This is a genomic window from Micromonospora sp. WMMD710, from assembly GCF_029626045.1.
GTDB lineage: Bacteria > Actinomycetota > Actinomycetes > Mycobacteriales > Micromonosporaceae > Micromonospora.
In genome coordinates, this window is the sequence record NZ_JARUBD010000001.1 from 5,544,440 (window position 1) to 5,600,844 (window position 56,405).

Annotated in this window: 55 protein-coding genes, 3 tRNA genes and 2 pseudogenes (2 of these 60 running past the window's edge); 25 read left to right on the forward strand and 35 right to left on the reverse strand. The window is 71.0% G+C overall.

What is annotated here, in order from left to right:
• From O7620_RS25695 to O7620_RS25750, 12 genes are all read right to left on the reverse strand, one after another.
• A protein-coding gene (locus tag O7620_RS25695; protein ID WP_278127146.1) for a DUF6444 domain-containing protein crosses the window boundary here: on the reverse strand, positions 1-124 show its 5' portion. 44 nt of this gene lie to the left of the window's left edge; only the first 124 of its 168 coding nucleotides appear in the window; its start codon is at positions 122-124; the stop codon falls past the left edge of the window.
• A 240-nt stretch (positions 125-364) separates the two neighbouring features.
• Positions 365-817 carry a hypothetical protein gene (locus O7620_RS25700; protein WP_278125614.1) on the reverse strand — a complete coding sequence of 151 codons (453 nt, stop codon included), beginning with the start codon at positions 815-817 and terminating at the stop codon, positions 365-367.
• A gap of 219 nt (positions 818-1,036) precedes the next feature.
• Positions 1,037-2,677, reverse strand: coding sequence for a cation acetate symporter (locus tag O7620_RS25705; RefSeq protein ID WP_278125615.1), 1,641 nt, complete (start codon positions 2,675-2,677; stop codon positions 1,037-1,039).
• Position 2,678: 1 nt separating this feature from the next.
• On the reverse strand, positions 2,679-3,092 hold the full coding sequence (locus tag O7620_RS25710; RefSeq protein WP_225854217.1) for a hypothetical protein: 414 nt from the start codon (positions 3,090-3,092) through the stop codon (positions 2,679-2,681).
• A gap of 44 nt (positions 3,093-3,136) precedes the next feature.
• Positions 3,137-4,699 carry a DUF4173 domain-containing protein gene (locus O7620_RS25715; protein ID WP_278125616.1) on the reverse strand — a complete coding sequence of 521 codons (1,563 nt, stop codon included), beginning with the start codon at positions 4,697-4,699 and terminating at the stop codon, positions 3,137-3,139.
• A 125-nt stretch (positions 4,700-4,824) separates the two neighbouring features.
• Positions 4,825-5,907: a HAMP domain-containing sensor histidine kinase gene (locus O7620_RS25720; protein ID WP_278125617.1), complete on the reverse strand. Its 1,083-nt coding sequence runs from the start codon at positions 5,905-5,907 to the stop codon at positions 4,825-4,827.
• Positions 5,904-6,584, reverse strand: coding sequence for a response regulator transcription factor (locus O7620_RS25725; RefSeq protein WP_278125618.1), 681 nt, complete (start codon positions 6,582-6,584; stop codon positions 5,904-5,906). Before O7620_RS25725 ends, O7620_RS25720 begins: the two co-directional genes overlap by 4 nt.
• 97 nt (positions 6,585-6,681) lie before the next feature.
• Positions 6,682-7,353 carry a DUF5701 family protein gene (locus tag O7620_RS25730; RefSeq protein ID WP_278125619.1) on the reverse strand — a complete coding sequence of 224 codons (672 nt, stop codon included), beginning with the start codon at positions 7,351-7,353 and terminating at the stop codon, positions 6,682-6,684.
• A 65-nt stretch (positions 7,354-7,418) separates the two neighbouring features.
• Positions 7,419-8,177, reverse strand: a complete 759-nt coding sequence (locus O7620_RS25735; RefSeq protein WP_278125620.1) for a LytTR family DNA-binding domain-containing protein — start codon at positions 8,175-8,177, stop codon at positions 7,419-7,421.
• Positions 8,174-9,400 carry a histidine kinase gene (locus tag O7620_RS25740; protein ID WP_278125622.1) on the reverse strand — a complete coding sequence of 409 codons (1,227 nt, stop codon included), beginning with the start codon at positions 9,398-9,400 and terminating at the stop codon, positions 8,174-8,176. Before O7620_RS25740 ends, O7620_RS25735 begins: the two co-directional genes overlap by 4 nt.
• A 39-nt stretch (positions 9,401-9,439) precedes the next feature.
• Positions 9,440-11,011 (reverse strand): sugar transferase, encoded by a 1,572-nt coding sequence (locus tag O7620_RS25745; protein WP_278127148.1) that lies wholly within the window; start codon positions 11,009-11,011, stop codon positions 9,440-9,442.
• A 264-nt stretch (positions 11,012-11,275) separates the two neighbouring features.
• Complete coding sequence (locus O7620_RS25750; RefSeq protein ID WP_278125623.1) at positions 11,276-12,136, reverse strand: DNA-formamidopyrimidine glycosylase family protein; 861 nt, start codon at positions 12,134-12,136, stop codon at positions 11,276-11,278.
• A gap of 80 nt (positions 12,137-12,216) precedes the next feature.
• Here O7620_RS25750 and O7620_RS25755 point away from each other — a divergent pair, with 80 nt between their 5' ends.
• Complete coding sequence (locus O7620_RS25755) at positions 12,217-13,476, forward strand: glycosyltransferase (protein WP_278125624.1); 1,260 nt, start codon at positions 12,217-12,219, stop codon at positions 13,474-13,476.
• A 1,200-nt stretch (positions 13,477-14,676) separates the two neighbouring features.
• Positions 14,677-15,126: a hypothetical protein gene (locus O7620_RS25760; protein WP_278125626.1), complete on the forward strand. Its 450-nt coding sequence runs from the start codon at positions 14,677-14,679 to the stop codon at positions 15,124-15,126.
• 313 nt (positions 15,127-15,439) lie between these two features.
• Here O7620_RS25760 and O7620_RS25765 read toward each other — a convergent pair whose 3' ends face one another.
• From O7620_RS25765 to O7620_RS25785, 5 genes are all read right to left on the reverse strand, one after another.
• The gene (locus tag O7620_RS25765; protein ID WP_278125628.1) at positions 15,440-16,159 is read right to left on the reverse strand and encodes a CDP-alcohol phosphatidyltransferase family protein; all 720 of its coding nucleotides are present in this window, start codon (positions 16,157-16,159) and stop codon (positions 15,440-15,442) included.
• Positions 16,134-17,201: an iron-containing alcohol dehydrogenase family protein gene (locus O7620_RS25770; RefSeq protein ID WP_151488892.1), complete on the reverse strand. Its 1,068-nt coding sequence runs from the start codon at positions 17,199-17,201 to the stop codon at positions 16,134-16,136. The genes O7620_RS25765 and O7620_RS25770 overlap by 26 nt, the downstream gene beginning before the upstream one ends.
• Positions 17,189-17,920 (reverse strand): phosphocholine cytidylyltransferase family protein, encoded by a 732-nt coding sequence (locus O7620_RS25775; RefSeq protein WP_151488891.1) that lies wholly within the window; start codon positions 17,918-17,920, stop codon positions 17,189-17,191. The genes O7620_RS25770 and O7620_RS25775 overlap by 13 nt, the downstream gene beginning before the upstream one ends.
• 79 nt (positions 17,921-17,999) lie before the next feature.
• A complete protein-coding gene (locus O7620_RS25780) occupies positions 18,000-18,767 on the reverse strand; it encodes a hypothetical protein (RefSeq protein ID WP_278125631.1) in 768 nt (255 codons plus the stop codon).
• Entirely contained in the window at positions 18,764-19,213 is a 450-nt protein-coding gene (locus tag O7620_RS25785; protein WP_151488889.1) for an NUDIX domain-containing protein, read from the reverse strand. Before O7620_RS25785 ends, O7620_RS25780 begins: the two co-directional genes overlap by 4 nt.
• Positions 19,214-19,327: 114 nt before the next feature.
• On the opposite strand from O7620_RS25785, the gene O7620_RS25790 reads away from it, so the two are divergent.
• The 4 genes from O7620_RS25790 (at position 19,328) to corA (ending at position 22,924) form a co-directional block, all read left to right on the forward strand.
• On the forward strand, positions 19,328-19,720 hold the full coding sequence (locus O7620_RS25790) for a CBS domain-containing protein (protein WP_278125633.1): 393 nt from the start codon (positions 19,328-19,330) through the stop codon (positions 19,718-19,720).
• A gap of 83 nt (positions 19,721-19,803) precedes the next feature.
• Positions 19,804-20,262: an ester cyclase gene (locus O7620_RS25795; protein ID WP_151488887.1), complete on the forward strand. Its 459-nt coding sequence runs from the start codon at positions 19,804-19,806 to the stop codon at positions 20,260-20,262.
• A gap of 106 nt (positions 20,263-20,368) precedes the next feature.
• Positions 20,369-21,463 (forward strand): PLP-dependent aminotransferase family protein, encoded by a 1,095-nt coding sequence (locus O7620_RS25800; RefSeq protein WP_278125635.1) that lies wholly within the window; start codon positions 20,369-20,371, stop codon positions 21,461-21,463.
• Positions 21,464-21,775: 312 nt separating this feature from the next.
• The gene (gene corA / locus O7620_RS25805) at positions 21,776-22,924 is read left to right on the forward strand and encodes a magnesium/cobalt transporter CorA (RefSeq protein WP_278125636.1); all 1,149 of its coding nucleotides are present in this window, start codon (positions 21,776-21,778) and stop codon (positions 22,922-22,924) included.
• Positions 22,925-23,149: 225 nt separating this feature from the next.
• Here the strand turns inward: corA and O7620_RS25810 are convergent, their stop codons facing one another.
• On the reverse strand, positions 23,150-23,926 hold the full coding sequence (locus tag O7620_RS25810) for a hypothetical protein (protein WP_278125637.1): 777 nt from the start codon (positions 23,924-23,926) through the stop codon (positions 23,150-23,152).
• An 84-nt stretch (positions 23,927-24,010) separates the two neighbouring features.
• On the opposite strand from O7620_RS25810, the gene O7620_RS25815 reads away from it, so the two are divergent.
• Positions 24,011-24,541, forward strand: a complete 531-nt coding sequence (locus O7620_RS25815; RefSeq protein WP_151490107.1) for a peptidylprolyl isomerase — start codon at positions 24,011-24,013, stop codon at positions 24,539-24,541.
• Positions 24,542-24,635: 94 nt separating this feature from the next.
• Positions 24,636-25,544, forward strand: coding sequence for a rhomboid family intramembrane serine protease (locus O7620_RS25820; protein ID WP_278125639.1), 909 nt, complete (start codon positions 24,636-24,638; stop codon positions 25,542-25,544).
• 4 nt (positions 25,545-25,548) lie between these two features.
• On the opposite strand, the gene O7620_RS25825 is transcribed toward O7620_RS25820, so the two are convergent.
• Positions 25,549-25,974 (reverse strand): PH domain-containing protein, encoded by a 426-nt coding sequence (locus O7620_RS25825; RefSeq protein ID WP_278125641.1) that lies wholly within the window; start codon positions 25,972-25,974, stop codon positions 25,549-25,551.
• 175 nt (positions 25,975-26,149) lie between these two features.
• Between O7620_RS25825 and O7620_RS25830 the strand changes: the two genes are divergently transcribed.
• From O7620_RS25830 to O7620_RS25855, 6 genes are all read left to right on the forward strand, one after another.
• Entirely contained in the window at positions 26,150-27,322 is a 1,173-nt protein-coding gene (locus O7620_RS25830; RefSeq protein ID WP_278125643.1) for an acetyl-CoA C-acyltransferase, read from the forward strand.
• 46 nt (positions 27,323-27,368) lie between these two features.
• A complete protein-coding gene (locus O7620_RS25835; protein WP_278125644.1) occupies positions 27,369-28,364 on the forward strand; it encodes a phosphotransferase in 996 nt (331 codons plus the stop codon).
• A 283-nt stretch (positions 28,365-28,647) separates the two neighbouring features.
• Positions 28,648-29,160, forward strand: coding sequence for a hypothetical protein (locus O7620_RS25840; protein ID WP_278125646.1), 513 nt, complete (start codon positions 28,648-28,650; stop codon positions 29,158-29,160).
• A gap of 83 nt (positions 29,161-29,243) precedes the next feature.
• On the forward strand, positions 29,244-29,936 hold the full coding sequence (locus O7620_RS25845; protein ID WP_151490112.1) for a response regulator transcription factor: 693 nt from the start codon (positions 29,244-29,246) through the stop codon (positions 29,934-29,936).
• Positions 29,929-31,395 (forward strand): HAMP domain-containing sensor histidine kinase, encoded by a 1,467-nt coding sequence (locus tag O7620_RS25850; RefSeq protein ID WP_278125649.1) that lies wholly within the window; start codon positions 29,929-29,931, stop codon positions 31,393-31,395. The genes O7620_RS25845 and O7620_RS25850 overlap by 8 nt, the downstream gene beginning before the upstream one ends.
• Positions 31,396-31,451: 56 nt before the next feature.
• The gene (locus O7620_RS25855; protein ID WP_151490114.1) at positions 31,452-32,051 is read left to right on the forward strand and encodes a hypothetical protein; all 600 of its coding nucleotides are present in this window, start codon (positions 31,452-31,454) and stop codon (positions 32,049-32,051) included.
• 43 nt (positions 32,052-32,094) lie between these two features.
• On the opposite strand, the gene O7620_RS25860 is transcribed toward O7620_RS25855, so the two are convergent.
• Positions 32,095-34,278, reverse strand: coding sequence for a glycosyltransferase family 39 protein (locus O7620_RS25860; protein WP_278125651.1), 2,184 nt, complete (start codon positions 34,276-34,278; stop codon positions 32,095-32,097).
• Between the two features lie 124 nt (positions 34,279-34,402).
• Between O7620_RS25860 and O7620_RS25865 the strand changes: the two genes are divergently transcribed.
• Positions 34,403-35,110 carry a glycosyltransferase family 2 protein gene (locus O7620_RS25865; protein WP_278125653.1) on the forward strand — a complete coding sequence of 236 codons (708 nt, stop codon included), beginning with the start codon at positions 34,403-34,405 and terminating at the stop codon, positions 35,108-35,110.
• Positions 35,111-35,203: 93 nt separating this feature from the next.
• On the opposite strand, the pseudogene O7620_RS25870 reads toward O7620_RS25865, so the two are convergent.
• Together O7620_RS25870 and O7620_RS25875 are read right to left on the reverse strand one after the other, a co-directional pair.
• Positions 35,204-35,440: pseudogene (locus tag O7620_RS25870) on the reverse strand (transketolase); the annotation flags it as partial.
• Positions 35,441-35,445: 5 nt separating this feature from the next.
• Positions 35,446-35,996, reverse strand: a pseudogene (locus O7620_RS25875) (transketolase); the annotation flags it as partial.
• 59 nt (positions 35,997-36,055) lie between these two features.
• Here O7620_RS25875 and soxR point away from each other — a divergent pair.
• Positions 36,056-36,511: a redox-sensitive transcriptional activator SoxR gene (gene soxR / locus O7620_RS25880; protein ID WP_151490116.1), complete on the forward strand. Its 456-nt coding sequence runs from the start codon at positions 36,056-36,058 to the stop codon at positions 36,509-36,511.
• Here soxR and O7620_RS25885 read toward each other — a convergent pair.
• A complete protein-coding gene (locus O7620_RS25885; RefSeq protein ID WP_278125655.1) occupies positions 36,494-37,471 on the reverse strand; it encodes an NAD(P)H-quinone oxidoreductase in 978 nt (325 codons plus the stop codon). The genes soxR and O7620_RS25885 overlap by 18 nt on opposite strands.
• Before the next feature lie 255 nt (positions 37,472-37,726).
• On the opposite strand from O7620_RS25885, the gene O7620_RS25890 reads away from it, so the two are divergent.
• Both O7620_RS25890 and O7620_RS25895 read left to right on the forward strand, forming a co-directional pair.
• A tRNA-Ser gene (locus tag O7620_RS25890) sits at positions 37,727-37,813 on the forward strand.
• Between the two features lie 707 nt (positions 37,814-38,520).
• The gene (locus O7620_RS25895; protein WP_151490118.1) at positions 38,521-38,886 is read left to right on the forward strand and encodes a hypothetical protein; all 366 of its coding nucleotides are present in this window, start codon (positions 38,521-38,523) and stop codon (positions 38,884-38,886) included.
• 448 nt (positions 38,887-39,334) lie between these two features.
• On the opposite strand, the gene O7620_RS25900 is transcribed toward O7620_RS25895, so the two are convergent.
• The gene (locus O7620_RS25900) at positions 39,335-39,490 is read right to left on the reverse strand and encodes a hypothetical protein (RefSeq protein WP_278125657.1); all 156 of its coding nucleotides are present in this window, start codon (positions 39,488-39,490) and stop codon (positions 39,335-39,337) included.
• A 143-nt stretch (positions 39,491-39,633) separates the two neighbouring features.
• Between O7620_RS25900 and O7620_RS25905 the strand changes: the two genes are divergently transcribed.
• Positions 39,634-40,176: a YbhB/YbcL family Raf kinase inhibitor-like protein gene (locus O7620_RS25905; RefSeq protein WP_278125659.1), complete on the forward strand. Its 543-nt coding sequence runs from the start codon at positions 39,634-39,636 to the stop codon at positions 40,174-40,176.
• 70 nt (positions 40,177-40,246) lie between these two features.
• Here O7620_RS25905 and O7620_RS25910 read toward each other — a convergent pair whose 3' ends face one another.
• A complete protein-coding gene (locus O7620_RS25910) occupies positions 40,247-40,957 on the reverse strand; it encodes a class I SAM-dependent methyltransferase (protein WP_278125661.1) in 711 nt (236 codons plus the stop codon).
• A 211-nt stretch (positions 40,958-41,168) separates the two neighbouring features.
• On the opposite strand from O7620_RS25910, the gene O7620_RS25915 reads away from it, so the two are divergent.
• Positions 41,169-43,061 carry a hypothetical protein gene (locus tag O7620_RS25915; RefSeq protein ID WP_278125663.1) on the forward strand — a complete coding sequence of 631 codons (1,893 nt, stop codon included), beginning with the start codon at positions 41,169-41,171 and terminating at the stop codon, positions 43,059-43,061.
• Positions 43,062-43,065: 4 nt separating this feature from the next.
• On the opposite strand, the gene O7620_RS25920 is transcribed toward O7620_RS25915, so the two are convergent.
• From O7620_RS25920 to O7620_RS25930, 3 genes are all read right to left on the reverse strand, one after another.
• Positions 43,066-43,845: an IucA/IucC family C-terminal-domain containing protein gene (locus tag O7620_RS25920; RefSeq protein ID WP_278125664.1), complete on the reverse strand. Its 780-nt coding sequence runs from the start codon at positions 43,843-43,845 to the stop codon at positions 43,066-43,068.
• Positions 43,846-44,105: 260 nt separating this feature from the next.
• Positions 44,106-45,011: a hypothetical protein gene (locus O7620_RS25925; protein ID WP_278125665.1), complete on the reverse strand. Its 906-nt coding sequence runs from the start codon at positions 45,009-45,011 to the stop codon at positions 44,106-44,108.
• Positions 45,008-45,526 (reverse strand): SigE family RNA polymerase sigma factor, encoded by a 519-nt coding sequence (locus O7620_RS25930; RefSeq protein ID WP_278125667.1) that lies wholly within the window; start codon positions 45,524-45,526, stop codon positions 45,008-45,010. The genes O7620_RS25925 and O7620_RS25930 overlap by 4 nt, the downstream gene beginning before the upstream one ends.
• A 177-nt stretch (positions 45,527-45,703) precedes the next feature.
• Between O7620_RS25930 and O7620_RS25935 the strand changes: the two genes are divergently transcribed.
• Complete coding sequence (locus O7620_RS25935) at positions 45,704-47,233, forward strand: peptide deformylase (RefSeq protein WP_278125668.1); 1,530 nt, start codon at positions 45,704-45,706, stop codon at positions 47,231-47,233.
• Positions 47,234-47,303: 70 nt separating this feature from the next.
• Here O7620_RS25935 and O7620_RS25940 read toward each other — a convergent pair whose 3' ends face one another.
• On the reverse strand, positions 47,304-48,419 hold the full coding sequence (locus tag O7620_RS25940) for a globin domain-containing protein (protein WP_151490129.1): 1,116 nt from the start codon (positions 48,417-48,419) through the stop codon (positions 47,304-47,306).
• 146 nt (positions 48,420-48,565) lie between these two features.
• On the opposite strand from O7620_RS25940, the gene O7620_RS25945 reads away from it, so the two are divergent.
• Entirely contained in the window at positions 48,566-49,336 is a 771-nt protein-coding gene (locus O7620_RS25945) for a CPBP family intramembrane glutamic endopeptidase (protein ID WP_278125669.1), read from the forward strand.
• Here the strand turns inward: O7620_RS25945 and O7620_RS25950 are convergent.
• The gene (locus O7620_RS25950; RefSeq protein WP_278125670.1) at positions 49,297-50,769 is read right to left on the reverse strand and encodes a hypothetical protein; all 1,473 of its coding nucleotides are present in this window, start codon (positions 50,767-50,769) and stop codon (positions 49,297-49,299) included. The genes O7620_RS25945 and O7620_RS25950 overlap by 40 nt on opposite strands.
• 145 nt (positions 50,770-50,914) lie before the next feature.
• Here O7620_RS25950 and O7620_RS25955 point away from each other — a divergent pair.
• Both O7620_RS25955 and O7620_RS25960 read left to right on the forward strand, forming a co-directional pair.
• Positions 50,915-51,005 (forward strand) — tRNA-Ser (locus O7620_RS25955).
• 35 nt (positions 51,006-51,040) lie between these two features.
• Positions 51,041-51,113, forward strand: a tRNA-Arg gene (locus tag O7620_RS25960).
• A gap of 521 nt (positions 51,114-51,634) precedes the next feature.
• Here the strand turns inward: O7620_RS25960 and O7620_RS25965 are convergent.
• Positions 51,635-52,291: a hypothetical protein gene (locus tag O7620_RS25965; RefSeq protein ID WP_278125671.1), complete on the reverse strand. Its 657-nt coding sequence runs from the start codon at positions 52,289-52,291 to the stop codon at positions 51,635-51,637.
• A gap of 239 nt (positions 52,292-52,530) precedes the next feature.
• Here O7620_RS25965 and cutA point away from each other — a divergent pair, with 239 nt between their 5' ends.
• Positions 52,531-52,872, forward strand: coding sequence for a divalent-cation tolerance protein CutA (cutA, locus tag O7620_RS25970; RefSeq protein WP_278125672.1), 342 nt, complete (start codon positions 52,531-52,533; stop codon positions 52,870-52,872).
• A 9-nt stretch (positions 52,873-52,881) separates the two neighbouring features.
• Here the strand turns inward: cutA and O7620_RS25975 are convergent, their stop codons facing one another.
• The 4 genes from O7620_RS25975 to O7620_RS25990 form a co-directional block, all read right to left on the reverse strand.
• The gene (locus O7620_RS25975; protein ID WP_278125673.1) at positions 52,882-54,171 is read right to left on the reverse strand and encodes a helix-turn-helix transcriptional regulator; all 1,290 of its coding nucleotides are present in this window, start codon (positions 54,169-54,171) and stop codon (positions 52,882-52,884) included.
• A gap of 103 nt (positions 54,172-54,274) precedes the next feature.
• Positions 54,275-55,087, reverse strand: a complete 813-nt coding sequence (locus tag O7620_RS25980; protein ID WP_278125675.1) for a carbon-nitrogen hydrolase family protein — start codon at positions 55,085-55,087, stop codon at positions 54,275-54,277.
• A 334-nt stretch (positions 55,088-55,421) separates the two neighbouring features.
• Positions 55,422-55,781 carry a hypothetical protein gene (locus tag O7620_RS25985; RefSeq protein WP_278125676.1) on the reverse strand — a complete coding sequence of 120 codons (360 nt, stop codon included), beginning with the start codon at positions 55,779-55,781 and terminating at the stop codon, positions 55,422-55,424.
• A 98-nt stretch (positions 55,782-55,879) separates the two neighbouring features.
• A protein-coding gene (locus tag O7620_RS25990; RefSeq protein ID WP_278125677.1) for an AAA family ATPase crosses the window boundary here: on the reverse strand, positions 55,880-56,405 show its 3' portion. The gene runs 92 nt beyond the window's last position; 526 of the gene's 618 nt are visible here — the last part of the coding sequence; its start codon lies off the right edge, out of view — the gene reads right to left on this strand; the stop codon is at positions 55,880-55,882.

Consider the following 56,405-nt stretch of genomic DNA (forward strand, 5'->3'; position numbering starts at 1 on the left):
GCCCATCCGACGACGGCGGCTTTGACGAGTTCGACGACGACTGCTTCAACCGGGCCTCAAGCTCAGCGACCCGGCCCAGCACCAACTCCAGCCGAGCGGTCAAATCCGCGACCACGACCCGCAAGGCAGCATTCTCCGCCACAGGATCGTCATACGACGGCTGCAGCGGATCGGCGGACACAATCGATCAAGCTAGCAGGCCGACTGATCCAGTGTGGACCAGCACGCCCACAGCAGTCGAACCTATCCAGTTACCGCCACCGAGCGCGAAGCCGCCCGGCGCATCAACGCCGAGCAACTTGTTGCCTCGTAGCCACCCAGTTGCCCGACAGTCTCCTCAGAGAGCGGCCTTTGCGGACTGCCCTTACACTCGTCGGGTGTTAGTCGCTGTCGGGTTCGCCGCGTGAATGTACGCAGGTGGCTGGTGCCAGCGGCGTTCGGGGCCGTTTCCCCGTCCTGCAGCCTGCTCGCTGTACGGATTCGGCATGGCCGCTTCCCGAGCACGCTGTGCATCAGCGGCACGCTTTGCATCAAGAGTAAGCGCAATTTGGGTCAGCCAGGACAACGGATTCACTCGAGTCCACTCGGCAGGGGATTTGGTGGAAACCTCTAGATAGTCCTCATAATTTTCTCTATTGATGGATTTATGCGCCTTAGTAGTGAGCCTGTAGGTTTCCAGCGCAGCCCGGAGATCCGGCATATTCCAGTTATTCGAGTGCCAGGTTTTCGCCGCGTCGAAAGCAGCTCGCCGCTGCTCCTGCTGGCTGTCCGCATAGCTAGGAAGTGCATCCTCACCTGCCGGCGAATGCCTGTTCATGCCGATTCTCCTTTGGGTTATTGGTGTGGAGCGTGGAGCGCGTGCCACGATCAAGTGGCGCATCTATGTAACGGGTCTACCCCGGGCTGTGGTTCATGAGATCAGTCGGATTTTTGAGCGGGTGTCGCCTTTTTCGGATTGGTGGGTTGGCATGATGCCGTTGACGATGCTGGTCGTCGGCAGGACGGGTCTGCTCACCCCGTCGGAGCGCTCCCCTGCTTACAGGCGGACAGCTTCCGGGGTGTGCAGGCGGAGCATGGTGGCCGCCACGTCGCCGGGGGCACGCCGGCGGGTGGCGATCGACACCGCGACCATCACGGTGAAGGCCAGCGGCACCGTCCACGCGGCGGGTTGTGCGGTGAGCGTGGCGGGCCAGCCGGACAGCGGCGGCCCGAGGACGGTGACCAGTACCGCGCCGATCGCCGCTCCGCCGCCGGCCACCACGCCGGCGGCGGCGCCCACGTCGGTCAGCCCACGCCACCAGATGCCGAGTACCAGCAGCGGACAGAAGCTCGACGCGGCGACCGCGAAGGCCAACCCGACCACCTGCGACACGTCCAGCCCGGAGACGTGCAGCGCCAGCACCGCCGGCACGCCGCCAGCGATCACCGTCGCCAGCCGGAAGCCGCGTACCGAGCCACGGCCCAGCACATCCGTCGAGATCACCCCGGCGACGCTGGTCAGCAGCCCGGACGAGGTGGAGAGGAAGGCCGCGAACGCGCCGGCGGCGACCAGCGCGGCGAGCAGCCGCCCGACCAGTCCGTCGCCGAGGGCCGCGCCGGGCAGCAACACCACCACCGCGTCGGTCTGCCCACTGATCAGCAGGTGCGGCGTGTAGATCCGGCCGAGCACCCCGTACAGGGTGGGCAGCAGGTAGAAGGCACCGACCAGCGCCAGCACGACCAGGGTGGTCCGGCGGGCCGCCGCGCCGTCCGGGTTGGTGTAGAAGCGCACCAGCACGTGCGGCAGGCCCATGGTGCCCAGGAACGTGGCCAGGATCAGCGAGTAGGTGGCGAACAGGCCCCGGTCGTCGTCACCGGCGGCGCTGGGCAGCAACCAGTCGCCGGCGTCCGTGGCCGCCCCGGACACCCCCGGTACCGGGTCACCGGCGGCGAAGGTCAACTCGTCGCCGGGGCGTACCTCTCGGATCTCACCGTCGGGCAGCGTGAGGGTCGCGCGGTGCTCGACGACGACGGTGGTCGCGGCCCGGAACGTCGGCCCGTCGGGCGGGGTCACCGCCGGGCGGCCGTCGGCCTGCCACTGCAACGCCAGGAAGATCACCGGTACGGCGAGAGCGGTCAACTTCAACCAGTACTGGAACGCCTGGACGAAGGTGATCGCCCGCATCCCGCCCAGCGCCACGTTCGCGGTGACCACGGCCGCGACCAGGAGGGCACCGACCGGGTACGGGGAGCCGGCCACCGTGGCCAGGGTCAGCCCGGCGCCCTGGAGCTGCGGCACCAGGTACAACCAGCCGATGAAGATCACGAAAGCGGTGGCGAGGATGCGCAGCCGCCGCGACCCCAGCCGCAGCTCGCAGAAGTCGGGCAGGGTGAACGCGCCGGAACGCCGCAGCGGAGCCGCCACGAACAGCAGCAGGGCCAGGTAGCCGGCGGCGAACCCGACCGGATACCAGAGCACGTCCACGCCGTACTTGAGGACGAGGCCGGCGATGCCGAGGAAGCTCGCCGCTGACAGGTACTCCCCGCCGATGGCGGCGGCGTTCCACGTCGGACTGATCGCCCGCGAGGCCACCAGGAAGTCGGAGGTGGTGCGGGCCAGCCGCAGCCCGTAGAAGCCGATCCCGACGGTGACCAGGGTGACCGCGACGATGGCCGGGACCACGAAGTCGTTGCCCACCTCAGCGCTCCGGCCGCTGCACCAGGTCGGTGAAGTCCTGCTCGTTGCGCTCGGCCAGCCGCACGTACGCCCAGCCCACCCCGATCAGGAACGGGAAGGACGCCACACCGAGCAGCAGCCAGGGCAGGTTGACGCCGGCGACGGTCGTCCGGCCGAGCGACGGCGCGATGGCGAACAGCCAGGGCAGCCCGCCCAGCCCGATGGCCACCACCAGCGAGAGTCGCAACGCCAGCGCGAGCTGGGCGCGGACCAGGCCGCGGACCAGCGCCTCACCCACCTGGGTCTGCTGCGCCAGCTCGGCGCGGGTCCGCTCGGCGCGGCTGTCCTGCCGGGTGATGTCGGCCAACACGATCCGGGCCCGCCGGGGTGGCGGGACCGCACCGCCCGACCCCACGTCAGGGAGTTGCTTGGCCACCCCGGCAGTCTGGCCCGCCCTGCGCGATTGTCAAGCGTTCGCCCTCACCAGCGCTGCGGGTCGGGGCAGTACGCCAGACCGGCGGTCGCCTGGACCTTGTCGAGATCCCGCCGCGCCCGCTCCCGGCCGAGGTTCGTCGCCCAGAAGCCGTCCCGGGGTTGCTCGGCGGCGAGCTGCCGCAGCGCGCAGATGCGCATCGGCTCGGGCAGTCGGGCCAGGGCCGGTACGGCGTCCGCCGACAGCCCGGACAGGTGGTTGACGTCCAACCGGCCGGTCTCCAGGTACCGGTCGACGTTCCGGTCGGCGATCAGCCGATCGGGGTTGACCACGGCCAGCCCGAGCAGCGCCAGCACCGCCGTGCCGATCACCAACCGGGGCAGCCAGTCCGCCCGCAGCCGCACCACGGCCACCCCGACCAGGACGAAGAGCAGTCCGAGCCAGAGTTCGGTGGTCGCCACGACGAGCCGCAGCCGGGTCGCGCCGTACGCGTCGGCGTAGACCTGCATGCGGTAGAGCGCCGAGGCGACGATCACCAGACTGAGCGCCGCCAGCGTGCCGAGCAGGACGCGGACCAGCAACCGGTCCGCCCGGCTGGCCTTCGGTGCCCGACGGGCGGCGATGGCGATAACCAGCAGGGTGAGCGCGGTGACGGCGAGCAGTTGCCAGAACCCGCCACGGGCGTACTCGGCGTAGGTGAGCCCCGCCGTGCGCAGCACGTGCCCCGCGCCGCCGAACAACACCGTCAACTGGACCAGCACGAACGCGGCGAACAGGGCGTCGAGCAGCACCAGCGGGAGGGTCCACTCCAGCCGGTGGGCCGGTCGAGACGGCCCGGGGCGCAGGCCGTCCAGGTCGGGCGGGCGGCTGACCAGGTACGCGGCACCGAGCAGACCGCCACCGATCAGCAGCAGGCGGAACGCCCATCCGATCACACCGGGCGCCGAGATGTCCGGCAGCAGGCCGGTGACCAGGTCGGCGAACACCGCGTCGGCGGAGGAGAAGAGCACCCCGAACAGCAGCAGCAGACCAACGGAGATCGCCAGGCTGGTGATGATGCGCCCGACCTCGATCCCCGACCCGGTCGGGCGGCCGCTGCGCAGTCCGCGTACCGCCCACGGGAGCGCCCGTACCGTCGCGGCCGGCGGCAGCGTCGCGGCGAGCAGCATCCCCAGCGGACTCCGCCCGCCGGTCACCGCGAGCGTCCCGGTCACCGCGGCCGCGAGCAGGCAGAGGGCGAAGAGCCAGCCGGCGGCCCGGACCGTGCCGACGCCGACCAACGCGACCGTCGCGACGGCCCAGGCGGCCTGCGCCACCCGCCCCGGTGCCCCCGTGGCACCGGGACGGGCGGCGTCCGCCGCAGCTGGCGTGGCGGTCGGTGCCGGCGCAGCCGCCGCCGAGGACGACGTCCTGGAACGGACGACGCTGGCGGTGACGAGGGCGGCGGTGCTGGCCAGCGCGGCCACCAGCCAGCCGAGGCCGGGACGGATCGTCGTGAGCGTCGAGGCGCCGACGACCGCCGCAGCCGTCAGCGCCGCCAGGACCAGCGGACGGGCGGGGCCGGACGGCCCTGGCCAGCGCCGCTCGATCAGCGACGGTGGCCTGGGCACGGCCGGCGTGAGCGGCCACGGTTGGGGTCGAGCGGCGGCCGGGGCAGCCGGGCCGGGTCGGACCGTCGGAGGGACCTGCGGTCCGGTCGGCCCGATGGCCGGTAGCGGTGTGCTGCCAGGGCTGGTCATGCGGCCTCTTTTCGATGTGGCCCGTCGCTCGGGATGGTGACCTGGATGCGGCAGCCGGGCCTCTCGCCCCGGTGCGGTCCGGCGGGATCGAGGACACCGATCTGACCGCCGTGCAGTTCGACGACCCAGCGGGCGATGGCCAGGCCGAGCCCGGTACCGCCGCCGGCCGACCGGTCGCCGCGGGTGAACCGCTCGAACACCCGGGACCGTTCGGCCGGCGGGATGCCCTGGCCCTCGTCGCTCACCTCGAAGCGGAGCTGGTCGCCGTGGTCCTCGGCGCTCACCCGCACGGTGCCGCCGGGCGGGCTGTGCCGGGCCGCGTTGTCGAGCAGGTTCGCGAAGACCTGGTGCAGTCGCCACGGGTCCGCGTGGACCGTCAGCGGCGCCGGCAGCTCACGGAGGTGGAAGTGCACGTCCAGGCCGGCGCCGGACGCGCTGGCGGTGGCGTGCTCCACCGCCTCGTCGAGGAAGTCCCCCACGTCGATGCGTACCCGCCGCAGCGGCACCACGCCGGCGTCGAGGCGGGACAGGTCGAGCAGGTCGGCGACGAGGTGCCCGAGCCGTTGGGTCTGGGCCAGCGCCGAACGCAGCGCCGCCGGTTCCGGGTCGGCCACGCCGTCCACCATGTTCTCCAGCACGCCCTGCAGGGCGGTGATCGGCGTACGCAGCTCGTGCGAGACGTTCGCGATCAGTTCCCGTCGGCGCTGGTCGGCGGCGTGCAGGTCCTCGGCCATCTTGTTGAATGCCTGGGCCAGCTCACCGACCTCGTCGCGGGAGGTGGCGCGTACCCGACGGGTGTAGTCGCCGCGCGCCATCGCCCCGGCCGCCGCCGTCATCTCCCGCAGCGGCGACGTCATGCCGTGGGCGAGCACCTGCGAGGTGAGCAGGGCGACGGCGATGGCGGTCGCCGAGGTGACCGGCGGCGGCCAGCCGATGCCGTACGAGAAGTAGGCCAACCCGGCCGCACCGGAGGCGACCAGCAGCACGCCCAGTTTCAGCTTGATGGAGCGCACCGGATCCAGCGGGCGGGGCAGCAGCTCCAGCACCCGGTCCAGGCGGGTGAGCGGAGAGGCGGTCATGACGGCAGCTCCAGGGCGTAACCGACGCCGTGCACGGTGCGGATGAGGTCGGCGCCCAACTTGCGGCGCAACGCCTTGATGTGGCTGTCCACCGTGCGGGTGCCGTTGCCGTCGCCCCAACCCCAGACGTCGGCGAGCAGCCGTTCCCGGGGAAGCACCGTGCGGGGCCGCCCCGCGAGGTGGATCAGCAGGTCGAACTCGGTCGGCGTGAGGTGCACGTCCGCCCCGCCACGGCGAATCCGCCGCTCGGCCTCGTTGATCTCGATGTCGCCGAGGCGGATGGCGGGCGGCGCGGGTGTGGCGGCGGCCCGCTCCACCCGACGCAGCAGGACGTGCACCCGGGCGGTCAGCTCCCGCATGGAGAACGGCTTGGTGAGGTAGTCGTCCGCGCCGACCGCGAGCCCCACCAGCAGGTCGGTCTCGTCGTCCCGGGCGGTGAGCATCAGCACCGGCACCGGCCGGTCCGCCTGGATCCGGCGGCACACCTCCAGGCCGTCGAAGCCGGGCAGCATGACATCGAGTACGACGAGATCGGGCTGGCCGGCCCGGAACTGCGCGACCGCGCTGGGCCCGTCCGCCGCGATGTCCACCGTGAAACCCTCGGCCCGCAGTCGAGCGGCGATGGACTCGGCAATGGTCCGTTCGTCCTCGACCACCAGTACCCGGCGTTCCTTCATGGGTCCTGACTGTATTGAGCCGCCGTGGAGATCAGTGGGTGGCATTGTGAACAACCTGTGGAGAACGCGCCGCACCTGTGGATAACTCGACGAACAGTCAGGATCGGCGTCGATCCGAGCGGCGTTCTGGGTGGGCTGAGGCGGCGCCCAGCCAGGTGTGCGGGTTGCCGTACCAGCACCAGCCGAGCTTCGGGGCGCCCTGACTGATCCAGAGCGCCGGCACCCGCTTGTCGCCGCAGCGGGAGCCGACCAGTGAGAAGCACCTGTTGCTGGCGAGCGCGGCCGGGTGCAGCGTGATGAAGGCGAGCCCTTCGTCGATGGTGAGGGGCAGCCGGCCCTGTGCGGTCATGCCCTCCATGGCCGTGGCGGGCGGCAGGTTGCGGAACTCCTCGCCCCGGTCGACGTCGAAGAGCAGGTACGCCGGCCCGGCTGGCACCTCCAGTTCCTTGATCGGGTCGAAGCGCGGCAGGTCGTCCTCGGCGTAGTTCCGGTCGAGGACGCCGGGCTTGCGCTTGCCGGCCAGCGTGGTGAGTTCGAGGCGCTCCTGCACCCCGATCAGGTCCCGGCTGATGACCAGCAGGAACGGCACCCGGGCGTCGGTGGGGGCGGGCAGGCCGGCGGCACCCTCGATCGCCCTGGTTCGCAGCGGTTCGACCAGGTCGCGGAAGGCGGTTTCGGTCAGCCCGGCGAGGGTGGGGTAGTCCAACCGCACCAGCCGGTCCAGCTGGCGGTCGAACTCGGTCTCGGCGTCGAACGGGGCTTCGGACACGATGGCCTCCCGGTTGTCGTACGGCCTAGCGTACAACGTACGGCAATGGCCGACTCATTCCCGGCTCAACGGTTCCAGTCCTGCTTCGCGGCCCTGACCAGCTTGTCCTTCAACTCCCGGGTGTGCCGGCGGCTCACCGGCAGCTCGGTGGAGTCGATCACCACCACGTAGCCGGAATTGACCAGCCGCAGCTCCGCGATCAACTTCAACTGCACCAGGTACGACCGGTGCACCCGGACGAAACCCGCGTCGGCCCACCGCTCGGCGAGGGTCGCCAACGACACCCGCACCAGATGCGAGCCCTCGGCGGTGTGCAGCCGGGCGTAGTCGCCCTGCGCCTCCACCCACCGCACCGCCGAACGGGGCAGCATCCGGGTGGTGCCGGCCAACTCGATGGGGATGGTCGGATCCTCCTCGTCGCGGGCCAGCGCCGCCGGATGCGACGGCACCACCCGCGAACCGATCACCCGGCGCAACGACTCGGCCAGCCGGTCGGCACGGACCGGCTTGCGCACGTAGTCCGTGGCACCCAGGTCGAAGGCGTCTACCGCGCCGTCGTCGTACGCGGTGACGAACACGATCGCCGGCGGTCGGGCGAAACGGCGCAGCACCCGGGCCAGCTCCATGCCGTCCAACCCGGGCATCCGGATGTCCAGGAAGACCACGTCCACGTCGCCGTCGCGCAGCAGCCGCAGCGCCTCGGTGGCGTCGGAGGCCGTGTGCAGCCGGGCCACCCGAGGGTCGGCCCGCAGGTGGTACGCCAGCTCATCGAGCGCGGGCGGCTCGTCGTCGACCGCCAGGACCCGGAGAAAACCAGTGGTCACGAGCCCGCCCGCACACCAGGGTGGAACTTCGGCACCCGCATGCTCACCCTCGTACCCGAGCCCAGCCCGGTCTCGACGACCAGGCCGAACCGGTCACCGAAGACGGACCGCAGCCGCTCGTCGACGTTGGAGAGGCCGACGTGCTGGCCCGTGTCGTCGCCCGGATCACCGGCGCCGCGCGCCAACTCGGCGATGCCGGCGGTCAACGTGGTCGGGTCCATTCCCACTCCGTCGTCCTCCACCGTGATGTGGCATTCGGCACCCGCGTCCCGGGCCTCGATGCTCACCATGCCCGTGCCCGGCTTGCGGGACAACCCGTGCCGGACGGCGTTCTCCACCAGAGGCTGGAGGCAGAGGAACGGCAACGTCACCGGAAGCACCTCCGGGGCGATCTGCAACCGCACCTGCAACCGGTCACCGAAGCGCGCGCGTTCGATGGTCAGGTAGCGGTCGATCGACCGCAACTCCTCGGCGAGCGTGGTGAACTCCCCGTGCGCCCGGAACGAGTACCGGGTGAACTCGGCGAACTCCAGGATCAACTCCCGGGCCCGCTCCGGGTCGGTGCGGACGAACGAGCCGATCGCGGTCAGCGCGTTGTAGATGAAGTGCGGGCTGATCTGCGCCCGCAACGCCCTGATCTCGGCACGGGCCAGCCGCTCCCGCGACGAGTCCAGCTCGGCCAGGGCGAGCTGGTTGCCGGCCCAGTGCGCCGTCTCCAGGGTGGCCTGCACCAGCCCCGGCGCCGGAGGGCTGTCGGCGATCGCCACCAGCGCGCCGACCACCCGACCGTCCGCCCCCTGTAGCGGCGCGACCACCGCCCCCCGGATCGGGCAGTCGACCCGGTCGCAGTGCAGCTCCTGCTCACCGAGCACCGTCGAGCGGCCGGTCGCCACCGTCCGCTGGGCCGCCGCGAGCAGTTGCTCCCCGTGGTGCGTGCCGCGCCCGTCGAGGGCGAGCACCCGGTCGGCGTCGGTGAGCGCCAGCCCGGCCGCGCCCACCAGAGCGCGCAGATGGCGTACGGCCTTCGCCGCGCCCGCCTCGCTCAAGCCCGTACGCAGCGGCTCGGCGGCCAGGCCGGCGGTGTGCAGCACCTCGTAGGTGGCCCGCTGGGTGGCCGTGGCGATGCCCCGGCGGGCGCGCAGCCGCAGCACCGCCCACAGGGCAGCGGTCAGCGCGGTGACCAGTGATACGACGCCGACCACGGCGGAGAGGTTGCCACCCACGCAGCGATCCTTGCCCCTGCGGGCCGGCGCGCCAACCCCCTAGTACGCGCCCTTGCGGGCGAGCACCACCCCGACGGTGCGCCACAGGATGCTCAGGTCGTACGCGAGCGACCAGTTGTCGACGTAGTAGAGGTCGAGGCGGACCGACTCGTCCCAGGACAGGTCGGAGCGGCCGGAAACCTGCCACAGACCGGTCATGCCGGGGCGGACCAGCAGTCGACGGCGTACGTCGCCGAGGAAGTCACCGTCGTCGGCGGGCAGCGGTCGCGGCCCGACCAGCGACATCTCACCCCAGAGTACGTTGATCAACTGGGGTAGCTCGTCCAGCGAGGAGGCCCGCAGGAAGCGGCCGACCGGGAAGACCCGCGGGTCCTGCTTCATCTTGAACAGCATGCCGTCGGTCTCGTTCCGGTCGACCAGGCTGGCCAGCCGATCCTCGGCGTCGACGTACATGGTCCGGAACTTCCACACCCGGAACGTGCGCCCCTCGTGCCCCACCCGTGGCTGCCGGAAGAAGACCGGCCCGGGGTCGGAGATCCGGATCGCCACGCCGATCGCCAGGAAGAGCGGGATCAGCACCAGCAGGCCCAGGCCGGCGGCGACCCGGTCCATCAGGTTCTTGGCCAGCAGCGCCGGCCCGGAGAGGGTCGGCTCCTCGACGTGCAGCAGCGGCAGACCCTCGATCGGCCGGATGTGCACCCGAGGGCCGGCGATGTCGGTCAGCTGCGGTGCGACCACCAGGTCGACGCCGGAGCCCTCCAACTGCCAGGCCAGCCGGCGCAGCTCACCCGGCTCGGCGCTGGCCGAACCGCAGACCGCGATGGTGTCCCCGCCGACCTCCCGGACCAGGGCCAGGACGTCGCGGCCCGCGTACACCGGCACCGGGGTCGGCATGCCCCGCGCCGCCGCGTACCCGTCGGTGATGTGGATGGCGACCGGCACCAGCCCGGCGGCCGGGCTGCGGGTGACCGCCGCGTACACCTCCAGGCACTCCGGCAGGGTGCCCACCAGCACCATCCGGTGGGCGGCCTGGCCGGCCCGCCGACGGATGTAGTGCAGCGCCCAGCGGGCCACGAACCGGCCCCACAGGATCAGCACCGTGGCACCGACCAGCGCCGTGCCGACCGTGTACCGGGAGAGCTGGGTCTTGGTCGCGAAGGCGAGGAAGGACACGCTCGCGGCGACCGTCACCGAGGCACGGATCACCCGCTTGAACTCGTCCGGGCCGAGCCCCAGATAGCGCCGGTCGTACGCCCGGTTGCTCCAGAGGATCACCGCCCAGCCCAACGGCAGCAGCAGGTAGGAGATGGTGTGGAACCAGGTCGGGTCCTGGTTGGTGCCGGAGAAACCGGAGGCGGCCTGGTCGAAGAGTTGGATCGCGATCCAACTGGCGAACGCCGCCGCACCGAAGTCGAGCACGAGCAGGATCGCCGTGTACGGGCGGTGCCAGCGGGAGACGCGGCGACGCGCCCTGGCCCATGCCGACCGAGGGACGCCATTGTGCGTCGGCGGCGTCGGCGGCTGGATCTCGAAGCTGTCGACGTGCCGCACGAGTCTGCTCCGGCCTTCGTTGGATACCGGGCGCTGGAGGCTTGCCGTCACCTCACCCATGTCCTCCCGCATGACACGTGCCGCTCACTCGCAGTGAGGGCCCGGGTCGCCCACCGTCCCAGTCTCCCACGCGGGCTCCGACCGGTCGCCGCCCCGAAGGAGATTGGCGACTGATGGTGCCGGCGGGATCTGGCCGGCTCCGCACCATTTCAGAAGCCGGGGACCGGGCCACTATACCGATGGATACGCCTCTGGCGAGAACGGTGGACCGGAGCTTCGGCTCAGTCGGGCCGATTCCGCTCTGTAGTCGGCGGGTGTGATCACTCACCGTACGAGTCGGGACAACCGTCGGTCAGCGAGCGGTTTGCCGCCGGTCTGGCACGTCGGGCAGTACTGGAGGCTGGAGTCGGCGAACGACACCTCCCGCACCGTGTCCCCGCACACCGGGCAGGGCAGCCCGGTCCGGGCGTGCACCTTCAGCCCGGAGCGCTTCTCACCCTTCAGCTCGGCGGCCCGCTGGCCGAGGGACCGCTCGACGGCGTCCCCGAGGATCTGCCGGGTCGCCGCGTGCAGGGTGGCCAGCTGGTCGTCGGTGAGCCGGTCGGTGATCGCGAACGGCGACAGCTTCGCGGCGTGCAGGATCTCGTCCGAGTACGCGTTGCCCACCCCGGACAGCACCGACTGGTCGGTCAGCACCCCCTTGACCTGCCCCCGCCGGCTGCGGAGCCGCTCGGCGAAGGTGGGCAGGTCCGCGGCGAGCGCGTCCGGACCCAGCTTGGCCACCCCGGGCACCGCCGCCAGGTCGGTGACCAGGTACGCGGCCAGCTTCTTCTGCGTGCCGGCCTCGGTGAGGTCGAAGCCGGACCCGTCGTCGAGACGGACCCGCAGCGCGATCGGCCCCTTACCGGGACGAAGCGGAGCACTGGACGGGAACGCCTCCCGGTAGTGCAGCCAGCCCGCCCGGGCCAGGTGCACCACCAGGTGCAGGTCGCCTTCGACGAGCACGTCGAGGAACTTGCCGTGCCGGCGGGCGTCGACCACCGCCCGGCCGGTGACCGCGGTCGGTGCCGGGTCGTACGTCTTCAGGGCGCTGATCGCGGCGATCTCCAGCCGGTCGACACGCCGCCCCACCGCGCGCTGCCGCAGGTAACCCGCGAGCGCCTCAACCTCCGGTAGTTCGGGCACGACACAACGGTAGCCTTCTTTCCCGTGAGCGTGAGGAATGAGCTTGCGAGTCCCGCAATCGCGAACGAGAGGCACGCTCAGTGAGAATCGTGGTGGCGCACAACCGGTACCGGGAGGCCCAGCCCTCCGGGGAGAACACGATCGTCGACTCGGAGATCGCCCAGCTCACCGCTGCCGGTGTCGAGGTGCTGCCGTTCATCCGCAGCTCGGACGAGATCCCGTCGATGTCGAAGGCGGCGAAGGCGCTGCTGCCGATCTCACCGATCTGGGCGCCGCGTGCCCAGCACGACCTGAGCCGGCTGCTCACCGAGCACCGGCCGGACGTCCTGCACCTGCACAACCCGTACCCTCTGCTGTCGCCCTGGGTGGTGCGGACCGCGCACCGGCACGGCGTGCCGGTGGTGCAGACGGTGCACAACTACCGGCAGGTCTGCTCCTCCGGCATCTACTTCCGCGACGGCGTGATCTGCCAGGACTGCAAGGGTCGGGCGCTGGGCGTGCCGGCGATCAAGCACCGGTGCTACCGCGACTCGGCGGCGCAGAGCGCGCTGATGGCGACCACCCTGGCCGTGCACCGGGGCACCTGGCGGTCGGTGGACCGGTTCATCGCGCTCACCACGGCCATCGCCGACCACCTCCGCGAGTACGGCATTCCGGACGATCGGATCATCGTGAAGCCGAACGCCGTACCTGACCCGGGCCGGCCGGCGCCGCTCGGTGACGGCTTCCTCTACCTGGCCCGGCTGTCCCCCGAGAAGGGCGTCGACCTGCTGCTGGACGCCTGGCGTCGGCACCCGGTGGGCACCCTGGGCACGCTGCGGGTGGCCGGCGACGGCGAGCTGCGTCCGCTGGTCGAGGCCGCAGCCGCCGAACGACCCGACGTGGTCTACCTCGGCCAGCTCGACCGCGCCGGGGTGCGCGCCGCGGTCGAGGCGAGCGCTGTGGTGATCGCCGCCTCGATGTGGCACGACGTGCTGCCGACCGTGATCATCGAGGCGCTGGCGAGTGGCCGGCCGGTGCTCGGCACCGCACTCGGCGGCATCCCGTACCTGGTCGGGGCGGACGCCCCGCACGAGCCCGCCGGCACCGGACCGGCCGAGACCGCCTCCGCGGTCGCCGGGGGTGGTGGGCCGACGCCGCTGCCGGTCGGCGTGGTCACCGGTACCGCTGGCTGGGTGGTGCCACCGGAGCCGGCCGCGCTGGCCGCCGCGCTCCCGGTCGCGCGGGCCGGTGCCGCCACGCGCTCCGCGCGGGCCCGCCTGCGGTACGAGCAGACCTTCCACCCCGACGTGGTCACCAAGCGACTCCTCGACATCTATGCCGGAGTTACCCGCCCCTGACCCGGCCCGCCGGTCACGTGCGTGAAGGAGTAGGTGCTTCGGTCGTTGGCGGCCGGTGCGGTGGGCGCGGAGGACCGGTCGGGCGGTGAGTATCAGCCGGTTACCGATCGGGGACGGCGACAGGAACGGCGCGGCGTCCCCCGCCGCCTTCGCCAGTACGCCACCCGCCGGCCGATCGGCAGCAGTTCACTGCGGTCCACGCCGCCACCGCCGGTCCGGCACTGCGCGGGCCGTCTCCTCGGCCGGTATCCGCTCCGACCACCTACCGCGAAGACGCCCATTGCCTGTTGTCCGGCAACGCACCCCGAGCCCTGGCCACCCTGCGCACCGCCGCGATCAGCCTGCTCCGCCTGGCCGGCACCGCATCCGTCGCGCAAACCCTACGACGAAACAGCCGCAAACCGCACAGATCCCTGCAACTAGCCGAACTAGACGGGCGCACTACTCCTTGCGAACGTTCTGGATGAACCACTGCCTCGGGAGGCTCGTTGTAAGGGTGTGCCACTTGATCGTGGCATGCGCTTCCATTCCAATAATTCAAGGGAGGAGCAGCATGTATGGCCGATGGTACCCGCCACCGAATGCCTCGACACAGTACAGAGACGACGCAGCAAGGTCGTTTGGTGCGGCAAACTGTGCAGCGCCTGATTTTATTCAAGCGCTGGAGGCCTTCCGAGGAGATCTTACGTTTGCGGCTCGGCATTCCCCGGGAAATCCGGAAATTCGCGCCGACCACGTCGAGACGTTTACTAACCCTGGGCTCTGGCGTCGGCGGGCGACGCTGGACTGGTTGTACCAAACCAGCCAAGAACTTCCCTATATTCGGACTCTTTCTACTACCTGGCCTGCGGTTGCGGCGTTGACTAGCGCAGCTCCGGCTCCGGGTGCGGCTCACGGGGGCGCAGGGCAGGCTGGTCCCGCCGGAGGCCAGTCGAGTGCCGGAAGCAACCGGTGGCAGCAGCACGGGAGCCAGTCGGGGAATGGGACAGTTCGCCGGCAGTGACGTGATCTCAGCAAGGAGTTGGGCGTGTTCGGGACTGGACGCCTACTGCCGGTCGCACTTAAGAGACCGTCGGGCAACTGGGTGGCTACGCGGCGACAAGTTGCTCGGTGTTGGTGTGTCGGGCGGCTTCGCGGTCGATAGCGCCGAAGATCTCGTCGATCCCGTCGGCTCGTAATCTCGCCGGAATGGATATTTGAATGGCTGCACCCATTGATCCAAATCGCACCCAATTTTTGGTGGAGAAGGCCAGCGATCTGTGGCTCCACGTCGTTCAGAATTGGCGGAACGACCGTGACTACGACTTCCTGGAATTCGTGGCCGAAGTTGGCCGGGATGGAGCCATGGCTCATCAGCGGAACGAGGCTCAGGTTTCGGCGGAGGGTTTGGAAGAAGATCCGGAGATTCAAAAGCGATCGAAAGCTATAGAATCGGCCCTTGTGAAATTCGTTGAGTTCCTCAATTCCGATCGAAGTCAGCGATTGCACCTAAGGACTAGCGACCCGCTCTTCATTCACCTGAATAAAATGTTCGCTCAAACTTTTCCGCAAGTGGTGCCGGTGGAAGCCCGACAGAATGCGCCACGTCAGGCTGGCCCGTCCGGCCCGCCGCAGGCTGCTCCCAGGCGAGTTCCAGCGCCGCTGCGTTGACGAGTGCATCTGCCCAATTCGGCAGGCCTCAGGCTCCGGTGGCTTCCCCACCGGGAGGAGGTTTGCCGGTATATGGCCCTCCGGGTGGGTTTCCGCCACCGCCCGGCGCTTCACACGGCCATGGTGGCGGATCCGGCTTCGCTCGTAGAGCGTAAGCAGCGACAGGCGAAGGCAAGGTAGGCGGGGGTGGGGCCGTTCCGGGCGCGGGTCCAGGACGGTAGCCCGTCCGGGCGCATAACGGCTTGAGGACCTCGACCACTACCACCAGCCCTCTCTGTCATGGGTGGCGTTCCGTCGACGCGCCACCGGGTTCCTACAGGGAGGCGCGGGCGGAGAAGGCGATGCTCGCCAGCAGGAAGCCGCCGTTGACGATGGTGAACGCGACCATCACCCAGAGGGCCAGCGCGGGGGCCACGGCCAGCACCAGGGCCGCCACGAAGACCACCGCGCCGTAGTCGCGGACCAGCTTCACGAGGCGCACCGGCAGCGAGGTCGAGGTGACCATGCTGGCGGCGTTCGGGCCGGCCTGCATCACCGACGTCACCAGGTTGACCATCCAGGTGCCGGCGAAGGTCGCCACCAGCCAGGTCGGGGTCGACGGCTCCTGCGCCACGGCGGTGGCGGCGAGCGCGGCCACCAGGGCGATCTGCGCGGCCACGTCGCAGAGCACGTCGACACGCGCCCCGGCCGCGCTGCCCTGGCCGGTCACCCGGGCGAGCTGCCCGTCGGCGCAGTCCAGGGAGTACGCGACCTGCCAGCCGACCAGGGCGAGCAGGCCGACGACCCAGGCCGGTACGTCGCCAGCGGCGACCGGGCCGGCGAGCGCCACCACGGTGACCGAGGTGGCCAGGCCGAGCACCAGGTTCGTGACGGTCAGCGCGGTCGGGCGCAGCCCGAGTCGCTGGGCGACCAGCGCGAAGACCGCGCCCAGCCACTGGCTGATCGACTCGCTGAACAGGCCGCCACCCCGGTTGACCCGGTGGAAGTCGGCGACGGTGGGACGGGGCTCAGCCAAGCTGGTCGCGGATTGCACCGGCGTAGTCTGCCAGCCGCTCCCGCGTCTCGGTAGGCGACAACGCCAGGTGTTCGAGGATCGTGTAGCGGTCCGGTCGGGTACGCGGCGCGAACTGCACCGCCTCCACGAACTGGTCGTCGGTGAGCCCCACCTCGGCCGGGAGCCGGGGCAGGCCGTGCCGGGCGAGGCAGGCCGACATCTCCCCGAATCGGCGCAGGTCCCCGCGTAGCCAGGTGCAGAACAGCGCGCCCAGCCCGGCCAGTTCGCCGTGCGAGGCGGTGCCGGGAAAGAGCGAGTCGACGGCGTGCATGATCTCGTGGCAGCCGCCACTGGACGGCCGGCTGGTGCCGCACACCGCCATCGCCAGGCCGCTGGAAATCAGCGCCTCGGCCAGCACGGTGACGAACGCGTCGTCGGTCATGTCGCCGGGGTGGTTGAGCACCGCCTCGGCGCCCGCGCGGGCCAGCGACGCGGCCAGCCCGTCGACCGGCTCGCCGCGCACCTGCCGGGACAGCTCCCAGTCGGCCAACGCGCTGATGTTGCTGATCACGTCGCCGATGCCGGCCCGGTTGTGCCGGTCCGGGCCGCTCTCCACGAAGTCCAGGTCGACGATCACCGCGATCGGGATGTGCACACCGTAGGAGCCCTTGAGCCCGTCGGTGATGAGGCTGGACACCGGGGAGCCGATCCCGTCGTTGGCGAGGCTGGTCGCCACCGACACCATCGGCAGCCCTCGCCGGGTGGCCGCGTACTTGGCCACGTCTATGGTCTTGCCGCCGCCGATCCCGACGACCGCGTCGTACGAGCGGGCGCGGAGTTTGCCGCCCAGGTCGTCGGCGGCGTCCAGAGTGCCGCCGGAGACGGTGAACACGTCGGCCGAGCGCAGCGACGGTCGGATCAGCTCCGCGATCTGGGCACCCTGACCCGGGCCGACCACCACGGCGACGTCGCCACCGGAGGAGATCCGCCCGTCGGCCAGGATCGCGCCCAGGTCGGCGACCGCCCCACGTCGTACGTCGATGTGCAGTGGGGTGAGGACGCTGCGGGCTAGTAGCGGCACGCGATCTCCCGCGCGCGGGCCAGGTCGGCGTGGTTGTCGACCTCCACCCAGGGCACGTCACCGATCGGAGCTGCCCGCACCTCGCCACCGCGGTCGGCGAACTCCTGGTAGCCGTCCTCGTAGTACAGGTTCGGGTCGCGCCGCCAGGTCGCCTCCAGGGCGTCGGCGAGGGCGTCGGCGACCTGCGGCTCGATCAGCGTCGCGCCGATGTACTCCCCGTACGCCTCGCCCGGATCCATGATCTTGGTGATCCGGGTGAGCTGGCCGGCGGCGTCGAAGGTGGTCTTCATCTCCTCCTCGGCCAGCGGCTTGAGGGTGTCCACCGCGAGCAGGATGCCCGGGCCGCGTTCGGCCAGCAGGGTCTTCTCCACGCTCACCGGGTGCACGGTGTCCCCGTTGACCAGCAGCACCCCGCGTGCGAAGTACTCCCGGGCCAGCCACAGCGAGTAGGCGTTGTTCCACTCCTCGGCCTTGTCGTTGTGCACGAGGGTGAGCGTCACCCCGTACCGCTTCTCCAGGTCGGCCTGCCGCTCGCGGACCGCGTCCGCCGCGTAGCCGACCACGATCACGATGTCGGTGAGCCCGACCTCGGCGAGGTTGCCCAGCGCGATGTCCAGGATCGTGGTCTCGCCGTCGACCGGCACCAACGCCTTCGGCAGCGTGTCGGTGTACGGGCGCAGCCGGCGCCCCGCCCCGGCCGCAAGGACCATTCCGATCATCGCGACATCCTCCCTCGTGCTGCTCCCCGTCACCGGTGGAGGATAGCCCCGGTTGGCCGGGCGGCTCCGGCCAACCGGGTCAGCCGGGCAGCGCGGCCAGGTCGGCGAGCATCGTCAGCCGCTCGTCCGCGCTGAGCACGGAGTACGCGCCGGCGGCCCGACGGTCGGTCTCCAGTTCGATGGCGACCCGTTCGGGGCCGGCCGGCAGCGCGGCGACGGTCGAGGCGGTGTGCCCGGCGGCGGTCCAGGCCGCGGCGTGCGCGTCGGCCCGGTGGTAGCGCAGCGTGCTCAGCCGGTTGAGCAGCAGCACTTCCGACGGTGTGCCGTCCGGCTCGTACGGGGGCGCCAGCGCGGTGAACGCCGAGCCGGTGGGTGCGCCCTCCTCGTCGGCGAGCACCAGGGCGTACGCCAGGACCCGGCCGAGCGCGGCCACCAACCGCGCCACCCGCTCGTCGTGCCCGGCCCACAGTTCCTCGGTGACATCGGCGTGCACCTGGTACAGCTCGGTGAGGAAGGCGGCACCCCGTTCGGTGGCGGAGAGCGCGCCGTCCGGGCGGCGGTGCAGCATCCCGTACGCCACCTGCTTGTCCACGGCCCGGCGGACGGCGACCGGGTCGCCGTACCGGGTGACCGCCGCGAAGCCCGGCCCGTCGACCGTGCCGCCCGGCGCGGCGAGGCGGGTGCGCAGGTCCACCAGGTAGCCGTTCGCGGTCGGACCGCCGTACCGCTGGCTCAGCTCGGCGCCGCCGCCGTGCCGCCCGGCCAGCATGCCGGCGCGGAACGTCCGGTCCACGGCCGGTGCGAGCAACCCGGCGAGCCGGTGCGGCGTCAGCTCGACGGTGTTCACAGACCGATCGACCGCAGGACGGCGAAGCCCTCCTCCGCGATCCGCCGGATCAGCCCGTCGTTGACGTCGCGGTTCTCGTCGAGCACGGTCACCTCGTGTTCGGCCAGCCAGCGGTACTCGGTGTGCTTGCCGGCCTCCAACCTCGGGTGGTCGAGGTCGCCGTCGACGCGTACCAGGAAGTCGTGCTCGATCCGGACCAAGCCGTCGTCGCCGACGTACTGGTATTCACCCACCTGACCGAGGACGTGCGAGAGGATCCAGCCGGTCTCCTCGGTGATCTCCCGGCGCAGCGCGTCGTCGATATCCTCGCCCGGGTCCAGGTGGCCGCCGACGATGTCCCAGCAGTTGGGAAAGAGGCGTCGGTGTTCGGAGCGGCGCTGGAAGAAGATGCGGCCGTCGTGGTCGACGATCAGCGCGCCGGCACAGCGCAGGGGCTCGGTGGACACCGTTCGACAGTAGCGAGCGGTCCGGCATCGCGGCGATGCCCGGTCTTGTCCCGGAAACATCCACGGACCACGATGTCGGTACCGGATGCCACCGTCCCAAAGGAGTGATGTGTGATGCAGGTACGGGAAGCGATGTCCAGCCAGGTCCTCGTCGTCGGTCCGGAGCACACCCTGCGCCAGGCGGCCCGGATGATGTCGGCCCGTGGTGTCGGGTCGGCGGTCGTGATCGACCCGGATTCGGAGGGCGTCGGGATCATGACCGAACGCGACGTGTTGAAGGCCATCGGCGCCGGTCTGGACTGCGACGTGGAACGCACCGGCGCGCACCTGACCTGGGACGTGGTCTACGCCGGCCCGGACTGGACGGTGGCCGAGGCAGCCGCCGCGATGGCCCGGGGCGGTTTCCGGCACCTGGTGGTCCTGGACGGCCGCGAGGTGGCCGGGGTGATCTCGGTGCGGGACATCATGCGGGTCTGGGCGGACAGTCAGGCGGTCGCGACGACCTGACCGGTCCGGGTGTGCCGGGTCGGATCGAGGGGTAAGGATCCCTTGCGGGCGCGGAGATGCCGTGGCCCGTCCGGGAGGGCCCGATGCGTGACGCGGAGCGCCTGATCAGCCAGCAGTACGCCATGCTCCTGAACCGGGATGTGGCCCGCCTGCCGGACCTCTACGCCCCGGAGGCGTTCTACTCCATGCCGGGCGTGACGGTCCGGCCGATCGAGTTGCCCGCGCTCCTGCGTACCTGGACCGGCGCCTTTCCGGACCTGCGGGTCGACCCGCGGGGCACGGTGCGCACGGCCGGCGGTGCGGCCGTGGAGCTGCGACTGACCGGCACCCACACCGGCACGTTGCACTCGCCGTTCGGCACCGTCGCGCCCACCGGCCGCACGGTGAGCTGGGAGGTGGCCGACGTGGTGCGGGCCCGCCGGGGGCGGATCGTCTCCTGGCGGTCCTACTTCGACTGGAGCCAGCTCCTCGACGCGCTCGGCGTGCAGCTGGACGGGTTTTCCCGGGCCGCGCAGCACGACTCGCTCGCCCTTCCGGTCTGATCTTTCGCCGTCCGGCCCCGTAGGGTCACCCGACCCGGTGGCTCAGGATGCGGACATCGCCGTGCCGTGCGCGCGTTCCCCGTCGCCGCCCGTACGCTCAACATCCATGACCGCCGAGCAGCTGATCTCCTTCGCCCGTGGGGCTCCCTCGCTGGACATCGTCGATGTCGAGGGGCTCAAGGCCGCCGCCGTCCGCGCCTTCGACGCCGACCCCGCAGGGGTCACGGCGTACGGCACATCCGTCGGCTACGTGCCGCTGCGCAAGTGGATCGCCGAGAAGCACGGGGTCGAAGCCAACCAGGTGCTGGTGACCAACGGGTCGCTCCAGGCCGACGCGTTCCTCTTCGACCACCTGGTCCGCCCGGGTGACGCGGTGGTGGTGGAACGCCCGACGTACGACCGGACGCTGCTCAACCTCCAGCGGATGGGCAGCGAACTGCACGGCATCTCGGTCCAGCCGGACGGTCTGGACACGGCCGAGTTGCGCAAGCTGCTGGAGTCCGGGGTCCGGCCCCGGCTCGCGCACGTCATCCCGAACTACCAGAACCCGGCCGGCATGACGCTGTCCCTGGAGAAGCGCCGGGAGTTGCTCGACCTGGCCGCCGAGTACGAGTTCACGATCTTCGAGGACGACCCGTACGCGGACATCCGGTTCCGTGGCGAGCCGCTGCCGTCGATGCTGTCGCTGGACACCCGCAACGTGGTGGTGCACGCGTCGAGCTTCACCAAGACGGTCTGCCCGGGTGTGCGGGTCGGTTACCTGGTCGGCCCGGCGGACCTGATCGCCGACATCGCCAAGAACGCGACGAGCCTCTACATCTCCCCCGGCATGGTGTCGCAGGCGATCGTGCACCAGTTCTGCGTCTCCGGTGACATCGACCGCTCGATCGACACCGTCCGCGCGGCACTGGGTGAGCGGGCCGAGGTGCTCGCCGAGTCGCTGCGCCGGCACCTGCCGCAGGCCCGGTTCGTGGAGCCGGACGGCGGCTACTTCCTCTGGGTGGAGTTCCCGGAGGACGTCCTGGTCGACCGGCTCGCCCCGGCGGCGGCCGAGCGCGGCGTCGCCGTGGTGAAGGGCAGCGACTTCGTGCTCGACGGTGGGCGGCACGCCCTGCGGCTGGCGTTCTCGGCGGTGACCGCGGACCGGATCGACGAGGGCGTCCGCCGCCTCGCCGCGGCCGTCGAGGACATCCGTAGCTGACACTTCTGTCGGGTTCCCGACAGAACGACGATGCCGGCCGTCCCGGGACTCCCGCCCGGGCGGCCGGCGGCCCACAATGCTGCGAGCGCCACCCGACAGGCCCCGGCCGGTTCTTTCGGCCACCCTGTCCCAGGGCGACGCGTACAGCACAACCCCCGCCCCCACGGGCGCCGGGTGGGCCGTGTCGTCCCCAAACCCCCCGATGCGGCCCGGCCCGCCCGGCGCCACCCCCCACGCGACGGCCGTCACACGTGCCCCCGCTCCCGAGCGGCGTAGCCTGCAAGCCGCAGTCGAGCGCGGGGAGGTGACCCGATGACGGATCGGACAGGGCAGGGCCGGACGACGCCGTCGCACACCGGTCGGGTGCTCCGACCCAGGGCGTGGCCGTCTCCGGTGCGTGCGATGACCCGGATCCTCAACGCCGACGGCTCGCCACCCGTGCCGGCCCCCGCCGGCAGCGGGCGCAGCGGCGTGGTCGACTGCGCGCTCTACGTCGACGGCAAGCGGCAGCCCGGCGACTGGGGTTACGCGGACGCGCTGGAGGCGGCACGCCAGGCGGAGCACGGCTTCGTCTGGATCGGCCTGCACCAGCCCGAGCTGGCCGAGATGACCGCCATCGCGGATACCTACGGCCTGCACGAGCTGGCCGTCGAGGACGCCGTGAAGGCCGAGCAGCGGCCCAAGCTGGAGCGCTTCGGCGACGTCAGCTTCCTGGTGCTGCGGACCGCCCGGTACTGCGAGCACACCGAGCTGACCGAGACCTCGGAGGTCGTGGAGACCGGCCAGGTGATGCTCTTCATCGGCCCGAACTTCCTGATCAGCGTCCGGCACGGGGACGCCTGCCGGCTCTCCCCGGTGCGCGCCGACCTGGAGACCAAGCAGGAGCTGCTGCTCCAGGGCCCGTGGGCGGTGGCGTACGGGGTGACCGACCGGGTGGTCGACCTCTACCTGGAGGTCGCCGAGCAGCTTGAGGACGACCTGGACCAGCTGGAGGCCGAGGTCTTCGACCGCAACAGCCACGGGCGGATCCAGCGGATCTACCAGATGAAGCGGGAACTGGTCGAGTTCAAGCGCGCGGTGATCCCGTTGCAGCGGCCACTGATGACCTTGACCTCGCAGATGAACCGGGAGGTGCCCAAGGAGATCCGGCGGTACTTCCGGGACGTGCAGGACCACCTGAGCCGCACCGTCGAGCAGGTCAACTCGTACGACGACCTGCTGAACTCGATCCTGCAGGCGCGGCTGGCCCAGGTCACCGTCGATCAGAACAACGACATGCGCAAGATCGCCGCGTGGGCGGCCATCGCCGCGGTCTGGACGTCGATCGCCGGGGTCGAGGGGATGAACTTCGACAACATGCCTGAGCTGAAGATGACGTACGGCTATCCGGTGGCGCTGGCCCTGATGCTCGGCGTCTCCCTCGCCCTCTACCGCTGGTTCCGCCGCAACGGCTGGCTCTGACCGCGATCGGCGCCAGCGCCTGACCGGCCGGGCCGCCTGATCAGCTCGCTGCGCCGTGATCAACTCGGCTTCCGTGAAAGTGCGGTGTCCAGGTCCGCGGGATGCCCCGCTTTCCAGGAAGCCGAGTGGATCTCACGCGGGGCGCGCCGGCACACGGGGCACGCGGAAGCGCCGGCGACGCGGGGGTGACCCGCATCGCCGGCGCCCGGTGCGCTGCCGCCGGGGTCAGCGGCGGCCGTTGGTGCGCGCGGTGTCCTTGCCCAGCGCCTTGGTGAGGTCGTCGGCCGGGCGGCCGGAGACGTCCGTGGCGCCCTCGGCGACCGCCGGGACCTTGTCGGTCGGGCGGACACCGGTCTGCTTGGCCGTGCCGGTGGTGCTGGCGCTGTCGCCGCCGGCCACCGCCGAGCTGCCGGCGCCGTTCATACCGGCCGCGCCGGTCATGGCGGAGCCGTCGCCGCCCTTGGTGGCGGTGGGGGTACGCACCTCGATCGAGTCCACCTCGTCGCGCATCGGCTCCAGGGTGCGGGTCGGGTCGTACTCGGCCCACTCCTGCTGCTCCCGACGGCGACGCAGGGCGACCGCGCCGGCGATGCCGGCGATGGCGCCCGCTGCCAGCAGGCCGGTCATCATCGAGCCGCGACGGCGCGGCTGCTTCTTCTTACCGGTGATCCGCATGGTCTTCGACTTGGCCTTCCTGGTCAGCGGCCCTGCCTGCGCGGCGCCGTCGCGGGCCGCCGCGGCCAGCGGTGCCAGCGTGGTGAGTGTCGTCCCCCAGCCGGTCGACGCGCGGTCGCGCACCTTCGTCGCGGCCGGCCCGACGTAGCCCCGGGCCACCTGGACCCGCGGACCGACCGTCGCGCCCGCACCCTTCGCGGCGTGGTTGGCTGCCTGCACCAGGTGGCTGATGCTCTGGTTCAGCTCGGCCATGGCCTGCTGCCCCTCAGACTTGCGCCGCCCGACTCCAAACACGGTCCTACCTCCTGGGAGTTGTTCCTTCGTCATCCTCCACCTTCGGATGCCTCCGCGATGCCAGATCGGGCACATGGGAGGATCCGCATGGAACTGACCAACGAGTGAGGAGTACCCGTGGCCGAGGCTGTCTACGCCACCTTGCACACCAACGCTGGCCCGATCCGGCTGGAGCTCTTCCCGAACCACGCGCCGAAGACGGTCCGCAACTTCATCGACCTGGCCGAGGGCAACCGGGAGTACACCGACCCGCGCACCGGCCAGCCGGGCAGTGGGCCGTACTACGACGGCACCATCTCGCACCGGGTGATCAGCGGTTTCATGGTCCAGATGGGCGACCCGACCGGCACCGGCCGGGGCGGCCCGGGCTACAAGTTCGCCGACGAGTTCCACCCGGAGCTGCGCTTCGACCGGCCGTACCTGCTGGCGATGGCGAACGCCGGACCGGGCACCAACGGTTCGCAGTTCTTCATCACGGTGTCGCCGACGCCACACCTGAACAACCGGCACACCATCTTCGGGCAGGTCGCCGACGAGCAGTCGGTGAAGGTCGTCGACTCGATCGCGAACACCCCGACCGGCCCGAGCGACCGTCCGCTCCAGGACGTCGTCATCGAGCGGGTCGAGATCGAGCGGTCTGCTTCCTGACCGAGCGGCGAGGTACCTTTGCTCGCATGATTGAGCGCTCCGGAGCACGGCCGGTGCCGGTGGACCGCGCGGTGGCGGACGGAGGGTCGGCCCGGTGAGTGAGTCCCCGCCGACCACCCCGGTCTGCTACCGGCACCCCGGTCGGGAGACCTACGTCCGGTGCACCCGCTGTGACCGGCCGATCTGTCCGGACTGCATGCGGGAGGCGTCCGTCGGGCACCAGTGCCCGGAGTGCGTCAATGAGGGACGTCGCACCGTCCGGCCGGCGCGTACCGCCTTCGGTGGCGGTACCGCCGGCCGGCACGGCTACGTCACCAAGGCGATCATCGCCCTGAATGTGTTGTTGTTCCTGCTCTCGATCGCCTCCGCGCGGAGCGGGAGCGCGGTGGTCGGCGGGTCCGGCCTCGGCGGGCTGATGGGTGACGGCACGCCGCTGACCGCCTGGGGTTCGGTATACGGGCTCACGCCGCCCGGCTACCTCCCGGACGGCATCGCCGACGGCGACTACTACCGTCTCTTCACCGCGATGTTCCTGCACTACGGCGTGATCCACCTGCTGCTCAACATGTGGGCGCTGTGGGTGCTCGGCCGGTCGCTGGAGGCCAATCTCGGGCCGCTGCGCTTCGGCGCGCTCTACCTGATCGCCGGGCTCGGCGGTAACGTCGCCGCCTACCTGTTCAGCGCCCAGAACTCGGCCACGGCCGGCGCGTCGACGGCGGTCTTCGGCCTCTTCGCCGCGCTGATCATCATCGAGCGCAAGCTGGGCCGGGACATCTCCCAGGTGATCCCGATCCTGGTGATCAACCTGGTGTTCACGCTGACCGTGCGGGGCATCTCGATCCCCGGGCACCTGGGTGGCCTGGTGGTCGGCGCGGCGATGTCCCTGGTGCTGGCGTACGCGCCACGTGGCCGACGCACGTTGGTGCAGGCCGCCGGTGCCGCGATCATCCTGCTGATCCTGCTCGGCCTGGTGCTGTTCCGCACGGCACAGCTGCTCGGCTGACAGCTCAGCGCTGGCGGGCGGCGCGCAACTCGGCGGCCACCTCCTCCGGGGTGGCACCCAGCTCGAACCGGCCGAAGAGGTGCAGCGACTCGCCGGTGTCGATCTCCAGGACCTCGGACGTCAGCCCCATCCGCGGTCGACGGTCCACGGTGATCGCCTCGATGGTCGTCCAGGGCAGCAGCCGGTGGCCGGCGAACCCGTGAATGACGCTGAGTCCGTCCGGATCCGCCGCCAACCGGACCGGTGCGATCAGGTCGCGTACCGCCCAGCCGGCCACGACGGCGGCGGCCAGGATGGCCAGCACCAGCCGGACCGTGTCGCCGTCGGCGAAGAGCAACCCGAGTGCGATCAGCAGAACCGCGCCGGCCAGTTTCGCCGCCGGCAGGCTCGCCGGTACTCGCCACTGCCGGGCCGGGGAGATCTCATCCACCCGTCCAGCATGCCAGCGGCAGCTCCGCGCGGATCGATCATGGAATTGTGCTGCCCCGCATATGGTGCGAAGTGGAAACTTCTGCCCACCACAACTCCATGATCGACGCCAGCGGGGCCGGGGCGGGGGCGGCGCGGCGTAGGATCGGGACAACCGAAGTTACCGGGGAGTAAACATGAGTGACGCGGTCATCGTCGGCGCGGTACGCACCCCGGTCGGGCGGCGCAAGGGCAGCCTCGCCGGCGTCCACCCGGTCGATCTGTCGGCCCACGTGCTGCGCGCCCTCGCCGAGCGCACCGGGCTCGACCCGGCGCAGGTCGACGACGTCTTCTGGGGCTGCGTGTCCCAGGTCGGCGAGCAGTCGTGGAACATCGCCCGCAACGGCGTACTCGCCGCCGGCTGGCCGGAGACCGTCCCCGGCACCACCCTCGACCGGCAGTGCGGCTCCAGCCAGCAGGCACTGCACTTCGCCGCCGCCACCGTCCTCTCCGGCCAGGCCGACCTCGTGGTCGCCGGCGGGGTGGAGTCGATGACCCGGGTGCCGATGGGCTCCAGCGTGGCCGGCGGCATGCCGTTCAGCGACCAGCTCCGCGACCGCTACCGGGGCGTGGAGGGCTTCGCCGACGACGCGCCGCTGCCGTTCAACCAGGGGGTCGGCGCCGAGCTGATCGCCCGACGGTGGCGGCTCTCGCGTACCCAACTCGACGAGTTCGCGCTGGCCAGTCACGAGAAGGCCGCCGCCGCGCAGGACGCCGGGGCGTTCGACCCGGAGTTGACGCCGGTGCCGCTCGTCGACGGCGGCAAGTTCGCCGCCGACGAGGGCATCCGTCGGGACACCTCACTGGACAAGCTGGGTGAGCTGGCCACCCCGTTCCGCGCCGACGGTGTGGTCACCGCCGGCTCGGCGTCCCAGATCTCCGACGGCGCGGCCGCGCTGGCCGTGACCACCTCCGAGTGGGCCAGCCGGCACGGCCTGCGCCCGCTGGCCCGGATCCACACCGCCGTCGTCGCCGCCGACGACCCGGTCACCATGCTCACCGCGCCCATCCCGGCCACCGCGAAGGCGCTGCGCCGCGCGGGGCTGGGCATCGAGGAGATCGGGGTGTACGAGGTGAACGAGGCGTTCGCCCCGGTGCCGCTGGCGTGGCTCGCGGAGACCGAGGCGGACCCGGAGCGGCTCAACCCGCGCGGTGGGGCGATCGCCCTCGGTCATCCGCTCGGTGGGTCCGGTGCCCGGATCATGACCACGATGCTCCAGCACATGCGCGACAACGGGATCCGCTACGGCCTGCAGACCATGTGTGAGGGCGGCGGCATGGCCAACGCCACCATCGTCGAGCTGGTCTGAGGAAAACGTCTCGCCCCGGCCCGGGCGGCCGCCTAGGGTGCCCACCGTGACGACGAGCGAGCGCGCCCCCGACTGGTCCGGCGAGCAGTGGCAGGCGCGGGCCCGGTCGTGGGTCGACGAGCAGCTGAGCCTGGCCGGTCGGCGGGTGACCGGGCCGGTGGAGCCCCGGGTCCGTCCGTGGTCACTGGTCTGGCCGGTGCCCACCGACGGTGGCCCGGTCTGGTTCAAGGCCAACAACCCGGGCACGGTGCACGAGGCCGTCCTGATCGCGGCGCTGGCCCGGCTCACGCCGGAGCGGGTGCTGACGCCGATCGCGGTGGACCCGGAACGGGGCTGGTCGCTGCTGCCCGACGGAGGCGACTCGCTGCGCACACTGCTGGGCCGCGACCCGGACCTGACGCACTGGGAGCGGGCCCTGCCCGGGTACGCGGCGCTCCAACTAGCCGCCGCGCCGCAGGCCGACGAGCTGGTCGCCCTCGGCGTGCCGGACCATCGCCCCGAGGTGCTCGCCAACCTGTTCGCCGACCTGCTCGACGATCACGAGTCGTTGCGGATCGGGGCCGAGGGCGGGCTCAGCGTCGACGCGTACGAGCGGCTGCGGGCGGAGCTGCCGTCGTACGTGCAGCGGTGCCGGCGGCTCGCCGAGATCGGCATCCCGGCCACGGTGCAGCACGACGACCTGCACGACGGCAACGTCTTCGCCGGCCCGGACGGGTACCGCTACTTCGACTGGGGTGACGCCTCGGTGGCGCACCCGTTCGGCACGCTGCTGGTGACGCTGCGGTCCGTCCGGTACGCCAACGAGCTGCCGGCCGACGATGCCGTGCTGGCCCGACTGCGCGACGCCTACCTGGAGGCGTGGACCGACCGGTACGACCGGCGGACCCTCGTCGAGGCCGCCGACCTGGCGATCAACCTGGGTCCGGTGAGCCGGTCGCTGTCCTGGCGTCGAGCCCTCGACACGACCGACCCGGCCCGCGCCGAGTACGCCGAGGCCGTTCCGGGTTGGCTGGAGGAACTGTTGGAGTCCGAGCCCGCCTGAGATCCTGCCGGTCTGCACAGGCGGCGGTCGGGCGGGCACGTACCAGCGGAAGATCGATCCGACCCGCGCGGCAGCCTCGGCCACCTCCGCTGGGTTGGCGGATCAGGTGGCGGCGTATGGGCGCACCTGGCCACGCCCGCCAGGTGCGCCCGCCGACCCGCTGACGCCGCGTTCCGGGCCGGCCCTGGCGCGATGTCGGACAGCCGGTGCGACCCGGAGCGTGGAACTTCCAAAACTTGCCCGTGACCCACGTCACTCCGCCGGGGAGGTCGTTGGGCAGGTCATGGACGTCTTCTCCCGAACGTTCCTCCCGGCCGCCGCCGAGGCCGGCCTTGCCGTGCAGACCCTCAGTCGGCACATGCCGGTCTTCCGCCGCTGTGTCGGGTCCGGTGACGCCACCATCCTGATCACCCGTTGCAGTCGTCCCGATCGTCCCGTGACCGGCGACTACCTGCTGCTGCTCACCCACCGGCGGCTGGTGGTGACCCAGCAGACCCGGTTGTTGCACCGACTGCGCCTGCACCTCAATACCGAGCTGCGTGAGCTGAGCAACGTCACCTGGAGCCCCGACCCGCGGCTGCACTCGGTCGAGCTGGCCGCCACCGCGATCGACGGGATCCGTGAGCGGTTCCTGATCCGCACGACCCACCCGAAGCGGGTGTGGCAGCTCGACGCGCTGCTCAACCACGCGTTCCGGACCCGCCTGCGGACGCCCCGCGAGCGGACCGTCGCCTCCATCAGCGACGCGCCGGCGACCGCCCGGTCCGCCGTGTTCCGCCCCGCCGTTGTGAGCTGAAGCGCGACCGGCTTCACCTCGCCTTTACCAAACCCGAACACGTACCGATCGCGGCGACGCCACCGGTCGGCAATCATGGGCCGGTGACCGTCGACCCGCCGCACCGCGGGCTCGTCCTCGTGGTCGAGGACGAGCCGGCCATCGCCGACCTGGTTCGGCTCTACCTGACCCGCGACGGGTTCGGCGTCCACCTGGAGCGCGACGGCGAGGCCGGCCTGTCCGCCGCCCGCCGCCTGCGTCCGGTGGCCTGCGTCCTGGACATCGCTCTGCCCGGCCTGCCCGGCACCGAGGTCTGCCGGCGGCTGCGGGAGGCCGGCGACTGGACACCTGTCATCTTCCTCACCGCCCGTGACGACGAGGTCGACCGGATCGTGGGCCTGGAGCTGGGTGCCGACGACTACGTCACCAAACCGTTCAGCCCTCGTGAGCTGGTCGCCCGGGTCCGCGCGGTGCTGCGGCGCTCCGCCGGCGGTCCCGAGGGCGTCGACCGGCCACGCGTCGTCGGTCCGGTGACCCTCGACCCGGCCCGCCGGACGGTCACCGCCGCCGGCGTACCGGTGCAGCTCACCTCCACCGAGTTCGACCTGCTGGCCCACCTGATGGCCCGGCCCGGGCGGGTCTTCACCCGGGAGGAGCTGCTGGCCGGGGTGTGGGGTTACGCCGCACACGCCGGCACCCGCACGGTCGACGTGCACGTCGCCCAGGTGCGGGCGAAGCTCGGCCCGGCCAGCGTCATCCGGACCCACCGCGGCGTGGGGTACGCCGTCGATGCCTGAGCATCCCGGCCGCGCCGAATCGCCGACCATGGCGCTGCCCGTGGTCGGGGTCGGCCCGCCACCCGCACCCCGGCGCAGCCGGTGCGGCCGGACGCTGACCGCACGAGCGGTGCTGGTCACCTGCGCGGTGGCGCTGGTGTCGGTGCTGGTCACCGCGATCGTCGCGGTGCCGCTGGCGATCCGTGGCGCCGAGCGCCGCGATCAGGAGGCGCTCGCCGCGCAGGCCCGGCTCGCCGCCGAGGTGCTGCGGACCCGGCTGGACCGGGGCCGCACCGCCGACGAGGAGCGGCTCATCCAGCAACTGCGCGACCAGGGCATCGACGCGTACCTGATCCGGCGGGGCGCGGTCGACCGGCCGGGCCTGCCGCCCCGGGTGGTGCAGCGGATCGGGCAGGGCCGCAACGTGTCGGTGCGTCGCCCGGTCAACGGCGAGCGTGCCCTGGTCGAGGGTCGGGCGCTGCCGAACGGCAACGGGGTGGTGCTCTCCCGCCCCTCGGCGAACGGGCTGTGGGCGCAGGTGCTGCTCAGCCTCTGGTTACCGCTGCTGGCGGGGCTGGCCGCCGGAGTGGTGGCGGGTCTGCTGCTGGCCCGCCGCCTGGCCCGCCCGATCCGCGTCGCCGCCACCGCGGCCGCCCGGTTGCGCGCCGGTGACCGCGCGGTACGGGTGCCGGTCGAGCCACCGGACGAGGTCGCCGACCTGGCCGAGGCGCTGAACGGGTTGGCCGCCGCACTGGCCACCAGCGAAGGCAGGCAACGGGAGTTCCTGCTCTCCGTCTCGCACGAGCTGCGCACCCCGTTGACCGCGATCCGGGGGTACGCGGAGGCGCTCGCCGACGGCGTGCTCGGCGCGGACGACACGGTCGACACCGGCCGGACGGTGCTGGCCGAGGCCCAGCACCTGGATCGGCTGATCGGCGACCTGCTGGCGTTGGCCCGGCTGGAGGCCGCCGACTTCCCCCTCGAACCGGTGCCGGTGGACCTGACCCGGCTGGCCATGGACGCCGAGCCGACCTGGTCCGGCCGGTGCGCGGCGGTGGGCGTGCCGTTCCGGGTGGAGACGCCCGGTGAGCCGGTGCCGGCGTACACCGATCCGGGTCGGATCCGGCAGGTGGTGGACGGGCTGCTGGAGAACGCGCTGCGGGTCGTACCCCCGGGTGCGCCCGTGGTGCTCGCGGTCCGGCCGGCCGGTGCGGACCCGGCCGCCGGCGGTGTGCTGGAGGTCCGCGACGGCGGACCCGGCTTCACCGACGACGACCTCGCGGTGGCCTTCGAGCGGGGAGCGCTGCACCAGCGGTACCGGGGGGTGCGCAAGGTCGGCAGCGGGCTCGGGTTGGCGCTGGCCGCCGGGCTGGTCCGTCGGCTCGGCGGTGAGATCACCGCCGGTCACGCGCCGGAGGGCGGCGCCGCCTTCACGGTCCGGCTGCCCGGTGATCCTTACCGGACCCGAACATCGGCCTGACGCTCCGCTCGTCATCGCAGGGCAGTCTGAGGTCTCCACGGACGAGAGGGAACGTCATGCCACGTTGGGGATTCGCCACCGGCACCACGGCACTGCTCGCGGCGGTCACGCTCGGCGTCAGCGGCTGCGGTGCGGCCGAGGTGGCCAGCCAGCCCGCCCGCGAGGCGGCCGTCGACGTCGCCGCCGCGATGGGGGTCGAGGGTCAGGCGCTGGCGGCGATGGGCTTCGACGCCGACGACCTGGACGTGCAGACCGTCGCCGCGCCGGCCACCCCCACGCCCGGTGCCTCCCCCACCGCGCAGGACAAGGCCAAGCAGAAGCGGGGCGAGGATTGGCGCAAGCGCCGCCAGGCCCGTGTGCTGCTGCGCAAGAACACCCTGCACGGTGAGGCCGTGGTGAAGACCAAGGACGGCGGTACGCAGACCGTCGCCGTGCAGCGTGGTGAGGTGACCGCGATCGACGGCGACTCGATGACCGTCAAGTCCACCGACGGCTTCACCATGACCTGGACCTTCGGCGACGACCTGCGGGTCGTCGAGCATCGGGCCACCGTGCAGGCCAGCGACGTCAAGGTCGGTACGACGCTCGGTGTCGCCGGTGCCAAGGACGGCGACAAGGGCGTGGCCCGGCTCGTCCTCATCCCGCGCGACAAGTGAGCGACCAGGGGCCCTGGCCGACGCCAGGGCCCCTGTCGCCCGGTCAGCGGCCGGGCGGCAGCGCGTAGCCGACGTAGTCCCGGAACTCCAGCCGCCAGCCGGCCGGAACCAGCTTGGCGCAGGCCGGCTCGCTGCCCGTGCAGACGATGGCGTCCACCGAGGACGGATCGGCCGGCGGGCGTTCCGGCAGCACCGACTGCAACGCCACCAGCTCCGGCGAGCCTCCGTCGGGCTGCCGCAGCAGCAGCCACCACGGGTACTCCCAGTTGTCGTTCTGCTGCACCAGCCCGATCCGGCGGGCACCGCTGTCGCGGACCGCTGCCGCGGCCCAGCGAAACTCGTCGGCCCACTGGGGGCGACGCAGGAACCGGGTGTCCCAGTCCGAGGTGGTGAAGACCGAGCCGGCGCCGACCAGCCGGCGCGGGAAGCCGTAGGACAGCGCGAGCACCCCGGCCAGCGCCGAGGTGGCCAGCACGGTGGCCGCCGTGACCGTGGCCACCGACCGTCGTGCCGCCACTCCGGCCGTACCGGCTGCCGGGTTGGTGTGGCGACGGAGGAGCGCGTCGAGCCAGAGCCCGGCCAGCGGCACCGCGAGCACCAGGGCGTACAGGATCAGCCGGTTGCCCCACGGCTGCCACTTGATCATTGACGTGTGCAGCAGGACGGTGGCCAGCACCACCACCGCGTACGCGCGCAGCGGCCCGATCTGCCCGGGGTCGATCCGACGCGGTCGGGCGAGTGCGACGGCCGCACCGATCAACGTCAGCGCACCGGCGATCGGGAACGCCACCCGGTCCTCGTCCGGATACCAGGCGGGCTCCGGAAAGATCTCCCGACCGAAGGTGATGGCGCGGTCCTGCGGGTCGACCCCGATCGCGTCGGCGCCGCCGATGATCGCGTCGGCCCCGACCCGGCGCAGCGGCCCCACCGGCGTGTCGAACGCCGTGTGCCCGATCCGTAGCGCGTTGACCAGGATGGACGCCGGGTCGTGTCGTTCCATCGGGATGGACTCGCGCAACCGGGGCGGCCCCAGCGGGTGCCCGAACTCGGCGGTCACCCGGGCCAGGAACGGACCGACGACCACGGCGGCGACGAGCAGGATCAGTACCGAGCCGCCGACGACGCGACCCACCCCGCCGACCCGCACCCGGCCGGCCGGTGCCCGGCTGGCCAGGACGAGTCGGAGCTGGGCCAGCCCCCACAGCACCAGCAGCGGGCCGACCGCGATGAGGCCGCTGGTCTTCGTCACCGCGGTCAGACCGGTGGCCGCCCCCAGGCCGAGCAGCGTGCCCCAGCCGGTCCGCCGGCGCAGGCCGTCCAGCACGAGGGTCGCCGCGCACGCCACCCACGCCGCGCAGACCAGGTCGGTCTGCGTGCTGGTCGCCTGGAGGGCCACCATCGGCGTCGTCGCCAGGACGAAGGCGGTCAGCAACTGGGCCCGCCGGCCACCGCCGAGCTGCGCGGTGATCCGTGCGGCCACCAGTAGGCACAGCACCCCGGCGGCCCACTGCACCAGGTTGTGCAGCGCGTCCCCGCCGGTGAGCAGGCGCAGGTGCAGCAGCAGGTATTCGGCACCGGGCGGGATGGTCACCTGTCGGTGGATCGCGGTGGGCCAGAAGTCCAGGTCACCCTGGGCGACCCAGTGCTCCACCTTCGGTAGGTGGTACGTCTGCGAGTCGAAGTTGTTCGGCTCGGCCAGCAACGCGGCCAGCAGCTCCACCAGGACCAGCCCGCCGACCGTGCCGGCGAGCAGCCGCTCGCCCCGACCCGCCGTACGCCAGGTGTCGACCGCCACGGCGAGTAGGCCGGCGAGCGAGCGGCCGGTCCCGGCGGGCGTGGCGGCGGGTTCGGCCGGACCGCCGTCGTCGACCGGAGCGGATGTCCCGGGGCCACCGCCGGACACCACGGCACCGACCGGCACCGGCCGGAGTACGGCGGCGGGCGGCTGCGCGACCCGGGTCGCCCGCCGCTGCCGCAGGCCGGCGGCTATCGCGGTGACGGCCAGGAAGAGCAGCCAGGAGACGGTGAACGCGGTTCGGGTCAGCGCGTGCAACGCGCCGAGAACCTCGACGACGAGCACCGCGTACGCTGCCGTGAGCAGGGCGGCGCGTACCACGGCGAGTCGCAGCACAGCCACCGCGCCGACCTCGCGCGGCCTCGTCGTGACGGTGAGCAGGAGCACCGAGGCGGCGGGAACCGCCGCGAGCAGGGAGCCGGCAGCCGACATGGCCGGAAGTAAACACCATCCGCCTGAACCCGCCACGCCGACCGCCCGACGATGGCGGCCAGCGTCGAGCTGACCAGCCAGGCTAGGCTATGCCCGACGTGTTGTCGCCACCGTGGAGATTCCCGTGAAGCTCTCGATCCTCATGCCGGTCTACAACGAGGAAGAACGCATCGCGGATGCCCTCAAGCAGGCATTGGCGGTGGACTATCCCTGCGAGATCGAGCTTGTCGTCGTCGACGACGGCAGCCGGGACGGCACCGGCGAGATCCTCGGTCGCGCCGACGACGCGCGTCTGCGGGTCATCACCCACCAGCGCAACGCCGGCAAGGGCGCGGCCATCAAGACCGCGGTGGACAGCGCCGAGGGCGACTACATGGTCATCCTCGACGCCGATCTGGAGTACGACCCGCAGGACATCCCCAAGCTGCTCGACCCGGTGCTCGACGGGCGGGCCACGGTGGTCTACGGCAATCGCACCTTCGGCAGCCACAGCGCCTACAGCTTCTGGTACGTGATGGGCAACAAGGGCGTCACGATGGCGGCCAACGTGCTGTTCAACTCGTACATCGGTGACCTGGAGACCTGCTTCAAGCTGATGCCGGTGGCGCTCTACCGGTCGCTGGAGGTGCGCTCGCGCGGCTTCGGCATGGAGGCCGAGGTGACCGGCAAGCTGCTGCGCCGCCGCATCCGCCCGTACGAGGTGCCGATCAGCTACCGGGCACGCGGTCGGGAAGAGGGCAAGAAGATCACCTGGAAGGACGGCGTCGAGGCGATCTGGATCCTCGGCCGGGAACGCGCCCGCCGCCGTCCCGCCGTGTCACCCGCGCGCTGATCCCAGGAACCCGCTGATCGACCGCCGTAGGCCGGCGGCGTCCAGCCCGTGCCACCGGATGTGGTCGGCCGCGTCGCCGTACCGGCGCAGGTCCGCCCGGCCCACCAGGAACGTCGCGTACGAGTGCACGATGGGTCGCAGCCCGGTCAGGGCGAGGCCGCGGCCACGCCGATCATCAGTTGCTCCCGGATGCCGACGTTGAGCACCCGGGTCGGGGTGCCGCTGCCCGGCCGGGGCGAACTGGCTGACCGAGATGTCGGCCAGCACCAGCGCGGCGCGGGGGTCCTCGTCGAGCAGATCGATCGTGGTGTCGATGAAGGCGGTACGCACGACGGTCATCCCTTCCTCTCGACGCGGGCGACCACCAGGTGCGGTTGTCCCGGCCGGTGCCCGGTCAGCGCCGTGTACAGGGCGGTGTGGTCGCGGCCGTCGACCGTGTCGGCGGTCCACCCGTTGAGGGTGAACCGGCTGGCGATGCCGCCCGCCCACCCGTGCGTGGCGGACGAGTTGTCGACCACTATCGCGGTCAGGCTCTCCAGGCCGGTCGCGCCCGCGTAGGCGATCGCCTCGTGGTTGGACCCCTCGTCCAGTTCGGCGTCGCCGAGCAGCACGTACACCCGGGGTGTGAGCAGGCCCTGCGCGCGCAGGCCGAGGGCGGTGCCGACGCCCAGCCCGAGGCCGTGGCCGAGCGAGCCGGAGCTGATCTCCACCACCAGCACCCGGTCCGGGTGGTGGCCGAGGCGGCTCTGCGGCCCGCCCAGGTCGTCGAGCCAGTCCTCGGGGATGAAGCCGTGGGCGGCGAGCACCGCGTAGTACGCGGCCGGACGTGCCCCTTGGAGAGCAGGAACCGGTCCCGTTCCGGGGCGTCGACGGTGTCGGGGGTGAGTGTCGTGGTCATGCCACTACTCTGTGACTTGAAGTGCGCTTCAACTCAAGGACCGGGTGATGCAGGACTCATTGACGATCGGGGATCTGTCCGCCCGGTCCGGGGTGGCACCGTCCGCGCTGCGCTACTACGAGCGGCTCGGCCTGATCCGCGCCGACCGTACCGGCGGCAACCAGCGCCGCTACGCCCGCGCCGAGCTGCGGCGGGTCGCCTTCATCCGGATCTCCCAGCAGGTCGGCGTCTCACTCGACGAGATCCGCGAGGCGCTGGAATCGCTGCCCGAACGACGTACACCCAGCCCGGCCGACTGGGCGCGGCTCTCCGCGAGCTGGCGCGGCCGGCTCGACGAGAAGATCCGACTGCTCACCAAGCTCCGCGACGACCTCGACGGCTGCATCGGCTGCGGCTGCCTGTCCCTGCAACGCTGCATGCTCAACAACCCGGGCGACAACCTCGCCAAGGAAGGCCCCGGCGCCCGCCTCCTGCTGCCGCCTGCCTCACCCGAGGGTGAGTAGCACCTTCCCGACGTGGTCGCTCGCCTCGACCAGCCGGTGCGCCTCGGCCGCCTCGGCCATCGGCAGCCGCCGGTCCACCACCGGCCGTACCGCGCCGGCCGCGACCAACGGCCACACCTCATCGCGTACGCCCCGGACGATCTCCGCCTTCTCCACCAGCGGCCGGGAGCGCAGCGCGGTTGCCGACACGCTGGCCCGCTTGGCCAGCAACGCCCCGAGATCCAGCTCGGCCTTGCGGCCACCCTGCATCCCGATCACCACGAGCCGGCCGCCGGTCGCCAACGCGGCGACGTTGCGCCCCAGGTAGGACGCACCCACGATGTCGAGGATGACGTCTGCGCCGTGACCGTCGGTGGCCTTGCGGACCTCCTCGACGAAGTCCTGCTCCCGGTAGTCGATCGTGTGCGCAGCGCCCAGCTCACGCAGCCGGGAATGCTTCGCCGTGCGGGCGGTCGCCAGCACCGTGCCACCGAGCGCCGCCCCGAACTGGATCGCGAACGTGCCGATCCCGCTGCCCCCGCCGTGCACCAGCAGCGTGTCGCCGGCACCGAGCCGGCCCACCCCCACCACGTTCGACCAGACCGTGCAGGCCACCTCCGGCAGCGCCGCGGCGTCGACCAGGTCCACGCCCGCCGGCACGGGCAGCAGTTGGCCGGCGGGGACCGCCACCCGCTCGGCGTACCCGCCGCCGGCCAGCAGCGCGCAGACCTCCTGGCCGACCGCCCATCCGGTCACCTCCGGGCCGATCGCGTCGATCACCCCGGAACACTCCAGACCGAGGTACGCGGGCGCGCCCGGCGGCGGTGGATAGTGCCCCTGCCGTTGCAGCAGGTCGGCACGGTTGACGCCGCTGGCCCGGACTCGGACGATCACCTCGCCGGGGCCGGGCTCGGGATCGGGGACTTCGGCCCAGACCAGCGTGTCGGGTCCACCGGGCTGCGTAACGGTGATGGCTCGCATGCCCCCAGTCTCACCCGCCGCGCTCCCCGCCGCAGGCGCACCCCCGGGTCGGGTCGGCGCTTGATCAACTCGGGTTGTAGGAAACCGGGCCATCGGAGTCGTCGGGACGCCCCGGTTTCAGGGATCCCGAGTCGATCACGCCACAGTGGACGTCGCTGCTGCGGTCTGGCCGGCGCTTTCGGGGAGGGACGCTGAGCCTGCCGGCGAGCGCCGTGGCAGACTGTTCATGGCCGCGCACTCACGGGTGGCGGTCCGGGAGGGTTCGCCTAGTGGCCGATGGCGCTGGTCTTGAAAACCGGTAAGGCAGCGATGTCTTCGTGGGTTCGAATCCCACACCCTCCGCCGATCGCCGCGTAGCGCTGGTTCGCAGCCGGTGGTGTCTCCGAGACCGTCAGCGAGCTTTCTTTACGCCCTGATGGCGTGCGCGCGAACAGGTCCGACAGCGACGTTACATTCGCAGGTTGGGTGAACCTGCCGGTGCCTTTGTCCGTCCTATCAGCCGAATGCCCAGCACTGGGCCTGGTCGAGGGGACGTCGGTATGGGCACAGAAGCTGGCAAGAACCAGCAACAGCAAACAGCAGTGATCGATAGGATCAACGCGCGGCGGGTCCGCCCGGGTTCGGGTGGTGGAAGCGACAGGTATCAGGGCGCGCGTCGGGCGAATGTGCGGGGTTGGTCCGGTCCGCGGCGTTTCGCGTTCACCGCCGGATTCCTCGGCGCGCTTCTGGCCGTCCTCGCGGTCAGCCTCAGCGCACGTCCCGATCACACAACCGGCCAAGCCGTCGTGTTGCCCTGGATGACCGGCGGCGCGCCCGACCAGGTCGCCTCCGGTCCGGCCCTCGCCACCCCGCCGGCGGCCACCCCCACCCCTGGGGGGTCCGCCACATCCGAATCGTCACCGACACCCTCGGCGACTACCGTTTCGGCTGCGGCTGTGCCCACCCCGGCCGGATCGGGGTCACCGGTCACGCCGCGAGCTGCGGCAGGTGCCACGCCACGACCGGCGTCGCCCACTCCGCCCCCGTTTCCAGCGGCCAGTCCGGTCGCCGTGCAGGCGGAGGACCCGGGTAACGAGCTGCACGGCGCACTGGTGGGGAAGTGCCCGACCTGCGAGGGCGGTGCCAAGGTCATCTACCTCGGGGGAAGCAACTATCTCGTGGTCCACACCGCTGTCGCCGTAGCGGGACGATGGAACGTGTCGGTCTCCTACGAAAGTGCCGTTTCGCGGCCTCTCAAGGTCGGCGTCAACGGTGCGAGCCCGCGAACGTTCACGGTGGCGGGTGGAGGCGATTGGCTGACGCCGAAGGTCTTCACCTTCCCTGTCGATCTGACGGCAGGGCCGGTGAGTTTCAGGTTCTACCACGAAACTGACCAAATGCCCGATCTCGACAAGGTGTTCCTCAGTCCCGCCTAGGATTTCCGACAGACTGTTCCGGCTCAGGAGTTCGCAGGTTGTACGGCCGGTGCGGCAGTGGCGAGCGCCGTTGAGCCGTTCGTGGGTTCGAATCCCACACCCTCCGCTCATCGACGGACATCTCATTGCTGCCTATGGTCGGGGTACGCGATGTGCCCGATGCTGCGAGGTGCCTCCATGTCCGATCAGCAACTCACTCCCGGTAGTTGGTGGTGCGGTTGGCCGTTGACCCGGAGGGGCAGCGGCTAGGCCGCCGCGCCCTGAGGCGGGAGGACGCCGCTCGTGACCAGTCCGCCGACAGGCCCGAATCCGGTGCGGGCCGATGATTGGGGAGATGCCCACCACCGCCAGGACGGCGGTGCGAGCGGTGGCGGTGACGGAGTTGCCGACCATCCCAGCGGGCGAGTTGTACGAACGCTTCGTTCCTGGACCCGTTGATCGCCGACGGCTACGTGCCCTCGGGCTCGTCCCGTCGGGCCTCGCGGATCGTCGTGTCGGCGAGCCGTTCGACGGCGCGGCGACGCTCCTCGGCGAGCGCGTGCTCGTCCGGTTTGCGCAGGGCGCCGACGACGGCGACCAGAAAGTCCCGCCAGATGCTGAGCAAGAAATTTCCCCCGTGGAATGGTGCAGGGAAATCACCCTAACCGTCGCCCCGTGATCCGGCACACCCCCCACAATCGGTCGTTCCGCAGCGGGGAAGGGGTATGAAGAGGCAGGTATCTGCCCACTCCGGAAGGACGCGTCCCGATGACCCTGGAACGACCGATCGCCCCGGACCCGTACGAGCTGCTGCCGACGGTGCCCTCGTTCACGCTGACCAGCGACGACGTGCAGAACGGCGAGCCGATGGACGTCCGGCACGCGCACGCCAGCGCCGGTGGTGAGAACGTCTCCCCGCAGTTGACCTGGTCGGATTTCCCCGCCGAGACCAAAAGCTTCACGGTGACCTGCTTCGACCCCGACGCGCCGACCGGCAGCGGCTTCTGGCACTGGCTGCTGGTGAACGTGCCGGTCGGCGTCACCCAGCTGCCCAGCGGTGCGGGTGGCGCGGCGGGCACCGACCTGGGTGGGGCGTTCTCGGTCCGTAACGACTACGGCGAGCAGGGCTACGACGGTGCGTCTCCGCCGCCCGGTGACCGCCCGCACCGGTACGTCTTCGCGGTGCACGCCCTGGACGTGGACCGCCTGGACCTGACCCCGGACGCCAGCCCCGCCTACGTGGGCTTCAACCTGACCTTCCACACCCTGGCGCGAGCGGTGATCCGCCCGACGTACCAGATCAAGGAGTGAGCCGTACCCCCGCGATCTTGTACTTTTCGCCTGTGGGCGGGTGCAAGATCGCGGGGGTGGCGGGGTGCGGTCAGGCGGGGACTCGCGCCACGGCGAAGACGGACTGGCCGAACGGCGGGCGGACGAGTTGTTCGGCGGCCTTTGTCGCCGGGAGCACCAGGGTGTCGTACACCTTGACCATCGGGCCCTCCTTCGGCATCAGGCGGAAGACCTTGGTCGCCATGAAGTAGCCGATCAGCCCGAGCGCGTTCGCGTAGTGGATCTTCTCCACCGTCAGGCCGGCCGCGGTCATCGCCGCTTCGAGGCTTTTCTTGGTGTAGCGGCGGACGTGCCCGGTGGCGATGTCGGCCGGGCTCATCGCGAACTCGAAAGCCGGCACGATGATGATCACGGCGCCGCCGGGGCGGACCAGGTCGCGCATGCTGCGCAGCGCGCCCACGTGGTCCTCGATGTGCTCCAGCACGTTGTACGAGACCGCGGCGCTGTAGTGCCCCTGGTCGTTGTGCGGCAGCAGCATCTGTCGGACATCGATGCTCGGCTGGTCGGCGAGGCGTTCCTTGAGCTGCACCAGCCGGTCCGGGTCGGCCTCCGTGGCGGTGAACCGGGGCAGCCGCTGTGACCATTCCAGCGCGTAGTCACCGAGACCGCTGCCGATCTCGATCGGGTCGTCGCCGAGGTACGGCACCGCCAGTTCGACGAACCAGCGACGGTGGTTGACAGCTGTCGCCAGGCCCTCCAGCACCTCGGACTGGACGCGCTGATCCCCAGTGATTTCTGCCATGCGTCGATTCCTCACGATATGAACTCGACCCGTGCCTGGACCGACAGAGTGAATCATCCACTGGGACGGCAGAAGAATCGGGGCATCGGGGTAGCCGAATTGTGGTCGGGGGTGGGCACGTGATCGGCGGTCGGCGAACCCGGCACATAGTACGGCAGTACCCCGAAACATGTCACGGCGACGTCATACGCTGGCTACCCTACGAATTGTCATGACTACTCCTGAACCGGACGCGCGCGGCGAGGGTCCGGCTGTGTCCGGCGAGGGTCCGGCTGCCCCGCGCGACCGCTCGCCCGTGCCCGACGGCGGCCCGGCCACACGGTCGACGGCGGGCGCGGTCGACGACGGTGCGCCGTTGCGCCGCAACGGGAAGCGGGCCGACCTGGTCGCGGTGCTGAGCTTCGTGGCGCTCGGTTTCTGGGTCACCGGGCGGCTCTGGTTGGACCCGGGCAGCGGGGTGCGGGACAACCGGTCCGATCAGTCGCAGTTCGAATGGATGATGGCGCACGGTGCGCGGGTCGTCACGCATTTTGCCTACCCTTTTCATTCGGACCGGATGAACGTGCCGGACGGCGTGAATCTGATGGCGAATACGTCCGTATTATCCATTTCGCTGCCAATGACGCCGGTCACCCTGCTCCTGGGGCCACGCGCGAGTTTCCTGGCCTTTCTCACCCTCGGAATGATTGCCACCGCCACCGCCTGGTACCTCCTGCTGTCCCGGGTCCTGATCGGTGCCCGAGGCCCGGCCTGGCTGGGCGCCGGCTTCTGCGCGTTCGCGCCGGCCATGGTGTCGCACGCCAACGGACACCCGAACATCGTGTCGCAGTTCGTCGTCCCCTTGATCATTTGGCGCACGCTGCGTCTCGGCGAGCCCGGCCGCTGGCTCCGCAACGGCGTCCTGCTCGCGCTGGTGATCGTCTGGCAGGCGTTCCTCAACCTGGAGATCCTGCTGATGACCGCGATCGGTCTCGGCGTGGTCGTCGGCGTACTCGCCCTCGGCCGCCCGGCCCTACGGGCGCGGGCGCGGCCGTTCCTCGCCGGCCTGGCCGTCGCCGCGGTAGTCGCGGGTGTCCTGCTGGCGTACCCGCTGTACGTGCAGTTCTTCGGACCGGGCGCCTACTCCGGGCTGTCCCGCCTGATCCGCGGCTACTCCAGCGACCTCGCCTCGTTCGTCGCGTACTCCCGGGAGTCCCTCGCCGGCAGCCCCCGCACCGCGGCGGGCCTGGCCAAGAACCCGACCGAGGAGAACAGCTTCTTCGGCTGGGCGCTGCTGGTGCTGGCGATCGCCCTGGTCTGGTGGATGCGCCGATCGATCGTGGTGCTCGCGTTGGGTGCGCTCGGGTTGCTCTTCGCGGTGCTCTCGCTGGGCCGGGAGGTCCGCTTCGACGGTCGGGGCACCGGGGTGCCGGGGCCGTGGGCGGCGCTGGAGAACCTGCCGATCCTGCACTCGGTGGTGCCGACCCGGTGGGCGTTGGCGATCACCCCGATCGTCGGGTTGCTGCTCGCGTACGGTGCCGAGCGCGCTCGTGAGCTGGCCCGCTCGCACCCCGCTGCCCGGCCGCAGATCCGTTTCGCCACCGCCACCGTGCTCACCATGGCCCTGCTGCCGATCCTGCCGACCCCGCTGCCCGTGGTCGACCTCGACCCCGTCCCGTCCTTCGTGACGAGTGGGGCGTGGCGGCCCTATGTGACGGGTGGGCGCAGTGTGGTGACTCTGCCGCTGCCGGACACCAACTACGCGGAGCCGCTGCGCTGGTCCGCGGTGACCCGGCTGGACATGCCGCTGGCCCGCGGCTACTTCCTCGGCCCGGACACCCGGCCGAACGCCGAGGCGCCGAAGGTCGCGCTGTTCGGTGCCCCTCCCCGCCCCACCAGCAGCTTCTTCGCCACCATCCGGCGCACCGGAGCCGTGCCACCGATCACGCCACAGAGCCGGGTCAAGGCGGTCGATGATCTGCGCTACTGGCGGGCCGGGGTGGTCATCCTCGGGCCGCACGAGCACGAGGCGGCACTGCGCCGGGGGATGACCGAGCTGACCGGGATCCAGCCGGTCTTCACCGGCGGCGTGTGGGTGTGGGACGTGCGGCAGCTGACCGACTGAGGTGTCAGCTCCGGACGCAGCAGCCCTGGCACACCTTGGGGCTGGGCAGCGTGAACGCGAGGCAGCAGGTGCGTCGCTGCACACTCGGCTCGCCGCCCGGCCCCGGCACCAGCTCGACCAGGTCGGCCAGGTCGAGCGCGCCGAGCAGGGTGTCGATGCTCTGCACCGTGGAACCGGGCAGCCCGTCCGCGGCACGCAGGATGCCGTGCGCGATGCCGGAGGCCACCGATCCGAGCAGCGTACGGGTGCCCACCCGGACCTCCGCCTGGATCGCCGTGATCAGCGGAGCCAGGTGGGCGTCGAGCAGGGAGGCCCGCAACACGGCCAGCAGCTCCGCCTCGTCGGAGACGACGCGGACCTCCGGCAGGCCGGCGAGCGCCAGGGGGTCGCTCGGCAGGACCGCCACGGCGGTGCTGCGCCGCAGGCCCAGCGTCAGCAGAGGGCGGTGGTCCTCGAAGTGGATCAGCACGTCGGCCGGGTCGAGCAGGGGCACCCGGCGGGCCGAGGCCCAGCCGAGCACGACCGGAAGCGCCGTCCAGTAGCTGTACGACTTCCAGGCCAGCGCCGCGCAGGCATGCGGGGTGCCGCCCCAGCGGACGGCGGCGGCGCGCAGCAGCTCCGGCAGCCGGCTGCCGTCAATCAGGGTGGTGGCTGGCGCCCAGCCGAACTCGTCGTCGACCAGCAGGCCCCGGGCGAGCCCGGGCAGGTCGTCGGTGCCGAACATGGAACGCAGGGCCGCGGTGACGGGGGCGAGCGGCGTGGCGGTCACGTCCCGCCTCGGCATCACCGCTGTCACCTGAGTCGTCCCCCGTCCGACTGACCGGGAGCGTGCCCCGGCGGACGACCCGTGCCGTCCTGAGCTAAGGCTAGCCTAACAAAGCCGGCTGGTCTCAGTGAGTGTCGGAACGTGGGCGACAAGTTTCCGACGGCAACCCGACGGCAACCCGGCGGCAACCCGGCGGCGATTCCGGCATCGGCCCCCAGACCGGGACGACAGGTGAGGCCCCGGATCACGTACCGCGATCCGGGGCCTCGGCAGCGCGCTCAGTCGTTCAGGCCGCAGTCCTTGGCCGGCGTCGGAGTGCAGGACAGCTTCTGGTAGCCGGGCGGCGGGGGGACCTCCAGCTTCGCCTGATTCTCAGCGGTGCGGGGCAGCCACTCGTAGTCGCTGGTGGTGGTGCCGGTGAAGCCCTTGGCGACCACGCGTACCGGCAGGTAGGACTTCGTGTCGACCCAGATCTGCATCGACTCCTCGGCCGCCTTCGCCTTGTCCATGGCGCTGCCCGGACCGCCCAGCCACTGCAGGTGCAGGGCCTGCTTGCCGTTCACCGTCTCCTTGCCGACAAGCGTCACCTTCCCGCTGTCGACCGCGCGCTTGAAATCGGTGGGGTTGAGCCCCGGCGGCAGCGACTGGATCCGGTTGCTGGCGGCGGCCCCGAGCTGGTTGACCTCGAAGGTCCACCACTTCTTCTTGTCATGGTTGAACTCGGTGGCGGCGGAACCGTCCAGTACGACGGTGAACGAGCGGGTCTCGCCGAAGAAGATCTGGTTGTCCTGCCGTTCCCGCTTGCTGGTGGGGTCGCTCCAGGCCTCGATCATGCTGGCCGGCTTGCCGTCGCGGCCCTGGTGTGCGGACTTCTCGTACCGGATGTATGTGGGCAGTTCGCTCAGTGCGGTGGCGGTCTGCTCGGCGACGTAGCTGACGGTGAACATGTCGGCGGTCTCCGGTGTGGTGCTGCTGCCGCCCCCGGGAGTGAGGACCAGCGAGGCGGCCACCGCGGCGGCGGCGATCACCGGCACGGCAGCGGCGAGACCCAGGGTCCGGGTGCGGCGCCTGTTCTTGCGGTGGAGGGTCTCGGTGAGGCCCGATGGTGCGTTCATCGCGTACGTCTCCTCGTGTAGCCGGTCGCCCAGCAGTCGGCCCAGCTGTTCGTCGTCGAAAGCGGTCATTGGGAAGCCCTTACCTCTTGGGTCTCGTGAAAGTCGCCGAGCAGTTCGCGCAGCCGGGACAACGCGCGCGAGGTGTACGACTTGACCGTTCCGGTCGAGCAGCCGACGAGTTCCGCCGTCTGCTCGATGGACAGGTCCTCGAAATACCGGAGGACGATCACCTGTCGCTGCCGGATCGGTAGCTGCGCCAACGCGGCGGTGACCGTCTGCCGCTCCCCGATGCCGTCGAATCCGGGATCGGGGGAGCGGAACGCATCGGGGTTGTCCGGCAGCGCCGTCTCCCGGGGGCGCCGCAGAAGAGCCCTGATCCGGTCGCGAGACAGATTGACCATCACCTGCCGGGTGTACGGCTCAGGTGCGTCACGGGCCTTCGGCCAGCGACGCATCGTACGGAGCAGGGCCGTCTGCAGCAGGTCCTCTGCGTGGCCACGGTCCCCGGTGAGGAGGTACGCGAGGCGCAGGAGCGCTGCGGACCTCTGTTCGACGAACGTGTCGAAACTCGCATCAACTCTCACGGAAGAAAGAACTCCGCCGGCCGGACGGGGGTTGCCAGCAACGGCGGCCGTGACAATAAGGGGCGGCAGGATCGACGTCCCTCGCTGGATTGTCAAGTGGTGTGTCGGCAAGGTGCCATATGCGTGTGCGCTCGGCCACGGAACGTGAAACTAATACTCCCGGCCACGAGGAAGCCGATGACGATCTCCCCCCTCGATCGGGCTGCCGACTCCTTCGCGGCCGAGCTCGCCCGACAGCGGACCGGGCGAGGGCTGTCCAAGAAGCAACTGGCCATCCTGATGGGGTTCGACCCGTCCTACGTCAGCCACGTCGAAGGGCGCCGGCACCGCCCCACCGAGGACTTCGCCCGCCGCGCCGAGTCCGTCCTGGAGGCCGGCGGCGCGATCTGGCAGCGCTTCCGGGAGTACGACGACGTCCGCCACGCCCGCTCCGGCCAACCGCCACGGGAGTCACCCCTTCCCGGCCAGTGGCTGCCACCCGGCACCGGTCTCGTGGTGGAGCGGGAAACGGCCACCCTCGTCCACACCGACGGCGGCTACCGGTGCGTCATCCACCGTGAGCTGTACAACGCCGGCACCGAGCCGGTCACCCGCTACCTGGTCCGGGTCGCCGTCGACCGCTACCCGAACGACCCCGGCCGCTCCAACCGGCACCACCGGGAGCACCCCCTCACCTTCGCCGAGCTGCAACTACAGGCCCGCCGCGACGACGGCGGCGGCGACCCGGAGCCGATGCACTGGCGGGCCAAACACGACCGGGACGCGTTCAAGGAGATCTGGCTGCTCTTCGAGAACGGTGAGCGGCGCTTCCCGCTCTACCCCGGCGACCGGGCCACCATCGAGTACGCGTACAGCGTCGGCCAGGACAAGTGGGGGCCGTGGTTCCAGCGGGCCGTCCGCCTGCCCACCCGGCACCTCGCCGTACGTCTCGACCTGCCGGCGGCGCTCGACCCGCAGGTCTGGGGCGTGGAGACCTCGCTCTCGGCGGAGGAGGGCCCGCTGCGTACGGCGCCGCAGCGACACGACGAGGGCGACCGGGCGATCTTCGACTGGCAGACCGACGACCCTCCGCTGAACGCCCGCTACCGGATGCAGTGGCGCCTCCGCGCCCGCCCGGACACCGAACCGGACGTCGACACCGCCGGGACCCGGGTGCGGCCCAGCGACCGGATGCGCGGGATCGGCATCGTCCAGCGCGGCGCCGACCTGCTCCGCCAGCGGGCCCGCCCGTTCGACCTGCCCGCCGAGGAACAGGTGGCCCGCAACATCGTCGACCGGCTGACCGCGGTCGTGGTCCGGCTCGACGAGTTGCACCCGTTCAGCAAGGGGGTGGGTGTCGCCGCCCCGCAGCTCGGCATCGGCCGGGCGGCGGCCGTGGTGCGGCCTCCGGACCGGGCGGCCGAGCCGGTCGTGCTGCTCAACCCCCGGGTCGTCGACGGCGACCCGGACACCGACGAGCAGTACGAGGGCTGCCTCTCCTTCTTCGACCACCGGGGTCTGGTGCCCCGTCCGCTGCGACTGGACGTGGAGCACGCCCAGTGGGACGGCAGCCGGATCATCACCTCGTTCGAGTTCGGCATGGCCCGGCTCGTCGCACACGAGATCGACCACCTGGAGGGCCGGCTCTACGTCGACCGGATGGCACCCGGCGTGCCGCTCGTGCCGGTGGAGGAATACCGGGAGACCGGGCAACCCTGGCGGTACTGACCAACGAGGGGGACCGGGGCGCGCGCCCCAGGGGGCAGGGGCACGCGCCCCGGTGTGGGGGGAGGAACGTCTAGAGGTCGCCGAAGGTGTCGTAGCGGATGTGCGGGGGCGGCACGTCGTCCGCGGCCAGCACCCGCAGCGTGGACCGGACCATCCGGGCTGAGCCGGAGACGTAGCAGTCGTGGGTGGTCCACGGGCCGTAGCGGGCCACCACGTCCGGAATGTCACCCACCTCGCCGTCGAAGTCCGGGTCGTCGCTGCACGCCGCCGTCACCGACAACCACGGGTGTACGGCCATCAACTCCTGCAACCCGGCCAGGCCGTACAGGTCGGCCGCCTGCCGGGCGCCGTAGAAGACGTGCACCCACCGCGTCCGGTTGTAGGAGGCCAACTCCTCCACCAGCGCCTTGATCGGCGCGAGCCCGACCCCGCCGGCCACGCAGAGGATGTCCCGTTCCGACGACCGGTCCAGGATCATCGAACCCATCGGCGCGGCCAGCCGCAGCAGGTCACCCGGCTGGACCCGGCGGACCAACGCACCGGACACCCAGCCCGCGCCCGGCGTCCGCACGTGAAACTCCAGGATGTTGTCGTCATTCGGGGCGTTCGCCACCGAGTACGTCCGCCACACCCGGGGGTGGTGCCGCGGCACCTCCAGGCTGACGTACTGCCCGGCCTCCCAGCGCAGCGGATGCTGCAACGCCCGGCAGGTCAGCACGGCCGTGTCCGGGCCGTACCGCTCGTGGGTCAGCACCTCGGCGTGCCAGAACGGCGGGTTGTCGTCGGCCGCCGCCCCGGCCATCATCTTTGCCGATATCGCCGCGTATGCGTCCCGCCACGCCTGGTCGTACTCCAGGTTCCATCCGTCGCCGGCGGTGCTGCGCAGCGCGTCCAGCAGCGCGACGCCCATCGTCGCGTAGTGCCGGTCGTCAACGTGGTACTTACGGTGGTCACGGCCCAACGCCCGAAGGAACTCGTCGAAGCTCTCCGGGTCGTCCACCGCGTGGATGGCCGTGATGATCGCTTCCAACAGGCGGTCACCCTGGCCGGTCATCTGCACCGGAAAAAGTTGACGCAGGGCGGGGTCGAGCAGGAACAGCCGGGCGTAGAAGTGCCCGCTGAGCCGGTCCCGGTCCTCCTCGACCAGGGTCCAGCTCTCCTTCAGCAGCCGCGCGACGTCATCCACGAGGGCGCTCCTTCTCCAGACGGCAGCGGATCGGGCGCCCATAGAATGTCCACGGAGAGTGTCGATCGGTCGCACAGAATGTGCGATCGGTTCACGCCGGCCGGTCGGCCCTGCCAGGGCGGCGGCCCGTCGGGCAGAGTGGTGCGGTGACCGTTGAGCTGACCCGCCCGGTGTCCCGCCGGCTCCTGGGGACCGAGACGCTGCTGGTCCTCGGCCTGTCCCTCGGCCAGTCCGCGGTCTACGCGGTGGTGTCGATCATCGCGAAGTTGACCGCCGACGGGCCGCTCTCCAAGCAGACCGCCTCGCTGAACACCTCGGCGTCGGCCCGCCCCTGGCTGGACCTGACGTACCAGCTGCTCGGCATCGTGTTCGCGCTGCTGCCGGTGCTGCTCGCCGTACACCTGCTCAGCCGTGACCCCGGCGACCCGGCGCGGACCCTCGGCCTGGACGCCCGGCGGCCCGGCCAGGACCTGGCGCGCGGCGCCGGCCTCGCCGCGCTGATCGGCCTGCCCGGGCTGGCGCTGTTCTTCGTCGCGGCCCAGCTCGGCCTCAACGCGACGCTGGTGCCGGCCGCGCTGCCGCAGGTCTGGTGGGCGGTCCCCGTGTTGATCCTCGCCGCCGTGCAGAACGCCGTGTTGGAGGAGGTGATCGTGGTCGGCTACATGGTCACCCGGCTGCGTCAGCTCCAGTGGCGGCTCGCCGCGATCATCGCGGCCAGTGCGCTGCTGCGCGGGTCGTACCACCTCTACCAGGGCTTCGGCGCGTTCGTCGGCAACGCGGTGATGGGCGTGATCTTCAGCCTCTTCTACCTGCGTACCCGGCGGGTGATGCCGCTGGTCATCGCCCACACCCTGCTCGACGTGGTGGCCTTCGTCGGCTACGCGCTGCTGCCCCGGGAGTGGTTCGACTGGCTCTGACGCGGCCGGTAGACGGCCACCGCGCGGGCCGCGAGCCGGTCCGCCGCCGCCGCGTCGCCCAGCGCCGCGGCGAGCACCGCCGCGCCCGGCAACAGCCGTGACGCCAGACGCAACGCCAGCCACCCACCGGCCTGCGCGGTGAGGGGCGCCGCCAGCCGCCAGGCGGCCTCCGCCGCCCGCGGCCACGCACCCTCGACCGGGTCGTCCGCCGCCCGAGCGGCGGCCAACGCGGCACGCGCGCTCTCCGGATCCGGGTGCACCTGGGTCAGCACTAGCAGCTCGGCGGCCCGGTCCGGATGGGCCGGATCCCTGCCGTACGCCGCCGCCAGGTGCAGCACCAGGTTCGAGTGGGTCCACAGCACCGAGGCCAACTCGGCCAACGGCGCGAAGAGCCCGGCCAGCGCGGCCGCGGCCCCGCCCGCGCCCGCCGACCGCACGAACCGCCGGGTCGCCAGCCGCGCCAGGCCGTCCGCCGACGCGCCCGGGTAGCGGGTCCGCAGCCGCTCGGCCCAGTCGGCCGCGCCGGGCCCGAGCGACTCCACCGCCGACAGCGCCAGCAGCTCCGGAGCGAAGCCCGGGTGGTCGCGCAGGCGCGCGGCCACCGCGCGCAGGTCAGATTCCGGGGTACGCGGTGAGAGCGCCCCTGGGGTGGCTGGGGACGCCGTTTCCGGGCTGGCCGTTTCCGGGCTGGCCTCTGGTGTGGGTCTTGGGGTGCGCTTCTTCGGCGCGGTGGCCTTGGGTGGGGTGGCCTTGGGTGGGGTGGCCTTGGGTGGGGTGGCCTTGGGTGAGGCGGCCTTGCGTGGGCTCGCGGCGCGCTTACGCGGGGCGGGCAGCGCTGGGGTGCTCGGAGCCGGGGGGCTCGGAGCCGGTGTGCCCTCGACCGGTGTCGGCGTGACCGGCGTCGCATCGGTCGGCGCCGGCGGCGCTGCCCTGTCGGTCGCCGTCCGGGTGGCGGTCTTGCGGGCACGGGTCGCCGGTGCCTTGGGCGTCCGGACCGCCGGCTCGACGCTCGCCGCCGCGCTCGGTCGCTCTGACTGCTCGACGCTGGCTGCCGCGCTCGGTGCCTCTGGCTGGTCGACGCTGGCTGCCGCGCTCGGTGCCTCTGGCTGGTCGACGCTGGCTGCCGCGCTCGACTGGCCCGGTTCGCTCGGCTGGTCGGCGCTCGGTGCCGTGCTCGGCTCGTCGGCGTCGGTGCCTGTCGCCCTGGCCGGCGGACGGCTCGGCTGTCGGGGCAGCGGCCGGTCCGGCTCCGGTGGCTGGAAGAGCACCGGCGGCGCGGCCTTGGCCCGCCGTGGGCGCGGGCTGGCCGGAGCCGCCGGAGGTGTCGCCTGCTCGGCTGCCGTCGGCGGTGTGAAGGTGGCCCGCGCCGAGCGCTTACGCGCTCGGTCAGCAGGCTCTCGGCGGGTCGGCTCGCTCGGCGGCTGCTCCTGCATATCGATGGAGCGTAGTCCCGATCACGTCGCCGCACAGCGCCGAAACACGGTGCCCGGCCGCCCCGGTCGGCGTACCCCGGAAGTCGTTTTGCCCCCGGTGGGTGACGACCTGTATCCTCGGGCGCGGTGGTCTGCGGGCCACCAGGGAGACTTCGCCTAGTCTGGTCTATGGCGCCGCACTGCTAATGCGGTTGGGGTCTTAAAGCCCCTCCCGGGTTCGAATCCCGGAGTCTCCGCGCGAAAGCCGGGTGTGTACACTGGCTGAGCACGAGCGCCCGTAGCTCAATGGATAGAGCATCTGACTACGGATCAGAAGGTTAGGGGTTCGAGTCCCTTCGGGCGCACAAGCGATCAAGGCCGTGACCTGCTAGAACAGGGGTCACGGCCTTTTTCTTTCCCATTTTGTGGCCGCCGGTCCCGTATGCTGGGACGCTGGTGCTCCGTTGGTGCTCATCTGTTTCGGCGGTGGTTTGTGCTGGGCCGCGTCTGAACTGTCGGTGGGTGTGCAATGCGTGCTGAGTGGTCCGAGAGTGCCGATGGATCGGGTGAGTGTCCGGGCGCGTGAGGCGGGTTGGAGCGCTGCTGATTCGAGGGCGGTCGGGGCCGTTGGCTGGGATCACGATGGGCGGTGCGTCGGGAGGGCTCGGCGATGGTGCTAGCGACGTCGGCGAGCCTGTTGCAACCCGGTCGCGGTCTGACCTGGGCGCGTTGCCGTCGCCGTGCCGCAGCGGGCATGTGTCGGTGGGATCGCAAAGGAAGGCGAGTGAGCAGCGGCGTGATCGCTCGGGGATGGCCGGCGAAGCCGCGACGCCGGAGTGATCGCCGGACGCGCGTCGCGGGGCCCGACGCCCGGGAGTGCTGATTCCTAAGGCGTGAGCGCGTACGGGGGTGGAGGAGGGTTCGCGCTGACGCCGGTGCGCGGTGGCTCCGGCCAGTCGGGGACGAGCGTGGTGTCGTTGGTCAGTTCCAGCGCGGTGATCGTCGCCAGGTCCTGTGTCGCCTGCACGAAGCCCTCGACCCACATCAGTGTGATGGAGGTCTTGCCGTCCTTGCGGTCGTACAGCGTGCCGGACGTGTTCGGTGCGGGGTGGGGGTCGTCGCCGTGGGCGAGTCGGTTGCGGACTGCCTTGGCGTCGCGGAGGTAGTCACCCAGCCGTTGGGTCTGGATGGTGGTCCAGAGCCACCGCCCGCCACGGCCGGGTAGGGGCTGTGTTCGCACACGGGCCTGCCACTGGCGGGTCACGTTCGGGATCTGCAGGTGCTGGGCGATCCGCTCCCGTATCCGGTCCATGGTCGCTGGTGTGCCCTGGCGGGGGCCCCCGTGTGCCCCGATCAACTCGTTGAAGAACATCTCGAATGGCCCGTATGCGTGGAGGAAGGAGCCATACCTCATGCTGCGATAGCGAGGATTTCGCTTCGCCTCGTCCTTGTTGGCGCGGTGGATGTTGATGAAGTCCACCGGGGTTGCCAGCCGCGTCGCCAGGTTGGCCAGTGCCTGCTGAACCGCTGCCGTGTCCACCACGGCCGCGAGCGTACTGGCGGACGCCGAGTCCGGCAGCCCCAAACGCACGTACCGTGGCGGGACGACTTTGGCCGGATGAGTTACTAGGGCCCGGTCCTACTGTGCCCGGGCACGCCGGTGCCGCTGGGCGATAGCCGATCGCCCGCCGAGGAGCGAGCGCGGTGAAGGCGTTGTCAGAGCAAGCCCTCGCAAGAGATCCCATCCTGACTTGCGGTGTCTGGATGCGTAGTGTCAGTTTCATGAGCGAGGTGCTGTACGTGTACACGGCGGCCGGGAGTCGGGAGATCGCACGGCGGTTGATGCAGGGCGCGGTGCGGGAGCGGCTGGCCGCTGGCGGTCAGGTTGCGGGGCCGGTCGAGTCGGCCTTTTGGCATGAAGGGTCGTTCGGCACCGGCGAGGAGTGGCAGGTGCTGCTCAGGTCCAGCGTCGGAGCATATTCGCGATTGGAGAGTTACCTTAAGGATCATCATGAGTGGTCCAACCCCGAGATCGTCGCGATTCCGGTAGCCGCTGGCTCTCCGTCCTACCTGCAGTGGGTGGGCAGCGTCACGGATTCCGCTGACGGCCAAGATTGCCGATGACGGACCTGGCTATGCGAGTACCGCTGCGACCGCAGCGACTTGCCGGTAGGGAGTGAGGCGTTCCCGGACGGCGTCGATGCGAGCGGCGGGTCGTGGGGAGGCGATCCCGTCGCACAGCCGCTTCGACTGGATCAGGACCTCGGCGGCTTGTTCGCATTCTCCTGCGTCGAGGTAGGCGTCAGCGAGCCAGGTGGAGTAGAGGGCTTTGTCCCGTGCGTACGTGTCATCGAACCGGCGCAGGGTTTCTTCCAGCTCTGGTAAGGCACGCAGTGGCCGGCGCAGTTCGGACCAGACGCGACCAGTCATGATCCGAATCTCGTCGCGGTCGACCCATGTTGCCCAGTCGGGTGCGGGCCCGGAGGTGGGCTGGTCGAGAGCATCTTGTGCCGCATCGAGAGCGTGACCAGCCTGCCGCTCGAGGCCAGCGACGGCGTAGGTGAACGCCAGGCGCTCAAGCAGCAGTGCCCGGACGACGGGGCTGTGTCCTGCGTTTGCAGGCAGCTGCGATGCTTCAGCAGCGGCGACGTCAGGTTGGGCGAGGCTCGCACGTTGATAGGCCAGGAGGGCCAGTGCGTTGGCGGCCAAGAGTTGGTTGCTGGTTTCCAAGGCGATCGATCGGCTCCTGGCAAACAGAGTGGCCGCGTGGTGCGTGCTCCCTGCGTCGAAGGCTGCCCAGCCCGCGAGTTGGGTTTGTTCGGCCAGCAGAGACAGCATCGCATTGCCGGTTGCTTCGCCGAAGATGCCCGTGCGGACCAAGGTGATGGTCCTGTGGATTTCGCTTTCGTAGAGCGGCAGGGTGTCGGCGCCGCCGAGGTAGTTGTCGAGTCGCCGTAGCCGTGCTGTGCGGCTGGCGAGCTCTGCGACATCCTCAAGTCCGATGCGACGCCTTGGGCTGGAAGGTGCGGCAATGGCACCAGAGGATGCGATCGCCGCGATGGCGGTGAGGAGATCTCGACGATGCATGTCTGGCTCCTGCGAGGGCTCGATGTCGAAGTGCCCAGCTGACGTTGCTCCACGGGCAGGCTCCACTCGATCGGCACGATGGGACGCATGCCGGAGCGTTTGAAGCCGATCGTAGGCTGCTGTCAGTTGCCCGTCCGCTGCAAGGAACTGATCGCAGCGCTCCCAGAAGGTCCTTGGCGCCTGCTGGCGGCCGACCTCAACATTCGCGATAGTGCTGCGTCCGTAGTTGACTCTCGGAGCAAGCGAGTGTTGGGTGTGGCCGGCCGCTTTGCGGAACCCGGCCAGTTGCTGTCCGAGCGCTCGCCAGGCGTCGCTCACCTCGCGTGGGTCCGCCATCGCCGTCTCCTAGATCACCGCGCCATTGGCCAGTGTGAAGGGAGGTAGAACATGAGTCAGAGGCATAAATCGATGCAGCAGTCACCCTACCGTGCAGACCTGGCTACGCGGGGTTGTCTATACGTCGTCGTTGATAGATAGTTCCGTCGCGGGCGGTGGCCCGCCAGGGCCGGGCGGCGTGCAGGGCGATACGCAGCTCTGGGGCGTTGCGGTTGAGGGTGACGCGCGCGAGGTCGGTGCTGCCGTCGGTGGCACATCGGGTGAGCCAGGCGCCGTGAGGGCCGATGACCCCGGCGGGCATGGCGGTGCTGCATTGGGCGGGGACGGAGACGCTGATCCACTGGTTCGTGGTGGCGGCGTGTCCGCGGGCGATCACGTCGGAGATCGGGTCGTGGGAAAAGGTGGAGAACAGGACGCAGTCGACGCCTCGGTGGAGGTAGTCGAGGAAAACCTCTGGGAAGTTGATCTCGATGCAGAGCGCGAGACCGAAGCGGTAGCCGTCGACGTCGATGGTGACGGGGGCGAAACCGGGGCTGTAGAAGCCAGTGATCTCCGTGTGTGACAGGTAGCGCTTGTCGTAGCGGTTGACGATGTCGCCTCGGTCGGAGATCACGTAGAGGCTGTTGTGGGGGCGGTTTCCGCCGGTGAGATGGTGGTTGCTGCCGAGGACGACCCATAGGCCGAGCTGGGCGGCGAGGGCCCTGATGGCGGCCAACTCCCGCCGCACGGGTACCCAGTCGATGTCCCAGCCGGTGTAGTGCTGCTTGTCCTGCCCGGCGTAGCCGGACAGGGCGCCTTCGGGGAAGTGCACCAGCCGGGCCCCGTGATCGTGGGCGCGGCGCATCAGGTCACGGATCTGGGCGCCGTTCATGGCCGGGTCGCAGGTCACCGGCGGCTGCGCGGCGGCGATCGTCAAGGTCTCAGCTTGAGTGGTCTCGGTCGTTGTCTGTGCAGTGCTGATCACGATGTCCTATCTGTGAGAGGCCTTGGGCCGCGACGGGTCCAGTAGGAGGGCTTAGATCGGTCTGGTCGAAGCACCCGCCGTCCAGGTCGTGAGCCAGGGTCGGAGCCATTTGCCCTGTCAGCCGATGAGATTGTGGACAACTCCTGGGTCGAACCCTCCGTCCTGCATCCCGCGCTGCGGCTGACGGTCAGCGTGGGCACCAGCTGTGTGCCGATCCGCGCCAGACATCGCAGGCCATCGCTGCGTCTGAAGCCTTCGGCGGTCGCGCGGTCGGTACGCCAGGCGGTCACGGTCGTTCTATCGGCTGAGGGTGGTGGAGGTGCAGGTGTTGGGCGAGGTAGTCGCCTATCGATGTCGCGTGCGGAAGGTCTGGATCGTTGGTGGCGCCGGCGGGTACGTAGCGGGTGTGGCGCAGCTCGTCGACGAACACGACCGCGGGGGTCCCGCCGCGCAGACCGGTAGTGATCGCCGTGGAGAGGGCGTCGGTTAGTCCGGCCAGGGTGGAGCCGTGCTTGCCCACTCTCAGGTCGACGTGGGTGAGGGCGCCGCTGGCTGCTGCGGCTGTCATCAGGTGTCCGGGGACACCGTCGATCATGAATTGGCTGGTGACGCCGGCCGCGCGTCGAGGCACGGTCGTTTCGCTCATAGTGGTCGTAATCCTCTCTGGTGGACATCCGCCTTTACGCGATGTCCGGTGGCTCTTTCGTGTCAGGGGTTCGGGGCAGCGTGTGCGGGCGCGCTTGGTCAGCTGGTGGTCGCAGCGGTGGGAGGGGTGTCGGCCTTGCGGGCGCAGTGTCGGCAGCGTCGTGGGCAGGGCGTTTGTGGTGTGGCGCTGATGAGGCCGCTGGCCTGCAGGATCGTGGTTACCGTCTGCTCGAGGGTGTGGGGTTCGGGGATGATGGTTTCGCCGGGGACGTTGAGTAGGTCTCGGTGCGTGTACCAGCGGCGCATCTCGTCCGGGGTGACGGGGATGGGTTTGTCTCGGTTGAGGTGGCGGCGGATGGTCTCGTCGATGGAGACGTCCAGGTAGAACGCGGAGGCCGGACCGGGGTGGTTGTCGATGAGCTGGTGCAGCACGGTGGCGTAGCGCTCGGTGTGCAGGATGCCTTCGAGGATGACGTGGTAGCCCAGCTCGAGGGCGGTGCGGGCGGTCGCGGTGATAAACGTCGGGGCTACCGGGTCGATGTGGGTGCTGTCGTGTTCGCGCAGCAGGATTCTGCGGAGGTAGTCCTGCTCCAGCAGCGCGGCCCCGCGTCCGTAGCGGCGTCGG

Coding starts and splice junctions, on each gene's coding strand:
- O7620_RS25700 (WP_278125614.1), bottom strand. CDS start 817: ATGAACAGGCATTCGCCGGCAGGTGAGGATGCACTTCCTAGCTATGCG.
- O7620_RS25720 (WP_278125617.1), bottom strand. CDS start 5,907: ATGACCGCCTCTCCGCTCACCCGCCTGGACCGGGTGCTGGAGCTGCTG.
- O7620_RS25725 (WP_278125618.1), bottom strand. CDS start 6,584: ATGAAGGAACGCCGGGTACTGGTGGTCGAGGACGAACGGACCATTGCC.
- O7620_RS25745 (WP_278127148.1), bottom strand. CDS start 11,011: ATGGGTGAGGTGACGGCAAGCCTCCAGCGCCCGGTATCCAACGAAGGC.
- O7620_RS25760 (WP_278125626.1), top strand. CDS start 14,677: ATGGCTGCACCCATTGATCCAAATCGCACCCAATTTTTGGTGGAGAAG.
- O7620_RS25775 (WP_151488891.1), bottom strand. CDS start 17,920: ATGATCGGAATGGTCCTTGCGGCCGGGGCGGGGCGCCGGCTGCGCCCG.
- O7620_RS25790 (WP_278125633.1), top strand. CDS start 19,328: ATGCAGGTACGGGAAGCGATGTCCAGCCAGGTCCTCGTCGTCGGTCCG.
- O7620_RS25795 (WP_151488887.1), top strand. CDS start 19,804: ATGCGTGACGCGGAGCGCCTGATCAGCCAGCAGTACGCCATGCTCCTG.
- O7620_RS25800 (WP_278125635.1), top strand. CDS start 20,369: ATGACCGCCGAGCAGCTGATCTCCTTCGCCCGTGGGGCTCCCTCGCTG.
- corA (WP_278125636.1), top strand. CDS start 21,776: ATGACGGATCGGACAGGGCAGGGCCGGACGACGCCGTCGCACACCGGT.
- O7620_RS25810 (WP_278125637.1), bottom strand. CDS start 23,926: ATGACGAAGGAACAACTCCCAGGAGGTAGGACCGTGTTTGGAGTCGGG.
- O7620_RS25830 (WP_278125643.1), top strand. CDS start 26,150: ATGAGTGACGCGGTCATCGTCGGCGCGGTACGCACCCCGGTCGGGCGG.
- O7620_RS25840 (WP_278125646.1), top strand. CDS start 28,648: ATGGACGTCTTCTCCCGAACGTTCCTCCCGGCCGCCGCCGAGGCCGGC.
- O7620_RS25850 (WP_278125649.1), top strand. CDS start 29,929: ATGCCTGAGCATCCCGGCCGCGCCGAATCGCCGACCATGGCGCTGCCC.
- O7620_RS25855 (WP_151490114.1), top strand. CDS start 31,452: ATGCCACGTTGGGGATTCGCCACCGGCACCACGGCACTGCTCGCGGCG.
- O7620_RS25860 (WP_278125651.1), bottom strand. CDS start 34,278: ATGTCGGCTGCCGGCTCCCTGCTCGCGGCGGTTCCCGCCGCCTCGGTG.
- soxR (WP_151490116.1), top strand. CDS start 36,056: ATGCAGGACTCATTGACGATCGGGGATCTGTCCGCCCGGTCCGGGGTG.
- O7620_RS25885 (WP_278125655.1), bottom strand. CDS start 37,471: ATGCGAGCCATCACCGTTACGCAGCCCGGTGGACCCGACACGCTGGTC.
- O7620_RS25905 (WP_278125659.1), top strand. CDS start 39,634: ATGACCCTGGAACGACCGATCGCCCCGGACCCGTACGAGCTGCTGCCG.
- O7620_RS25910 (WP_278125661.1), bottom strand. CDS start 40,957: ATGGCAGAAATCACTGGGGATCAGCGCGTCCAGTCCGAGGTGCTGGAG.
- O7620_RS25915 (WP_278125663.1), top strand. CDS start 41,169: ATGACTACTCCTGAACCGGACGCGCGCGGCGAGGGTCCGGCTGTGTCC.
- O7620_RS25920 (WP_278125664.1), bottom strand. CDS start 43,845: ATGCCGAGGCGGGACGTGACCGCCACGCCGCTCGCCCCCGTCACCGCG.
- O7620_RS25925 (WP_278125665.1), bottom strand. CDS start 45,011: ATGACCGCTTTCGACGACGAACAGCTGGGCCGACTGCTGGGCGACCGG.
- O7620_RS25935 (WP_278125668.1), top strand. CDS start 45,704: ATGACGATCTCCCCCCTCGATCGGGCTGCCGACTCCTTCGCGGCCGAG.
- O7620_RS25950 (WP_278125670.1), bottom strand. CDS start 50,769: ATGCAGGAGCAGCCGCCGAGCGAGCCGACCCGCCGAGAGCCTGCTGAC.
- cutA (WP_278125672.1), top strand. CDS start 52,531: ATGAGCGAGGTGCTGTACGTGTACACGGCGGCCGGGAGTCGGGAGATC.
- O7620_RS25975 (WP_278125673.1), bottom strand. CDS start 54,171: ATGGCGGACCCACGCGAGGTGAGCGACGCCTGGCGAGCGCTCGGACAG.
- O7620_RS25985 (WP_278125676.1), bottom strand. CDS start 55,781: ATGAGCGAAACGACCGTGCCTCGACGCGCGGCCGGCGTCACCAGCCAA.